57 protein-coding genes, 1 tRNA gene and 1 pseudogene (1 of these 59 cut by a window edge) are annotated in these 55,627 nt (G+C 66.1%); 31 read left to right on the top strand and 28 right to left on the bottom strand.

The window, feature by feature from the left end:
• Nucleotides 1-468, top strand: partial view of a Ppx/GppA phosphatase family protein gene (locus tag A5733_RS20305; RefSeq protein WP_076241431.1) — the 3' portion only. It extends 498 nt beyond the left edge of the window; 468 of the gene's 966 nt are visible here — the last part of the coding sequence; the start codon falls outside the window, past its left edge; the stop codon is at nt 466-468.
• Between the two features lie 631 nt (nt 469-1,099).
• On the opposite strand, the gene A5733_RS20300 is transcribed toward A5733_RS20305, so the two are convergent.
• The 3 genes from A5733_RS20300 to A5733_RS20285 form a co-directional block, all read right to left on the bottom strand.
• Nucleotides 1,100-2,164, bottom strand: coding sequence for an MPT63 family protein (locus tag A5733_RS20300; protein ID WP_198938903.1), 1,065 nt, complete (start codon nt 2,162-2,164; stop codon nt 1,100-1,102).
• Between the two features lie 302 nt (nt 2,165-2,466).
• The gene (locus A5733_RS20295; protein ID WP_076241454.1) at nt 2,467-3,171 is read right to left on the bottom strand and encodes a ZIP family metal transporter; all 705 of its coding nucleotides are present in this window, start codon (nt 3,169-3,171) and stop codon (nt 2,467-2,469) included.
• A gap of 483 nt (nt 3,172-3,654) precedes the next feature.
• Nucleotides 3,655-4,008, bottom strand: coding sequence for a metalloregulator ArsR/SmtB family transcription factor (locus tag A5733_RS20285; RefSeq protein ID WP_067763938.1), 354 nt, complete (start codon nt 4,006-4,008; stop codon nt 3,655-3,657).
• A gap of 99 nt (nt 4,009-4,107) precedes the next feature.
• Here A5733_RS20285 and A5733_RS20280 point away from each other — a divergent pair, with 99 nt between their 5' ends.
• Nucleotides 4,108-6,030: a heavy metal translocating P-type ATPase gene (locus A5733_RS20280; protein ID WP_076241453.1), complete on the top strand. Its 1,923-nt coding sequence runs from the start codon at nt 4,108-4,110 to the stop codon at nt 6,028-6,030.
• On the opposite strand, the gene A5733_RS20275 is transcribed toward A5733_RS20280, so the two are convergent.
• Nucleotides 6,008-7,876 (bottom strand): propionyl-CoA synthetase, encoded by a 1,869-nt coding sequence (locus A5733_RS20275; protein WP_076241428.1) that lies wholly within the window; start codon nt 7,874-7,876, stop codon nt 6,008-6,010. The two genes, A5733_RS20280 and A5733_RS20275, sit on opposite strands and share 23 nt — an antisense overlap.
• A gap of 183 nt (nt 7,877-8,059) precedes the next feature.
• Here A5733_RS20275 and A5733_RS20270 point away from each other — a divergent pair, with 183 nt between their 5' ends.
• A complete protein-coding gene (locus A5733_RS20270) occupies nt 8,060-8,533 on the top strand; it encodes an SRPBCC family protein (protein ID WP_076241427.1) in 474 nt (157 codons plus the stop codon).
• Nucleotides 8,530-10,128 carry an NAD(P)/FAD-dependent oxidoreductase gene (locus A5733_RS20265; RefSeq protein ID WP_076241426.1) on the top strand — a complete coding sequence of 533 codons (1,599 nt, stop codon included), beginning with the start codon at nt 8,530-8,532 and terminating at the stop codon, nt 10,126-10,128. Before A5733_RS20270 ends, A5733_RS20265 begins: the two co-directional genes overlap by 4 nt.
• Before the next feature lie 78 nt (nt 10,129-10,206).
• Here the strand turns inward: A5733_RS20265 and A5733_RS20260 are convergent, their stop codons facing one another.
• From A5733_RS20260 to A5733_RS27225, 7 genes are read right to left on the bottom strand one after another with little or no spacing between them, the layout of a single operon-like run.
• On the bottom strand, nt 10,207-10,893 hold the full coding sequence (locus A5733_RS20260) for a response regulator (RefSeq protein ID WP_067763925.1): 687 nt from the start codon (nt 10,891-10,893) through the stop codon (nt 10,207-10,209).
• Nucleotides 10,890-13,412 carry a sensor histidine kinase KdpD gene (locus A5733_RS20255; RefSeq protein WP_076241425.1) on the bottom strand — a complete coding sequence of 841 codons (2,523 nt, stop codon included), beginning with the start codon at nt 13,410-13,412 and terminating at the stop codon, nt 10,890-10,892. Before A5733_RS20255 ends, A5733_RS20260 begins: the two co-directional genes overlap by 4 nt.
• 18 nt (nt 13,413-13,430) lie before the next feature.
• Nucleotides 13,431-14,291, bottom strand: a complete 861-nt coding sequence (locus tag A5733_RS20250) for a potassium-transporting ATPase subunit C (RefSeq protein WP_067763919.1) — start codon at nt 14,289-14,291, stop codon at nt 13,431-13,433.
• Between the two features lies 1 nt (nt 14,292).
• Nucleotides 14,293-16,425, bottom strand: coding sequence for a potassium-transporting ATPase subunit KdpB (gene kdpB / locus A5733_RS20245; RefSeq protein WP_076241424.1), 2,133 nt, complete (start codon nt 16,423-16,425; stop codon nt 14,293-14,295).
• A gap of 1 nt (nt 16,426) precedes the next feature.
• A complete protein-coding gene (gene kdpA, locus A5733_RS20240) occupies nt 16,427-18,097 on the bottom strand; it encodes a potassium-transporting ATPase subunit KdpA (protein ID WP_076241423.1) in 1,671 nt (556 codons plus the stop codon).
• Complete coding sequence (locus tag A5733_RS27230; protein WP_142254109.1) at nt 18,097-18,186, bottom strand: potassium-transporting ATPase subunit F; 90 nt, start codon at nt 18,184-18,186, stop codon at nt 18,097-18,099. The genes kdpA and A5733_RS27230 overlap by 1 nt, the downstream gene beginning before the upstream one ends.
• Nucleotides 18,183-18,278, bottom strand: a complete 96-nt coding sequence (locus tag A5733_RS27225; protein WP_233152743.1) for a potassium-transporting ATPase — start codon at nt 18,276-18,278, stop codon at nt 18,183-18,185. Before A5733_RS27225 ends, A5733_RS27230 begins: the two co-directional genes overlap by 4 nt.
• A 311-nt stretch (nt 18,279-18,589) precedes the next feature.
• On the opposite strand from A5733_RS27225, the gene A5733_RS20230 reads away from it, so the two are divergent.
• Entirely contained in the window at nt 18,590-19,300 is a 711-nt protein-coding gene (locus A5733_RS20230; RefSeq protein ID WP_083666336.1) for a hypothetical protein, read from the top strand.
• A 3-nt stretch (nt 19,301-19,303) separates the two neighbouring features.
• Here A5733_RS20230 and A5733_RS20225 read toward each other — a convergent pair whose 3' ends face one another.
• Nucleotides 19,304-19,636, bottom strand: coding sequence for a nitroreductase family deazaflavin-dependent oxidoreductase (locus A5733_RS20225; protein WP_076241422.1), 333 nt, complete (start codon nt 19,634-19,636; stop codon nt 19,304-19,306).
• Between the two features lie 220 nt (nt 19,637-19,856).
• Between A5733_RS20225 and A5733_RS20220 the strand changes: the two genes are divergently transcribed.
• The 6 genes and pseudogenes from A5733_RS20220 to A5733_RS20195 all read left to right on the top strand — a co-directional run bounded on the left by A5733_RS20220 (nt 19,857) and on the right by A5733_RS20195 (nt 24,900).
• Nucleotides 19,857-19,933: transfer RNA gene (locus A5733_RS20220), tRNA-Leu, on the top strand.
• 308 nt (nt 19,934-20,241) lie between these two features.
• Nucleotides 20,242-20,931: a hypothetical protein gene (locus A5733_RS20215; RefSeq protein WP_076241421.1), complete on the top strand. Its 690-nt coding sequence runs from the start codon at nt 20,242-20,244 to the stop codon at nt 20,929-20,931.
• A gap of 501 nt (nt 20,932-21,432) precedes the next feature.
• Nucleotides 21,433-22,380, top strand: coding sequence for a DUF6602 domain-containing protein (locus A5733_RS20210; protein WP_076241420.1), 948 nt, complete (start codon nt 21,433-21,435; stop codon nt 22,378-22,380).
• Between the two features lie 235 nt (nt 22,381-22,615).
• Nucleotides 22,616-23,016: pseudogene (locus A5733_RS20205) on the top strand (nitroreductase family deazaflavin-dependent oxidoreductase).
• A gap of 61 nt (nt 23,017-23,077) precedes the next feature.
• The gene (locus A5733_RS20200) at nt 23,078-23,710 is read left to right on the top strand and encodes a cutinase family protein (RefSeq protein WP_076241419.1); all 633 of its coding nucleotides are present in this window, start codon (nt 23,078-23,080) and stop codon (nt 23,708-23,710) included.
• 47 nt (nt 23,711-23,757) lie between these two features.
• A complete protein-coding gene (locus A5733_RS20195) occupies nt 23,758-24,900 on the top strand; it encodes a zinc-binding dehydrogenase (protein ID WP_076241418.1) in 1,143 nt (380 codons plus the stop codon).
• 6 nt (nt 24,901-24,906) lie between these two features.
• Here A5733_RS20195 and A5733_RS20190 read toward each other — a convergent pair whose 3' ends face one another.
• On the bottom strand, nt 24,907-25,215 hold the full coding sequence (locus A5733_RS20190; protein WP_076241451.1) for a GNAT family N-acetyltransferase: 309 nt from the start codon (nt 25,213-25,215) through the stop codon (nt 24,907-24,909).
• 88 nt (nt 25,216-25,303) lie between these two features.
• On the opposite strand from A5733_RS20190, the gene A5733_RS20185 reads away from it, so the two are divergent.
• On the top strand, nt 25,304-25,504 hold the full coding sequence (locus A5733_RS20185) for a hypothetical protein (protein WP_076241417.1): 201 nt from the start codon (nt 25,304-25,306) through the stop codon (nt 25,502-25,504).
• 66 nt (nt 25,505-25,570) lie between these two features.
• Nucleotides 25,571-26,185 (top strand): LGFP repeat-containing protein, encoded by a 615-nt coding sequence (locus A5733_RS20180; RefSeq protein ID WP_076241416.1) that lies wholly within the window; start codon nt 25,571-25,573, stop codon nt 26,183-26,185.
• On the opposite strand, the gene A5733_RS20175 is transcribed toward A5733_RS20180, so the two are convergent.
• The 4 genes from A5733_RS20175 to A5733_RS20160 all read right to left on the bottom strand — a co-directional run bounded on the left by A5733_RS20175 (nt 26,172) and on the right by A5733_RS20160 (nt 28,043).
• On the bottom strand, nt 26,172-26,651 hold the full coding sequence (locus tag A5733_RS20175) for a hemerythrin domain-containing protein (RefSeq protein ID WP_076241415.1): 480 nt from the start codon (nt 26,649-26,651) through the stop codon (nt 26,172-26,174). The two genes, A5733_RS20180 and A5733_RS20175, sit on opposite strands and share 14 nt — an antisense overlap.
• The gene (locus tag A5733_RS20170) at nt 26,648-27,085 is read right to left on the bottom strand and encodes an OsmC family peroxiredoxin (protein WP_076241414.1); all 438 of its coding nucleotides are present in this window, start codon (nt 27,083-27,085) and stop codon (nt 26,648-26,650) included. Before A5733_RS20170 ends, A5733_RS20175 begins: the two co-directional genes overlap by 4 nt.
• An 86-nt stretch (nt 27,086-27,171) precedes the next feature.
• Nucleotides 27,172-27,630, bottom strand: a complete 459-nt coding sequence (locus tag A5733_RS20165) for a MarR family winged helix-turn-helix transcriptional regulator (RefSeq protein WP_076241413.1) — start codon at nt 27,628-27,630, stop codon at nt 27,172-27,174.
• On the bottom strand, nt 27,627-28,043 hold the full coding sequence (locus A5733_RS20160; protein WP_076241412.1) for a PAS domain S-box protein: 417 nt from the start codon (nt 28,041-28,043) through the stop codon (nt 27,627-27,629). Before A5733_RS20160 ends, A5733_RS20165 begins: the two co-directional genes overlap by 4 nt.
• Before the next feature lie 152 nt (nt 28,044-28,195).
• Here A5733_RS20160 and A5733_RS20155 point away from each other — a divergent pair, with 152 nt between their 5' ends.
• The 3 genes from A5733_RS20155 to A5733_RS20145 all read left to right on the top strand — a co-directional run bounded on the left by A5733_RS20155 (nt 28,196) and on the right by A5733_RS20145 (nt 33,349).
• Nucleotides 28,196-29,689, top strand: coding sequence for a catalase (locus tag A5733_RS20155; RefSeq protein WP_076241411.1), 1,494 nt, complete (start codon nt 28,196-28,198; stop codon nt 29,687-29,689).
• Between the two features lie 100 nt (nt 29,690-29,789).
• Nucleotides 29,790-31,700 carry a hypothetical protein gene (locus A5733_RS20150; protein WP_142254108.1) on the top strand — a complete coding sequence of 637 codons (1,911 nt, stop codon included), beginning with the start codon at nt 29,790-29,792 and terminating at the stop codon, nt 31,698-31,700.
• A gap of 5 nt (nt 31,701-31,705) precedes the next feature.
• Complete coding sequence (locus tag A5733_RS20145; protein ID WP_076241450.1) at nt 31,706-33,349, top strand: acyl-CoA synthetase; 1,644 nt, start codon at nt 31,706-31,708, stop codon at nt 33,347-33,349.
• Between the two features lies 1 nt (nt 33,350).
• On the opposite strand, the gene A5733_RS20140 is transcribed toward A5733_RS20145, so the two are convergent.
• Nucleotides 33,351-34,178, bottom strand: coding sequence for a family 16 glycosylhydrolase (locus tag A5733_RS20140; protein WP_067773710.1), 828 nt, complete (start codon nt 34,176-34,178; stop codon nt 33,351-33,353).
• Nucleotides 34,179-34,310: 132 nt separating this feature from the next.
• On the opposite strand from A5733_RS20140, the gene A5733_RS20135 reads away from it, so the two are divergent.
• The gene (locus A5733_RS20135; protein WP_076241409.1) at nt 34,311-34,691 is read left to right on the top strand and encodes a hypothetical protein; all 381 of its coding nucleotides are present in this window, start codon (nt 34,311-34,313) and stop codon (nt 34,689-34,691) included.
• 48 nt (nt 34,692-34,739) lie between these two features.
• Here A5733_RS20135 and A5733_RS20130 read toward each other — a convergent pair whose 3' ends face one another.
• The 3 genes from A5733_RS20130 to A5733_RS20120 all read right to left on the bottom strand — a co-directional run bounded on the left by A5733_RS20130 (nt 34,740) and on the right by A5733_RS20120 (nt 36,954).
• The gene (locus tag A5733_RS20130) at nt 34,740-35,114 is read right to left on the bottom strand and encodes a hypothetical protein (RefSeq protein WP_083666332.1); all 375 of its coding nucleotides are present in this window, start codon (nt 35,112-35,114) and stop codon (nt 34,740-34,742) included.
• A gap of 93 nt (nt 35,115-35,207) precedes the next feature.
• Nucleotides 35,208-36,581 carry a cytochrome P450 gene (locus A5733_RS20125; protein ID WP_076241448.1) on the bottom strand — a complete coding sequence of 458 codons (1,374 nt, stop codon included), beginning with the start codon at nt 36,579-36,581 and terminating at the stop codon, nt 35,208-35,210.
• A gap of 76 nt (nt 36,582-36,657) precedes the next feature.
• Nucleotides 36,658-36,954, bottom strand: a complete 297-nt coding sequence (locus A5733_RS20120) for a DUF4193 domain-containing protein (protein WP_067773714.1) — start codon at nt 36,952-36,954, stop codon at nt 36,658-36,660.
• A 155-nt stretch (nt 36,955-37,109) separates the two neighbouring features.
• Between A5733_RS20120 and A5733_RS20115 the strand changes: the two genes are divergently transcribed.
• Entirely contained in the window at nt 37,110-37,400 is a 291-nt protein-coding gene (locus tag A5733_RS20115) for a hypothetical protein (RefSeq protein ID WP_231965798.1), read from the top strand.
• Nucleotides 37,401-37,426: 26 nt separating this feature from the next.
• Entirely contained in the window at nt 37,427-38,386 is a 960-nt protein-coding gene (locus A5733_RS20110; RefSeq protein ID WP_083666330.1) for a TauD/TfdA family dioxygenase, read from the top strand.
• Here A5733_RS20110 and A5733_RS20105 read toward each other — a convergent pair whose 3' ends face one another.
• Together A5733_RS20105 and A5733_RS20100 are read right to left on the bottom strand one after the other, a co-directional pair.
• Entirely contained in the window at nt 38,387-38,683 is a 297-nt protein-coding gene (locus tag A5733_RS20105; RefSeq protein WP_076241408.1) for a hypothetical protein, read from the bottom strand. It lies immediately after the preceding gene.
• 120 nt (nt 38,684-38,803) lie between these two features.
• Entirely contained in the window at nt 38,804-39,658 is an 855-nt protein-coding gene (locus A5733_RS20100) for an alpha/beta fold hydrolase (RefSeq protein ID WP_198938898.1), read from the bottom strand.
• A gap of 90 nt (nt 39,659-39,748) precedes the next feature.
• On the opposite strand from A5733_RS20100, the gene A5733_RS20095 reads away from it, so the two are divergent.
• Complete coding sequence (locus A5733_RS20095) at nt 39,749-41,224, top strand: amino acid ABC transporter substrate-binding protein/permease (RefSeq protein WP_233152742.1); 1,476 nt, start codon at nt 39,749-39,751, stop codon at nt 41,222-41,224.
• Entirely contained in the window at nt 41,221-41,994 is a 774-nt protein-coding gene (locus tag A5733_RS20090) for an amino acid ABC transporter ATP-binding protein (protein ID WP_067773720.1), read from the top strand. The genes A5733_RS20095 and A5733_RS20090 overlap by 4 nt, the downstream gene beginning before the upstream one ends.
• A 4-nt stretch (nt 41,995-41,998) precedes the next feature.
• Here A5733_RS20090 and A5733_RS20085 read toward each other — a convergent pair whose 3' ends face one another.
• Complete coding sequence (locus A5733_RS20085) at nt 41,999-42,601, bottom strand: TetR/AcrR family transcriptional regulator (protein WP_076241406.1); 603 nt, start codon at nt 42,599-42,601, stop codon at nt 41,999-42,001.
• Nucleotides 42,602-42,702: 101 nt separating this feature from the next.
• Between A5733_RS20085 and A5733_RS20080 the strand changes: the two genes are divergently transcribed.
• Nucleotides 42,703-43,590: an alpha/beta fold hydrolase gene (locus tag A5733_RS20080; RefSeq protein WP_083666326.1), complete on the top strand. Its 888-nt coding sequence runs from the start codon at nt 42,703-42,705 to the stop codon at nt 43,588-43,590.
• Here the strand turns inward: A5733_RS20080 and A5733_RS20075 are convergent.
• On the bottom strand, nt 43,563-44,204 hold the full coding sequence (locus A5733_RS20075) for a DUF3060 domain-containing protein (RefSeq protein WP_076241405.1): 642 nt from the start codon (nt 44,202-44,204) through the stop codon (nt 43,563-43,565). The genes A5733_RS20080 and A5733_RS20075 overlap by 28 nt on opposite strands.
• 135 nt (nt 44,205-44,339) lie before the next feature.
• On the opposite strand from A5733_RS20075, the gene A5733_RS20070 reads away from it, so the two are divergent.
• From A5733_RS20070 to A5733_RS20045, 6 genes are all read left to right on the top strand, one after another.
• A complete protein-coding gene (locus tag A5733_RS20070; protein WP_076241404.1) occupies nt 44,340-44,795 on the top strand; it encodes a hypothetical protein in 456 nt (151 codons plus the stop codon).
• Between the two features lie 7 nt (nt 44,796-44,802).
• Nucleotides 44,803-45,510 carry an ABC transporter ATP-binding protein gene (locus tag A5733_RS20065; protein WP_076241403.1) on the top strand — a complete coding sequence of 236 codons (708 nt, stop codon included), beginning with the start codon at nt 44,803-44,805 and terminating at the stop codon, nt 45,508-45,510.
• Complete coding sequence (locus tag A5733_RS20060; RefSeq protein ID WP_076241402.1) at nt 45,507-46,295, top strand: ABC transporter permease; 789 nt, start codon at nt 45,507-45,509, stop codon at nt 46,293-46,295. Before A5733_RS20065 ends, A5733_RS20060 begins: the two co-directional genes overlap by 4 nt.
• Nucleotides 46,292-47,098: a class I SAM-dependent methyltransferase gene (locus A5733_RS20055; protein ID WP_076241401.1), complete on the top strand. Its 807-nt coding sequence runs from the start codon at nt 46,292-46,294 to the stop codon at nt 47,096-47,098. Before A5733_RS20060 ends, A5733_RS20055 begins: the two co-directional genes overlap by 4 nt.
• A gap of 40 nt (nt 47,099-47,138) precedes the next feature.
• Nucleotides 47,139-47,822, top strand: coding sequence for an ArsR family transcriptional regulator (locus A5733_RS20050; RefSeq protein WP_076241444.1), 684 nt, complete (start codon nt 47,139-47,141; stop codon nt 47,820-47,822).
• Between the two features lie 392 nt (nt 47,823-48,214).
• Nucleotides 48,215-49,327 carry a YncE family protein gene (locus A5733_RS20045; RefSeq protein ID WP_076241443.1) on the top strand — a complete coding sequence of 371 codons (1,113 nt, stop codon included), beginning with the start codon at nt 48,215-48,217 and terminating at the stop codon, nt 49,325-49,327.
• Between the two features lies 1 nt (nt 49,328).
• On the opposite strand, the gene A5733_RS20040 is transcribed toward A5733_RS20045, so the two are convergent.
• A complete protein-coding gene (locus A5733_RS20040; protein ID WP_076241400.1) occupies nt 49,329-50,027 on the bottom strand; it encodes a response regulator in 699 nt (232 codons plus the stop codon).
• Nucleotides 50,024-51,619, bottom strand: a complete 1,596-nt coding sequence (locus A5733_RS20035) for an ATP-binding protein (protein ID WP_076241442.1) — start codon at nt 51,617-51,619, stop codon at nt 50,024-50,026. The genes A5733_RS20040 and A5733_RS20035 overlap by 4 nt, the downstream gene beginning before the upstream one ends.
• A 105-nt stretch (nt 51,620-51,724) precedes the next feature.
• On the opposite strand from A5733_RS20035, the gene A5733_RS20030 reads away from it, so the two are divergent.
• Nucleotides 51,725-53,083 (top strand): cation:dicarboxylate symporter family transporter, encoded by a 1,359-nt coding sequence (locus A5733_RS20030; protein ID WP_067773744.1) that lies wholly within the window; start codon nt 51,725-51,727, stop codon nt 53,081-53,083.
• A 98-nt stretch (nt 53,084-53,181) separates the two neighbouring features.
• Complete coding sequence (locus A5733_RS20025; protein ID WP_076241399.1) at nt 53,182-53,493, top strand: hypothetical protein; 312 nt, start codon at nt 53,182-53,184, stop codon at nt 53,491-53,493.
• Between the two features lie 3 nt (nt 53,494-53,496).
• Here A5733_RS20025 and A5733_RS20020 read toward each other — a convergent pair whose 3' ends face one another.
• Nucleotides 53,497-53,808, bottom strand: a complete 312-nt coding sequence (locus tag A5733_RS20020; protein ID WP_076241398.1) for a hypothetical protein — start codon at nt 53,806-53,808, stop codon at nt 53,497-53,499.
• A gap of 108 nt (nt 53,809-53,916) precedes the next feature.
• Between A5733_RS20020 and A5733_RS20015 the strand changes: the two genes are divergently transcribed.
• Nucleotides 53,917-55,539 (top strand): fatty acid--CoA ligase, encoded by a 1,623-nt coding sequence (locus tag A5733_RS20015; RefSeq protein WP_076241397.1) that lies wholly within the window; start codon nt 53,917-53,919, stop codon nt 55,537-55,539.
• Nucleotides 55,540-55,627 lie beyond the last annotated feature (88 nt).

The following is a 55,627-nucleotide window of genomic DNA, read 5'->3' as shown; positions in this document are numbered from 1 at the left end:
GGCTTCTCCGCCGACATCGGGTGCGTCCGGCTGACCGAGCGGTGCCTGCACTCCGATCCGCCGACAGCCGCCGAGGTGGCGCAGGCCCGAGCGGTGGCCCGTGACGGGCTGGCCGAGGCGCTGCAGGTGGTGCCGGTGGAACGCGCGTGCACGTGGGTCGGTGTGGCCGGGACGATGACGACGCTCTCGGCGCTGGCGCAGGGCATGACCGAATACGATCCCGACGCAATTCATCTGTCCCGCATCGGGTTTGACGACTTGCTCAAGGTATGCGAGCAGCTGATCGGCATGACCAAGGCGCAGCGGCTGGCGCTCGGGCCGATGCATGCCGGCCGTGCCGATGTGATCGGTGGCGGGGCGATCATCGTCGAGGAGTTGGCGGCCGTGCTCAGCCGACGGGCCGGCATCGAAGAACTCGTCGTCAGCGAACACGACATTCTCGACGGCATCGCGTTGTCGATCGCCTGACCGCTCGGTGCTTCTCTCTGCGCGCCGGTTTCTACCTGTGGGTTGTTGATTGCGTGGTGCAGCGACCCTGTGGTGGAAAGCGGTGGCGCGGTGCGGCCAAGCGGTGGCTTACCCGTCACTTGGTGCGCCGGTTTCTACCTGTGGGTTGTTGATTGCGTGGTGGAGCGACCCTGTGGTGGAAAACGGTGGCGCGGTGCGGCCAAGCGGTGGCTCACCCGTCACTTGGTGCGCCGGTTTCTACCTGTGGGCTGTTGATTGCGTGGTGGAGCGACCCTGTGGTGGAAAACGGTGGCGGGCTGCGGCAAAACGGTGGCGTGGCGGTGGCTCACCCGTCACTTGGTGCGCCGGTTTCTACCTGTGGGTTGTTGATTGCGTGGTGGAGCGACCCTGTGGTGGAAAACGGCGGCGGACTGCGGCAAAACGGCGGCACGACCCCGGCCAAGCGGTGGCTCACCCGTCACTCGTCGCGCCGGTTTCTACCTGTGGGCTGTTGATCGCGTGGTGTAGCGACCCTGTGGTCGAAAACGGCGGCACGACCCCGGCCAAGCGGTGGTCCACCCGCCAAATCCACACATAAAAACAACGGCCGAACGCGGTTACCCGCGTCCGGCCGTTGCCGTGACTACTTAGATCAGGCCTGCGGCCCGTGGTTGCTCGCCGGAGCGACCACGGGGGCCGGGGCCGGCGTGGTGACGACAGGCTGCGTGCCTGCGGGAACCAGCGCCGGCTCAGAGGCCGGAGCAGCCGGAGCCGGAGCACCCGGAACGCCCTCGGCCGGCGGCACCGCGGTGGCGGCGCTGCCTGCGCCCGCGGCCGGGGCACCCTCGGCGACCGGCGTGCCGTGTGCGACCGGGGTCGACTCGGGGGCCGGAGCGCCCGGAGCGGCAGCCGGAGCGCCCTCAACCGGAGCACCCGCAGCCGGAGCACCCGGGGCCGGAGCCGCCGGAACGGCTTCGGTGCCCGGCGGAGTCGCGGCCGGGGCTGCCTCGGTGCCGGCCGGGGTCGCGGCGGGCAGATCAGCTGCACGGCTGCCTGCACCGGTACCGGCCGGGGTGGTCTCGGTGGCGGCCGGAGCAGCGGCGGGTGCCGGTGCCGGGGTGGCAGCGGCCGGAGCGGCAGCACCAGGTGCGGCGGCAGCCGGGCTCGGGGTGGCGGCCGGAGCGGCGGCGGCCGGGGCCTGACGCTTCGGGGCGCCGGCGGCCGGAGCAGCGGCGGGTGCGGCAGCGGGCTTGTCCCACACGAGCAGGTCGCGGCCACCGGCGTTGTAGACGACCTCGGTCGGCTGGTCACCGGTCACGTCGAAGTAGATCTTGCCGCTGGTCTTCTGACCCTGCGCGAGAGTGGCCGGGTTGACGCCCTGCGGGCTGGGCACCTGGAACAGGGCACGGTAGTTCTGCCCGTCGGCGGCGCGGATGTTGAAGTTGGAGACGATCGGCGTCACCGAGCCCTGAAGGGCTTCATTGGTGGCGGTGACCTCCCACAGGGTGCCGCGAACCGGGTAGTTGATGGTGTCGGTGCTCGGCTTGAGGTCGGTGACCGTCCAGCCCTGCGCGCCGTTGTCCAGCTTGGCCTGGCTGCCGAGCGAGGCGGTGGTGACGCCGCCGTCTTCGGCGAGCGCCATCGGGGCCGCACCGACGATCGCCGCCGCGGCGATGGCCGCTCCGGCAAAAGCCGTACTGATGTTCGTCATCTTCAAGGCATTCACTCCTGACTGGTCCAAAACACGTGGCAGGCCCCCGGCAGTGGGACACCCACTTCATGCGAAGTTAGCAGCTTAAGAGGACGATTAGGAACACCAGTTCGCAGTTTGTGCCACCGGTGCCTGGCAGAAAAGGGGGCCGAGAGGCCGGTGCCGCAGCCTGGGTACAGCCTGTGTGACCAGTATGTTCGCGCTGTGCGCGCGGTCACGACCAGCCGGTTCTCCGCCACCTCGAATCTGGCTGAGTGGTAACCATTGATTTCGGCCCCGTCGACGGTTCAGTCGACGTTCAACGACGGTCAACCGGCCATGGACAAGCCCGCGGCGACCGCGAAGCCCAGCACCGCTGCCAGCCCGGCGTTCTCTTTCGCCTTCTCGGTGGCCTCCGGAATCATCGAGCCGACGAGCATGACCAGCAGGGCCCCGGCGGCGAAGCCGTTGATCGCGCCTTGGAACTGGTCGCCCGCCACGTGTTGGAGCTGATAGCCGCCGACGGTGGACAGCGCGCACAGCGCGGCGATCGCCGTCCAGCCACCCACGATCCGGCGCGCCGGCTGCCCGGCGGACCGCATGTCGCTGGCCGAACCGATCGCCTCGGGAAGGTTGGACACGAAGATCGAGACCACCAAGGCCAGGCTGACACCGGCCCCGCCGGCGATGCCGATGCCGAGCGCGGCCTGTTCGGGGATGCCGTCCAGTAACGCGCCCAGCAAGAGCGGCAGACCGGCCGTCTGGGTTCCGTTGCGGCCCAGCCGATCTACGGCGTGGTCGGCGGCGTAGAACACCACGGCTCCCACGGCCAGGCCGAGGGCCACCGCCCAGGCGCCGCTGGCTCGGAAGCCCTCCTCGGCGAGTTCGAACGAGATGCTGGAGATGAGCGCTCCGGCGCCGAATCCGAGCACGAGGCCGACGAGGCGTCGATTCCAGTCACGGATGACACCGGCGACGGCGCCGATGAGTAGTGAGGATGCAGCGACCAGGCCCCAGGTCAGCGCGGAAAGCACATGGCGCAGCATAGGCCAGCGCGGGAGCCGGACGCGGAAGATGAGAAGGACAGCGAACGCACGAGATCACGTCCGATCGGCGTGATCGACAAATATTCGGGAGCGTGGCGAGTGCGGGTGGTGGCCTGTCGTCGGTCGCCCGCGCGACAGGCCGCCGACGGCGTCAGCGCCGCGCGTTGCAGTTCGGGGGGTTTCCGCAGTGGTGGCCACTGTCGCAGGCATTGCAGCGACAGGTGCACGATCCCTTGGTTGCGATGCGCATCGTTGTTCAACTCCTCACTGTTCGGGTGCCGTCGGTGTGGCCGGCAGCAAACTCCCGAGTTCGGGCGGATATCAACATATAACGACTTCACAATAGTTCGGGCCACCGTGAAAATAAAGGATTCCGGCAACCCCGTGCGTCGTGGTCGGCCGGCTTGTCGGCCGCGACCGCGATCAGGTGAACAAAGCGTGAAAATCGGTGGCGGAAGCGGCTTTACGGGCTCAGGCCGTGGTGTCGCGGGCGCCGAGGCGCAGATGCTCGATGTGGTAGACGGCCTCGTCGAGCAGCTGGGCGACGTGGCTGTCGTAGAGCCGGTAGACGATGTTGCGGCCGGACCGGTCACCGGTGACGAGGCCGAGTGCCCGCAATAGCCGAAGCTGGTTGGAGACGGCCGGCTGTTCCATGCCGACCGCCGCGGACAGTTCGGTCACCGAGCATGGTGACTCGCGCAGGCGGGTCAGGATCAGTAATCGGTTGGGGGAGGCGAGGGCTTGCAGGGTTTCGGCGACCTTGGCTGCCGAGGCGGCGTCGAGTGAGGCTGCCGGCGTCGCGCGCCCCTCTACTCCGTGGCCCATGACGTTCATTCAAGCATGCGGCCCCAAACGTCATTGATACATTTCAATCTCTACATGTATAAATGTCTAAGTGTGAGCCCCGACCGGAAGGCGTCGTCCATGACCGCTCTGTCGACTGACCGCGTACCGTCGCAGCGCACCGCTTCACCCGCGCGCCGGCAGGTCGGTGGCTGGATCTGCTCGTTGGACTCCGTGCGCTGGGCCGCCGCCGCCCTGGTGCTGATGATCTGCGGAGGTGTCGCGCACCTCGCGGGCGCGCCCGCGCCGGTCTGGTGGACGCTGTATCTGGCCTGCTACCTCGCCGGTGGTTGGCAATCGGCGGTGTCGGGTTTGCGCGCGTTGCGCGAGCGCACCTTGGACGTCGACCTGCTGATGATCCTCGCCGCGATCGGTGCGGCATCGATCGGGCAGGTCTTCGACGGCGCACTGCTGATCGTCATCTTCGCGACATCGGGCGCGTTGGAGGACGTGGCGACCACCCGTACCGAGCGATCGGTGCGGGGCCTGCTCGACCTGGCTCCGAGCGATGCGACGCTGCTCGACGCCGACGGGTCACAGCGCGTCGTCGACGCCGAGACGTTGCGTCCGGGTGACGTCATCCTGATCCGCCCCGGGGAACGAATCTCGGCTGACGGCACCGTGACCGGTGGCGCTTCGGACGTCGACCAGTCCTCGATCACCGGGGAGCCGCTGCCGGTGGCCAAGCAGACCGGCGACGACGTCTTCGCCGGCACCCTCAACACCTCGGGAACACTGCGGGTCACCGTCACGCGCGACCCGTCGAGCACGGTGATGGCCCGCATCGTCGAGGCCGTGGCCCGAGCCTCCACGACCAAGGCCACCACGCAGCTGTTCATCGAGAAGGTCGAACAGCGCTATTCGATGCTCGTCGTGGTCGCCACCCTCGCGCTGTTCCTCATCCCGTTGGCCTTGGGGGATGATCTGCGCTCAACCCTGTTGCGCGCCATGACATTCATGATCGTCGCCTCACCGTGCGCGGTCGTGCTGGCCACCATGCCGCCGCTTCTGTGTGCGATAGCCAATGCCAGCCGTCGCGGCGTGCTGGTGAAATCGGCGGTCGCGATGGAGCGGCTGGCCGACACGGCCGTCGTCGTACTCGACAAGACCGGAACTCTGACCACAGGAGCGCCACGGGTGTCGGAGGTGGTGGCGTTGCGCGACATCGACGTGCTCGCAACTGCCGCTGCCGCAGAGCAATTCAGTGAGCACCCGATCGGCCGGGCCATCGTCGCCGAAGCCGTCTCGCGTGGCGTCGCCGTGCCCGAGGCCACCGGCTTCACCGCCAGACCCGGCCGGGGTGTGGTGGCCACCGTCGCGGGGCAGCGGGTCGAGGTCCTCAGCCCGGCGGCCTACCGCGGCCCGGCACTGGCGGCGGTGGACGAGATCGAGACTGCCGGGGCGACCGCGGTCGTCGTGACCGTCGACGGCGCCGCGATCGGGGTGCTGGGGCTGCATGACCGGCCCCGCCCGGAGGCGGCGGCTGCGGTGCGACGTCTGCGTGCCCTCACCGGCTGCTCGCCGGTGCTGCTCACCGGCGACAATCAGGCCGCGGCGCTGCGGCTGGCCAGGCAGTTGGGTATCGACGATGTGCGGGCGGGGTTGCTGCCCGACGACAAAGCGGCCGCGGTACGTCAGCTGGAGGCCGGGGGCCGGCGGGTGCTGATGGTGGGCGACGGCGTCAACGACGCCCCCGCGATGGCGAGTGCACACTCGTCACTGGCGATGGGAGGCTGCGGTGCCGATCTGACCGTCGACACCGCCGACGTCGTCACCGTCGGCGACGACCTCTCATCGGTGGCCTCGGTGATCACCCTGGCCCGGCGAGCCCGGCGACTGGTGAAAGCCAACCTGGTCATCGCGGCCACCGTCATCACGGTTCTGGTGGCCTGGGACCTGTTCGGGCACTTGCCGTTACCGCTCGGTGTGGCCGGTCACGAGGGATCGACCATCCTGGTGGTGCTCAACGGCCTGCGACTGCTCAGGGGCGCAGTACGTCCCTGAGCGCGTCGAGCACCGCCGGGTCCTCGATGGTGGAGGGCACCGGTTCGTCGAGACCGTCAGCGATGCCGCGCATGGTCTTGCGCAGGATCTTGCCCGAGCGGGTCTTCGGCAATGCCGACACCACGTCGACCTTCTTGAAAACCGCTACCGCGCCGATGTTGTCGCGTACCCGATTGATCAATTCTTCGGTGATCTTGTCGGCTGACGCGCCGGTCTTGAGCACGACGAACCCGCGCGGCACCTGGCCTTTGAGTTCGTCGGCCACGCCGATCACCGCGCACTCGGCCACCGACGGGTGGTCGGCCAGGACCGCTTCGATCGATCCGGTCGAAAGCCGGTGCCCGGCAACGTTGATCACGTCGTCGGTGCGGCCCATCACGAACAGGTAGCCGTCGGAGTCGAGGTAGCCGCCGTCGCCGGTGAGGTAGTAGCCGGTGAACGCGGACAGGTATGACGCGACGTAGCGGTGATCGTCGCCCCACAACGTGGGCAGCGTGCCCGGGGGCAGCGGCAGCTTGATGCAGATGGCGCCTTCCTCGCCGGCCTCACACCGGGTGCCGTCCGACCGCAGGATCTGCACGTCGTATCCCGGCATCGGCACCGTGGCCGAACCGGCCTTGATCGGCAGCGGTTCGATGCCCATGGGATCGGCGGCGATGGCCCATCCGGTCTCGGTCTGCCACCAGTGGTCGACCACCGGGATGCCGAGTTTGTCCGCGGCCCAGTGGTAGGTGTCGGGGTCGAGGCGCTCGCCGGCCTGGAACAGGTACTTGAGCCCGGACAGGTCATAGTCGGCCAGGCGGGCGGCGTCGGGATCTTCCTTCTTGATCGCCCGGATCGCCGTGGGGGCGGTGAACAGCGCCTTGACGCCGTACTCGGCGGCCACCCGCCAGAACGCCCCGGCGTCGGGCGTGCCTATCGGTTTGCCTTCGTAGAGAACGGTTGTCGCGCCCAACAGCAGCGGCGCGTACACGATGTAGGAGTGCCCGACGACCCAGCCGACGTCGGAGGCCGCCCAGAACACGTCGCCGGGGGCGATGTCGTAGATGTGGCGCATGCTCCACAGCAACGCCACCGCATGGCCGCCGTTGTCGCGGACGATGCCCTTCGGTTTACCCGTGGTGCCCGAGGTGTAGAGCACATACAGCGGGTCGGTGGCCGCCACCGGCACCGGGTCGGCCGGTTGCGCGTCGGCCACCAGCTGCTGCCAGTCGTGATCGCGGCCGTCGACCAGCTCGCACGGGCACTGTTCGCGTTGCAGGATGACGCAGGCCCGGGGCTTGTGCTCGGCGAGTTCGAGCGCCGCATCCAGCATGGGCTTGTACTCGATCAGACGCGTCGGCTCGATGCCGCAGGACGCGCTCACCACGACCACCGGACGGGCGTCGTCGATGCGGGTGGCCAGCTCGTGGGCGGCGAACCCGCCGAACACCACCGAGTGCACCGCCCCGAGCCGCGCGCACGCCAACATCGCGATGACGGCCTCGGGCACCATCGGCATGTAGATCACCACGAGGTCGCCCTTGCCGACCCCGAGCCCGCGCAGCGCCCCGGCGAACCGGGCGGTGGCGTCGCGCAATTCCCGGTAGGTGTAGGTGGCCTTGGTGCCGGTGACTGGGGAGTCGTAGATGAGGGCGGCCTGCTCACCGCGCTCGGCCACGTGCCGGTCCAGCGCGTTGGCGCAGGTGTTGAGCTCGCCGTCGGGGAACCACCGGTAGAACGGCGGGTTGCTGTCGTCGAGCACCTGATGCGGCTCGCTGGTCCAGGTCACCGCCTTGGCGGCGTCGGCCCAGAACGTGACCGGGTCGGTGATGCTGGTGTCAAAAAGGGCGCGATAGCCGGACATACCGCAAACCGTAATCTGCGTCACTTGCAACGTCTGTGCAACCCTGCAAAAACACCTATAAACGAGACCTTTGCCGCTGGGCGCGGGCCAGGTTTGACCAGGCCGGAGCCGGGTAACCCAGCCAGCACGTCCGGCCACAGCGCGATCACGCGATCATGAGCCGCTGAAGCGAAGGATTGTTCGATGGAATCATCACCGGCCTCAGTGGACAGTTCACTGACCGTCAAACGCGACACCACCGCGAGCCGGCAGCAGGTGTGGAACGTCGTCGCCGACGGGTGGACCTACTCCCAGTGGGTGGTCGGCAACACCCGCATGCGTGCGGTCGACCTGAATTGGCCGGCGCCGGGCAGCCGCATTCACCACACCATCGGCGTGTGGCCCGTCGTCGTCAACGACGAGACCGAGGTCGAGTCCTGCACCCCGGGCCATGAACTGGTGTTACTGGCCAAAACGAGGCCCTTCGGTATGGCTCGGATCGTCTTGCGGCTCAGCGATACTGACACCGGCTGTCGAATCGAGATGGCCGAGGTGCCGGTCGGTGGACCGTTGAACTGGATCCCGCGAAAGCTGGCGTTGTTGGCCGTCTATCCCCGCAACCGGGAATGTACCGAGCGGCTGGCCTCGTTGGCCGAACGCCGGACCGAGCCGCAGTGAGCGGCGATCAGGCCGATGCGGTGGTGATCGGCGCCGGCCACAACGGGCTGGTGGCCGCGGCCATGCTGGCCGATGCCGGCTGGGATGTGGTGGTGCTGGAAGCTCAGTCGGTACCAGGCGGGGCGGTGAAGAGCGCCGAGCTGTTTCCGGGCTATATCAGCGATCTCTACAGTGCCTTCTACCCATTGTCGGTGGTGTCGCCGGCCCTGCAGGCCCTGCACCTGGAAGACCATGGGTTGCGCTGGACACACGCCCCGGCCGTGGTGGGACATCCGGGTTCGGCCGAGGACGACGACGTCGCGGTGATCTATCGCGACATCGACCGTACGGCCGCCGAATTGGAGCGCCGTCAGGCTGGGGACGGCCAGCGCTGGTGTGCGCTCTTCGAACAATGGGAGCGGGTGCGCACGGGCCTCACCGCGGCGTTGTTCGCGCCGTTTCCGCCGGCGCGGGGTGCGGTGGAGTTGTTGCGCAGGCTCGGTACCGCCGAGACGCTGCGGTTGGTCCATTCCCTGCTGCTGCCGGCCGACGTGCTGGCCGAGCAGCTGTTCGAGGGCGAGCAGGCTCGACTGTTGTTGCTGGGCAACGCCATGCACGCCGATGTGCCGATCGACGCTCCGGGCAGCGGGGTGATGGGATACCTGCTGCTGATGATGGCCCAGGACGGTGGCTGGCCGGTTCCGGTCGGCGGTGCGGGGCAGTTGGCGGCGGCGCTGGTGTCCCGGGCCCGCTCGGCCGGCGCACGCATCGAGTGCGTCCGTGAGGTCTGCGGCATCGAGGTGCGCGGGGGCCGGGCAGTCGCGGTACGCACCACCGACGGGGCCGTCGTACGGGTGCGTCGCGCGGTGATCGCCGACACCTCCGCGCCCCGGCTATACCACGATCTGCTGCCCGAGCATGCCGTCCCGGCATCGGTGATCGAGGGAATGCGCCGGTTCGTCTGGGACACACCGGTGTTGAAGGTCAACTATGCCCTTGACGGGCCCGTGCCGTGGCGGTCGAAGAGTCTGAACGAGGCGGGCACCGTGCATCTCGGAGCCGATCGTGACGGCTTGATCCGCTGGATGGCCGACCTGAATACCGCGACGCTTCCGGAGCGACCGTTCATGCTGTTCGGGCAGATGACCACCGCCGATCCGAGCCGTTCGCCGGTTGGTACCGAAAGCGCGTGGGCCTACACGCATCTGCCGCGCGGTATGGCAGATGACGCCTCGGCGGAGCAATTGGCCGACCGGGTGGGGCAGGTGCTGGAGGAACATGCCCCCGGCTTCCGCGACCGCGTCGTCGGGACGATGATGCAGCGTCCGTCCGACCTGGAGGCCGGCGATGCCAATCTGCACACCGGGGCGGTCAACGGCGGGACATCGCAATTGCATCAGCAATTGATCTTCCGGCCCGCACCCGGATTCGGCCGCGCCGAAACCCCAGTGGCCAACGTCTACCTGGGCAGCGCGGGGGCCACGCCGGGCGGCGGGGTGCACGGGATCTGCGGTCGTAATGCGGCCCGCGCCGCCCTGGCCGACGACGGCGTGCTCGGCTGGCCGCGACGCCGGCTGTCACGGGCCGCCCTGGCGCTCACCCTGGGCCGGCGCTGATTCTTATCGCGAGCAGACATAAACCCGCACGAAATCGGCTGAAAACACGCGGTTTTGCGTCTGCTCGCGGGAGAAAGGTCACTCCTGGAAGCGGTAACCCATCCCCGCCTCGGTGAGTAGATGCACCGGATGTGACGGGTCGTCCTCGAGCTTGCGACGCAGTTGCGCCAGATACACCCGCAGATAATGGGTTTCCTTGGCGTAGGCCGGGCCCCACACCTCGCGCAGCAGCTCCTCGCGGCCGACCAACTTGCCCCGGTTGCGCACCAGCATCTCCAACATGCCCCACTCGGTGGGGGTCAGGTGCACCTCGGTGTCGTTCTTGGTCACCTTCTTGGCGGCCAGATCGACGGTGAACGACGCGGTCTCGACCACCGGCTGATCGGTCTCGACTGCCGTCCCGCGCCGCACCGCGGCCCGTAACCGGGCCAGGAACTCGTCCATCCCAAAGGGTTTCGTGACATAGTCGTCGGCTCCGGCGTCGAGCGCCTCGACTTTGTCCGAGGAATCGGTGCGGGCCGACAACACGATCACCGGCGCCGACAGCCAACCGCGAAGCCCGGCGAGTACCTCGATGCCGGACATGTCGGGCAGGCCGAGATCGAGCACGATGACGTCGGGACGATGGTCAGCGGCCGCGCGCAGCCCCTGCCCACCGGTGGTGGCGGTGTCCACCTCATAGCCGCGGACCGACAGGTTGATCCGCAGTGCACGCAGGATCTGCGGCTCGTCGTCGATCACGAGAACTCGGGTCTTGGCGGTCATGCCGGTGCCGCCAGGTCGATCTCGACGGTCAGACCGCCGCCGGGGGTGTCGGTCGCCGAGATGGTGCCGCCCATGGCTTCGACGAAGCCGCGGGCCACCGAGAGCCCCAGTCCGACGCCGATGGTGGTGTTGTGGTCACCGAGCCGCTGGAACGGTGCAAACAGTTGTTCCTCGGCGCCGCGCGGCATTCCGGGCCCTTCGTCGATCACGGCGACCAGTATGCGGTCGGCCACCTGCCCGGCGCTGACCCGGATGGGGCCGTCGGGTGCATAGCGCAGGGCGTTGTCGATCAGGTTGGCCAGTACCCGCTCGAGCAGGCCCGCGTCGGCCATGGCGACCGCGTCGCCGACGTCGACTTTCACCCGGTCCAAGCCTTCACGGCTGAAACCGGTGGTGCCCTTGCTGATTCCCAGGAGTGCGCGTTGCACGGTCTCCTCCAGATAGACGCGACGCAGTTCGGGGCGCACCACCCCAGCTGCCAGCCGCGAGGAGTCGAGCAGGTTGCCGACGAGTGCGGTGAGCGCGTCGACGGATTCCTCGATGGTGGCCAGAAGTTCCGCGGTGTCCTCGGCCGAGAAATCGATCTCGTCGCTGCGCAGGCTGGAGGCGGCGGCCTTGGCTGCAGCCAGCGGCGTGCGCAGGTCGTGGCTGACCGCCGAGAGCAGCGAGCGACGCAGCTCGTCGGCCTGGGCGATCGCGGCGGCCTTGCCGGCCTCCTCGGTGAGCTCACGTTGTTTGACCAGCCCGGCAGCCTGTTTGGCGACGGCGCCGAGCACCCGCCGGTCACGGGCGGCCAGTTTGCGTCCGGCCAACAGCAGCCAGAACTCGTCGTCGCCGACTTCGATTGCGGTGTCGGCATTGCCGATCTCGGCACATGGTGCCCGGCCGACACACGCCACGATGCTGGCGGTGCCACCATGTTCGCGCAGCAGGCTGACGGCGCGTTGGGAATACGTTTCGCGTACCCGTTCCAACAGCGTGTCCAGATCCGCCCCGCGCAGCACCGACCCGGAGAACAAGGTCAGCAGTTCGGCTTCCTGTGCGGCGCGGCGGGCTTCGCGGGCCCGGCTCGCGGCGCCGTCGACCAGTGCCGCGACCGCCACCGCGATCATCAGCAGCACCACCACGGTGACCGCGCTGTCCGGTTCGGAGATGGTGAACGTGTGGCGGGGGTCGACCAGGAAGTAGTTCAGCAGCAGCCCGGACAGCAGTGCGGACAACCCGGCCGGCGCCACCCCGCCGAGCAGTGCCACGATCAGCACACCGATGAAGAACAAGGCACTCTCGCCGCTGACCCCGAGGTAGGGATCCAGCAGGGTCACGATCACCAGGCTGATCGCCGACGGAACCACCAGCGCCGCAAGCCATGCCACCAGGTGACGGCGGCGCGCGGTGGCCGACGACCAGTCGAACCCCCGACGAGCCTGATCGTGGGTCACCATGTGGACGTCGATCTTGCCGGATTGCTGAACCACCGCGGCGCCGATGCCTTCGTCGAAGATGCGGGCCCAGCGGGACCGTCTCGAGGTGCCGAGCACGAGCTGGGTGGCGTTGCGTTCGCGGGCGAACTCCATCAGCGCCGTGGGCACGTCGTCGCCGACCACGGTGTGCACGCTGGCGCCCAGACTGGTGGCCAGCGCCCGCACCTTGCCCATCTGTGGCGCGGAGACGCCGGACAACCCGTCGCCGCGGACGACGTGTACCACCATCAGCTCGGCGCTGGATTTCGACGCGATCCGAGATGCCCGGCGCACCAAGGTTTCCGACTCGGCACCGCCGGTGACGGCGACCACCACCCGTTCCCGCGCCTCCCACGTGTCGGTGATCTTGTTGTCGGCACGGTATTTGGCCAGCGCGGCGTCGACCTGATCGGCCAGCCACAGCAGCGCGAGTTCGCGCAGCGCGGTGAGGTTTCCGCGCCGGAAGTAGTTCGACAGGGCAGCGTCGATGCGTTCGGGCGCGTAGACGTTGCCGTGGGACAGCCTGCGGCGCAGCGCTTCCGGTGTGATGTCGACCAACTCGATCTGATCGGCCGCCCGCACCACCTCGTCGGGAACCTTCTCCTGCTGCTCGATGCCGGTGATCTGGGTGACCACGTCGTTGAGGCTCTCCAGGTGCTGGACGTTGACGGTGGAGACCACCGTGATACCGGCCGCGAGCAGTTCCTCGACGTCCTGCCAGCGCTTCGGGTTCTTGCTGCCCGGGGTGTTGGTGTGGGCGAGCTCGTCGACCAGCACCACCTGCGGGGCACGGGCCAGCACCGCGGCCACGTCGAGTTCGGGGAATCGGCCGCCCCGGTACTCGACATAACGCGGTGGGATCACCTCGATGCCGTCGAGAAGCTCGGCGGTCTTCTTCCGCCCGTGCGTCTCCACCACCGCGGCAACCACGTCGGTGCCGCGTTCGAGCCGGCGGTGCGCTTCACCGAGCATCGCGTACGTCTTGCCGACGCCGGGAGCGGCGCCCAGATAGATGCGCAGCTCGGCGCGTTTGGTGGGGCTCGACGCCGACGTACTCACAGGACCATCATCCTCGAACTACAACGCGTCGAGGGCGATGTTGAGTTCGAGCACGTTGACCCGCGGCTCACCGAAGAAGCCGAGCGTCCGCCCCTCGGTATGGTCGGCCACCAAGGCCCGCACGAGGTCGGGGTTGACGCCACGAGCCTGGGCGACCCGATTGACCTGCAGGTCCGCGTAGGCCACCGAGATGTGCGGGTCCAGTCCGCTGCCGCTGGCGGTGACCGCATCGGCCGGGACCGCGGGGTCCGCGGGGGCGCTGCCGCGGATCGGCACGATCAAGCCTTCGCTGTAGTCCTCGCCGGCCTGTGCGCATTCCACCCGCACGCCCTCATAGGTGTCCAGGAACGGGGTCGTGGTGGTGTCGCACGGCTCGTTGACGCTGACCACCTTGGTGGGGTGAATGACGTTGCCGCGGGCATCGCGCGGCCCGATCACCGACAGCACCGCGCCGACGCCGCCGCCGGTGCAGAAGGGACGGGCCCCGTCGACTCCGTCGAGTTCGCCGACGGCCAGGCTGCGCTGACACACCTGGGTCAGCAGGCTGGGCTTGTCGGGTGCGTCGACGACGCTCTCCGGGCCCAGGTTGCTCGCGCTGGTGGCCATGGGGTCGTAGCCGTCACCGGCGACCGACGGCCGGCTCTGGAAGTAGCGGGGCAGCGGGTTGCCGTCGGCGTCGGTGAACGATTGCCCGATCAGGCTGCTGCCGACCGGCTTTCCGTTCACCTCCACCAGTGAGCCGTCGGCCTTGTCGCTCAGGCCGGGCAGTTGTGCGACGAGCCAGATGAAGACGGGATAGCCGATGCCGAGGATCACGGTGAGCACCAGCAGCGCCCGCAGCGCCGCGGCGTGTTGGCGAACCAGGTTGGAGATATTCATGTCACATTCCCGGGAAGAGTTGGACGACGAGGTCGATCAGCTTGATGCCGATGAACGGCGCGATGATGCCGCCCAGGCCGTAGACGTAGAGGTTGCGGCTCAACAGCTTGGACGCGCTGCTGGGCGTGTAGCGAACACCCTTGAGTGCCAACGGAATCAACACCACGATGATGATCGCGTTGAAGATCACCGCGGACAGGATCGCCGACTGCGGGCTGTGCAGCCGCATGATGTTCAGCAGGTCCAGGCCGGGGAACAGTGCCACGAACAACGCCGGGATGATCGCGAAGTACTTCGCGATGTCGTTGGCGATCGAAAACGTGGTCAGCGCCCCGCGGGTGATCAGCAACTGTTTGCCGATCTCGACGATCTCGATCAGCTTGGTCGGGTCGGAGTCGAGATCGACCATGTTGCCGGCCTCTTTGGCCGCCGAGGTGCCGCTGTTCATCGCGACGCCGACGTCGGCCTGCGCCAGGGCGGGCGCGTCGTTGGTGCCGTCACCGGTCATCGCGACCAGCTTGCCGCCGGCCTGCTCCTTCTTGATCAGCGCCATCTTGTCTTCGGGCGTGGCCTCGGCGAGGAAGTCGTCGACACCGGCCTCGTCGGCAATGGCCTTGGCGGTCAACGGGTTATCACCGGTGATCATCACGGTGCGGATGCCCATCCGGCGCATCTCGTCGAAGCGTTCCCGCATGCCCTGCTTGACGACGTCCTTGAGGTGGATGACGCCGAGCACCTCGGCTTTGCCGTCGCGGACGTGGCCCACGGCCAGCGGCGTGCCACCCGCCGCGGAGATCCCGTCCACGATGTCGCCGAGCTCGGTTGGCACGCGACCGCCTTCGGAGCGGATCCATTCGGCGACCGCCCCGGTGGCACCCTTGCGCAGGCGATGGTTTCCGGACAGGTCGACACCCGACATCCGGGTGTTGGCGCTGAACTCGACCCAGTGCGCCTGATCGAGTTCGCCGGGCGTGCGGCCGCGTAATCCGTACTCCTGCTTGGCGAACACGACGATCGAGCGTCCCTCGGGGGTCTCGTCGGCCAGGCTGGACAGTTGGGCCGCATCGGCGAGCTGCTCCGGCGTCACACCCGTCAGCGGTACGAAGGCCGCGGCCTGACGGTTGCCGAGGGTGATCGTCCCGGTCTTGTCGAGCAGCAGTGTGTTGACGTCGCCGGCGGCCTCGACCGCGCGGCCGGACATCGCCAGCACGTTGCGCTGCACCAGCCGGTCCATGCCGGCGATGCCGATCGCGGAAAGCAGCGCCCCGATGGTGGTCGGGATCAAGCACACCAGCAGCGACACCATGACGATGCCCGAGATGCCGTTGGCGTTGAGCGCCAACGTGTCTGCGACGCCGGGGTTGTTGGCCTTGGAGAAGATGGCCAGCGGCTGCAGAGTCGCGACGGCGAAGACGAAGATGATCGTCAATGAGGACAGCAGGATGTTCAGCGCGATCTCGTTGGGGGTCTTCTGCCGGTTGGCGCCCTCGACGAGGTTGATCATCCGGTCGATGAAGCTCTCACCCGGCTTCTGGGTGATCTTGACGACGATCCGGTCGGACAGCACGGTGGTGCCGCCGGTGACGGCGCTCCGGTCGCCGCCGGACTCGCGGATGACGGGGGCCGATTCGCCGGTGATTGCCGACTCGTCCACCGAGGCAATGCCTTCCACGACATCACCGTCGCCGGGGATGACCTGGCCGGCCTCGACCACCACGACGTCGCCCTGTTGCAGCAGCGGTGCGGCGATCTCCTCCTCGACGCCGGAGTCGGTCAGCCGACGCGCCATCGTCGAGGTTTTCGTCTTGCGCAGGCTCTCGGCCTGGGCCTTGCCCCGGCCTTCGGCGACGGCCTCGGCGAGGTTGGCGAAGATGACCGTCAACCACAGCCAGATCACGATCAGCGCCGAGAACCACAACGGGTCGATGACAGCCAGGATTGTGCTCCAGACCGCGCCGATCTCGACGATGAACATCACCGGGTTACGCCAGAGCGTCCGCGGATCGAGCTTACGCAGCGCGTCGGGCATCGATTTCCACAGCATCTTCGGGTCGAGCAGGCCGCCCTTGATCCGCTTGGAACTGTTGGGTTTCGACTGAGCGGATGAGGGTGAGGCGAGGGTAGGTACTGACATTTCAGTGGATTCCTTCAGCCAGGGGGCCGAGCGCGAGCATCGGCAGGAAGGTGAGGGCGACCAGGATCAGCGTGACGCCGGCGACCATGCCGACGAACTGGGGTCGATGAGTGGGCAGCGTCCCGACGGATTCGGGGGTCTTGCCTTGGCGGGCCAGCGATCCGGCCAGGGCCAGCACCAGGATGATCGGCAGGAATCGGCCGAACACCATGGCCATGCCCAGAGCCGTGTTGTACCACTCGGTGTTGACGCTGAGCCCGGCGAACGCGGAGCCGTTGTTGTTGGCTGCCGACGTGAACGCGTACAGCACCTCGGACAGGCCGTGCGGCCCCGTGTTGAGCATGCCCGCGCGTTGCCCCGGCATTGCCATGGCCACCGCGGTGCCGGTCATCACGATCAGCGGGGTCACGAGGAAATACGTTGCCGCGAGCTTGATCTCGCGCGGGGTGATTTTCTTGCCGAGGTACTCCGGAGTACGGCCCACCATCAGGCCGGCCACGAACACCGTGATGATCGCCAGCACCAGCATGCCGTACAGGCCGGAGCCGACGCCGCCGGGAGCCACCTCACCGAGCTGCATGTTGAACATGGTGATCATGCCGCCGAGGCTGGTGTAGGAGTCGTGGAACGAGTCCACCGCGCCGGTCGACGTCAGCGTCGTCGCATCGGCGAACACCGCCGAGTTGGCGACACCGAACCGCTGCTCGACACCTTCCATCGCCGAGCCGACCGCGGTCGGGACGGTGCCGTGGGCCTGGAGCTGGAACAGCATCATGAGGCTGACGCTGGCCGTCGCGATCACCGACATCGCCGCCACGATGGCGTAACCCTGCTTTCGGCTGCCGACCATGCGGCCGAACGTCCGCGGCAGCGAGAACGGGATCATCAGGATGAGGAAGATCTCCACCCAGTTGGTCCAGGTGGCGGGGTTCTCGAACGGGTGCGACGAGTTGGCGTTGTAGAAGCCGCCGCCGTTGGTGCCGAGCAGCTTGATGACTTCCTGGCTGGCGACCGGGCCGCCCGGGATCGTCTGGGTGCCGCCGACGAGCGTGTTGACGACCTCGCTGTGTAGCGCAAAGTTCTGGATGGCGCCACCGCCGACCAGGATCAGCGCGCCGACGATCGAAATGGGCAGCAGGATACGGAGATTGCCGCGCACCAGGTCCACCCAGAAATTGCCCAGGTCGCCGGTGTTACGTCGGACCAGGCCACGGACGAAGGCCATGGCCACGGCCATGCCGACAGCGGCTGAGACGAAGTTCTGCACGGCCAGCCCGGCCATCTGCACCAGGTGACCCTGGGTGGATTCACCCGAGTAGGCCTGCCAGTTCGTGTTGGTGACGAAGCTGATGGCGGTGTTCCACGCCAAGGCCGGCGTCATCGGGGTGCCCGGATCATTCAGGTGCAACGGCAACCTGCCCTGTACCAGCTGCAAAGTAAACAGGAACAAGACGCTGACCGCGGAGAACGCCAGCACGCTGCGGGCATAGGCCCCCCAGGTCTGCTCGGCCTTCGGATCGGCACCGATCAGGCGGTAGATGAATCGCTCTACCCGCGAATGCTTTTCGGTGATGTAGACCCGGTACATGTAATCGCCGAGCGGTACGTGGATGGCTACCAGCGCCGCGATCAAAGCAAGAAGAAAGATGATTCCCGCGGTCGTGGTACTCACTAGAACCTTTCCGGGAAGAGCAGCGAGGCAAACAGGAACAGCGTGATCAGGACGACCAGGACGAGGCCGATGAGGTTGTCGTAGGTCACAGGCCCTCGACCAACTTCTGGACCAGGCCCAGCAGCGCGAAGACCGCCACCGTCAGCCCGACGAACACCACTACGGACATGGGTTCTCCCACACGTTTACAGCCGCCGACTCTCGGCGACTGCTCGAGAATCCGCCCGCTTGTGGTGACCGACCACGATCTTTATGTCTTCTTTACGCCCGGCCGTGCGTCCTTTACGAGATCTTTCGCTTTCTCCGGGGCGACTGGTGTTTTCGCTGTGATGGAGGTCATTTACGTGGGGGCAGGCATCAAGACCGCGCCAAGGTTCGGTCGGCGACCGTCAAGAGAACGCAAGGACACTGGCCCTTCGGTGCTTACGCAGTTGATCCTCGACAGAGCCGTTCGGCAACCCGCCGCGGCGCACTCAGAAAGGTCCGCTGACAGTGTCGATCAGTACCGAGTCCCCATTCACAACCTCCTGGCCGGAGTCGGCAGAGCGGCAGGCCATGCACCGCTGCGCTGCCTGCTGCCGCTGGCTGGATCCCGTCGAGTTGGTGCTGCCGGCCCAGGCGTTGCGAGATGTCAACGTGGCCAAGTGGGTGCGTGAACATGGATCCACCGTGGCAGTGCGCAGCAGTGATGATCTGGCGACGGCGATCGGGGTCGGCATCCATCCGATGCGGCTCGTGGTGCATGCCGACGGGTTCCGTGGTGACGAGCTGGTGTTCTGCAGCGCCAACCTGGGGGTGGGCCGCGTGGTGGCCGACAGCGTCGAGCAGATACGACTGCTGGCATCGTGCGCGGTGCGGCACCGCCGGCAACGGGTGATCCTGGGAACTGCCGCCGCCGACGCGGTGGCCGCGGCGATCACCGGGCCGCGGCTCGATCTGGTCGGCCTCTATCGCGAAATATCTTCTGGTGCAGACGTTGTCAGCGCATGCTCGGAGGCAGTCGGTGACCTGGTGGCCGCGATGTCCGAGATCCGCCGCCGGCACGACGTGGTGCTCACCCGGGTCCTGATCGGCGGCGGGCTCGACCTGGGGGCACGACCCGACGATCTGTCCGAGTTCGCGCAGGCGGTGGAGACGACGCTGGACGACGCGTGCGCGACGCTTGGCTTCCCACGACCCGTGGTGCTGGTGACGGCTGGGTAGGGCTCAGGTTCGCGGGACCAAGGACGCGACGAGCCGCGCCTTCTGGTCGGTGGCGGGGATGATCCGCGGACTGGTCAGCTGGTAGCGCCTGCCGCGGTGCACGACGCCGGCGCTGTTGTCGGCAGCCTGGACATTGCGGACCCAATCCGATTTCTCGCCATAGTTCAGCACTACCGAGATGGCCTTGGCGTCGACGAATGCCATGACCGGGGTTCGATAGGCCTTGCCCGATTTGCGGCCGGTGTGCTCGATGACGGCCATGTACGGCAGCCGTGATGCCCAGAGCCGCTGCAGTCGGTTGGTCACGTATTTGTTGAAGCGTGCGAGTCCCCGCATGTTCCGCGGTCCAAGTGTGGCCGCGATCCGTTCAGCCGCTACGGCAACAAAATTGGCGATACTGCTCCGCATATGCGACCCCCGACGCTGTCCACCACTTGGTCATATCCAACCACCGCGGCGGGCCCGCTCTCTGCACCTCTTTGGTGCACGGCTGTGGACTCGTGGGCTGGGCTCGCAATCGTCGGTGACCAGGCCGCCAGGTACGGTGCTACCGATCGCCCCCATAGCCCAATTGGCAGAGGCAGCGGACTTAAAATCCGCGTGTTCCGGGTTCGAGTCCCGGTGGGGGCACCATATCGGTGCTGGTGAGCGGTTTGTGACCCCTGCTGGGGGTGCCCGAAGTGTTCCATTTGTGTTCCAACTCGGCGTGAACACCCGTTCAGTCGGAGTCCGCTGCCTACTACGTCGAAACACGCTGCTACTGAGGTCGCGACAAGTCCGTTGTGGGAGGACTGTGAATACCTACAGTCCGCTGCCTCCGCCCGTGATACATCCTCACTCGCACCCTGCCAAAGTTGCCGTCGCCAGGCGTAGATGGACTTCGGCTTCTTGGAGGGCATCGGCTACACGGTAGACGCTGCCGATCATGTCATGATCAGCGCGTGTTTCCGGTTGAGATCTGGGGGAATGTCGCCGAGTGGGTAGGTGCGATCGGGACAAGTGGCGCCGCAATCACTGCTGTCGGCTACTACATGTTTCAACACCGCACCGAGAAGCGAAAGCAGGCGATGCTGGTCGCCGTTGAGGTCAGCGAGTCGCGCAAGCGGCGGCCAGGCGAAGAGGAAGGCCGCTGGCTGATGGAATTGGAGATCACGAATAACTCGGCTTCCACGATTCGAGAAGTGGACGCCGAACTTGTACGTAAATCGTTTTACGACACAATATTTCGTGGCGCAGGGACGGTGATTTACGAGCTACTGCCCGATGTCAAGCAGGACTGGGAGGACGCACAAGGCATCACGTACCTTCCCCTGACCGGTGGTCGCCAGACTATTGAGCCGGGCGGAAAGTTTGAGCAGGTGTTCGACCGCCATCGAATGACCAATATCTACCGACTCAGAGTGACATTCGTGGACACAAACTCATTCAGTTGGGCGATCGTCGTTGACAACGGCGGACAGGGCCAACGGCGAAACAAGCTGAAGGAGGTTAGGTACTACCGCGGCCTGTGGGAGCGCCGCCGGGAGAATCGGCGGACGCCGGAGCAGCTCATCGGTGGTTGGCGATCGAACTTGAAGTACGCGTGGTGGATGATTGGGCATCCGGCTAAGAAGAAGCGAGAGCAGCACTAATTGTGCGATTTCTGGTGTAGTCGTCCCGTTAGGTTAAGTGCTAGCTGCAGATAGCGTGTGAGTCAACAGGTTCACCGTGAATCGTCCTACATCGCTTCAACGAGTTAAACTATGGGCATCTACGACCCCGTAGTAGGGGATAGCGTCCAAACGCTCCTTCATTCCTTCGTGTAAGTACGAAGGAATGATGAAATAGAAGTGGTTCGGCCGACCACCCCGCACGTACTTTGAGTGTTCGTTGAATAGGTACAGTCGGTGCTTTACGTATTTGTTGTTGATTCGTCAAGCTTGAAGAGCATCTTCACTTCTGAGGCGATTACATACCCATCGAAGTAAGCGCGGCCAGTGAACCGTTCGAGAATGTTCTTCGCAGTGTAGGTCTGATCGATAACTCTCGTAACTTAGCAACCATTATCGCACAAACATTCGAGAAAATATAGATGGGCTGACATCACAGCTCGCGTCCCAGCACATGTCAGGCCATATGGCTACGCTCGGCGAATGATCCATAAGCACCACGAGTGGCTTGCAGACGTGAACGAGTCCATCGTTAGGGATTACGAGCGCGAGCAAGAGATGGCCCGCACGTCGGGGCGCACGCAGGAGACCGGGCACGTTGTCGAGTCACTTTGGGACGGCGTGCTTACGGAGTGGCTGCCACCGCAGTACGAGGTCGACAAGCGGAAGTACATCTTGCTCGAAAACGAAGACGGTACGGCGCTCCCGAAGGAAACAGACATCCTCGTTTATCACCCCCACTATCCGGAGAAGCTACGCAAGAAAAACTACATTCTTGCGTCCGGCATAGCTGCCGCTTTCAGTGTGAGGCGAACGGTCGGAAGGAAAGACATCGAGGAGGCGTACAAAGAAGGAATAGCCCTCCGGCGCGGCATGAAGTTACGTGAAGCGACTCTCCATGCATGCTTGATCCCGCCGGTCTTCTTTGGGCTGCTCAGCGAATCGCATGACTGGAAGGCCCCCGGCAGCACTCCGAAAGAGAACGTCAAAGCAATTACCAATGAATTTGATCGGGATCTTGTCAAGTCGCCCCGTGAAGGGCTCGACCTATTATGTGTCGCAGATTTGGCAACTTGGAGCCGAACAACCGCGGTATTGCCTGAAAAATTTATGAGGGGATCCGTTTGGTCGGAAGAATTCCGGTTAGCGTTCAGTGGCAGTGCTGAAGCCCAATCTCTTGTCATGTCGGGCATGAAGCATGACTACGAACAAACGAACTTGTCACCTCTGACTAATTTTATCGGTTCACTATGGAATATGTTGGCGCTTAATGATTCCTCTCTGAAGCCGCTCGCAGCCGGTCTTCGCATCACGAAGACCGTAGAGACCACTGGCGGCCTCAATATGGGGTCGGGGCCATACAAACTGGCCGACGTGGCTACGCCGAAGATCGCTCTTGGATACCGGAATCACGAACCATGGTCGTACTAAAGCTCGTCTAAAGTGTTCCCTCTCGGGTCGAGACTGTGACCTCTGTTGTTGAAAGCTGTTGTGGTACAACGACTGCACATCACCTCTGTTGACTGCGCTTACTTAAAATCCGCCAAGTGTCGGTTCGAGTCCGACTGGGGGCACCGATGTTCTTGCAGTTAGACGAAGTATTCACACCGAACACGCGATCGGTTGTTGGGCCTTGAAAGGCTCCATCAATACCTAGACTCCCAGAATGCGTGTGCCTCGTCGAATCGCAGAGTTCAACAAGCGGGTCACCAATCCGGCGGCTCGCACGATCACACCGTGGCTTCCGAACCTCGGGACGCTCGAGCACGTCGGGCGGAAGTCGGGTAAGCGATATCGAACGCCCCTCCTGGCATTCAAGACCCATGATGGCTACGCCATCCTCGTCGGTTACGGCCTGCAGTCGGACTGGTTGAAGAACCTGCTGGCCGGCGGACCCACGATGCTGCGCAAGCGTGGACGGGCTGTCGCGCTCGGCAACCCGCGGGTGGTGAGCAAGGCCGAGGCCGCGACCCTCGTCATACCGCGTTCTCGCCTGCTCTACCGGGCGTTTCCTTACCCAACGAGGCGGCCGTGTTGCTGACGAATGTGGGCTCGACGGTGCGGTAAGCGGTGACGAAGGAGTCGCACCTATCGGGGAACGGTCCGCACGGTCCTACGATCGATCGGTATGACGAGCAAGCTTGCTTTGATCTTGACGTTTGCGGCATTGGCCGTTGCCGCTCCGATGGTCACCTCCGCTCCCGCCACCGCGGCGCCGTGTCCTGACGTGGAGGTGGTGTTCGCGCGCGGCACCAACGAGCCGCCCGGATTGGGCAGTGTCGGCGGCCCGTTCGTCGACGATCTGCGGGCTCGGGTGGCGCCGCGCACCGTCGACGCCGCGGCGGTCGACTATCCGGCCACCAACGACTTCAACGTCAGCACTCCGGCCGGCACTGACGCCGCACGGTCCCTCATCGAGTCCGTCGCGGCTAGCTGTCCGAACACGAAACTGGTGCTCGGTGGCTACTCACAGGGCGCGGCGGTCATCGAAAAGGCCACCAACGAGGCGTCTCCTCAGGTCGCTGACCATGTGGCGGCCACCGCGCTGTTCGGTACACCGCTCACCAGCTTCTCGGGTCTTCTGGCCGCCGGGCAGACGCTGCCTGTGCTGGCACCGCAGTACACGGCCAACTCCATCGCCCAGTGCAACCAAGGCGACCCGATCTGTTGGGAAGGCGGCTGGGACATGGGCGCGCACGTCTCCTATGTGCAGTCCGGAAAGGTCGCGCAGGCAGCTGATTTCGTTGCCGGCAAGCTTTAGTCTGCTCGCCCCCACACAAGCCCGGTATGGCGACGTAGTGTTCAGACATGACTGAGGCACTGCCCAAGACGGCTCTGGAACTGCGGTCATTGGTGACCGAGGACGGCACGCTGGAGCTGTCACTGCATGAGGTGGCAGTGCCGACACCGAGCGCCGATGAAGTGGTGGTTCGGGTCGAAGCCGCGCCGATCAACCCGTCGGATTTGGGTCTGCTGATTCCCAGCTCCGCCGACATGTCGGCGGCTACGGTCACGGGCACACCGGATCGGCCCGTCGTCACCGCACCGCTGCGCGACGGGGCGCTGGCCGGGCTGGCGGCCCGCGTCGGCATCTCGCTGCCGGTGGGCAACGAAGGCGCGGGCACGGTGGTGGCGGCGGGGGAGTCGCCGCAGGCGCAGGCGCTCCTCGGCAACACAGTGGGAATCGCCGGCGGCGCGATGTACGCGCAGTACCGGGTGGTCAAGGCCGAGGCATGTCTGGTGCTGCCCGAGGGCGCGACGGCCAAGGACGGCGCCTCGTCGTTCGTCAACCCGCTCACGGCGCTGGGCATGCTGGAAACCATGCGCCGCGAAGGACATTCGGCTCTGGTGCACACTGCCGCGGCATCGAACCTCGGTCAGATGCTCGTCAAAGCCTGCTTGGCCGACGGGGTGCCATTGGTCAACATCGTCCGCAAGCCGGAGCAGGAAGGGATCCTGCGCGGTCTGGGCGCCACATATGTCTGCAACTCGTCGTCACCGTCGTTCGAGAAGGATCTCGTCGAGGCGCTGAAAGCGACGTCGGCGACGCTGGCGTTCGACGCCACCGGTGGCGGCACGTTAGCCGGTCAGATCCTCAACGGCATGGAGCGGGCCGCCAACGCGACCGCCGCGCAGTACTCCCGCTACGGGTCGAGCGTCCACAAACAGGTGTACATCTACGGCAGCCTCGATACGAGCCCGACTGTGCTGACCCGAAACTTCGGGATGGCCTGGGGTGTGGGCGGCTGGCTGCTGACCCCGTTTCTGGCCGGCGCCGGCCCGGAGACCATCGCCCGGCTGCGGGCCCGGGTCGGTGCGGAACTCACCACGACGTTCGCGAGCACCTACACCCAAGAGGTCTCATTGGCCGGCATGCTCGAACCGGAGGCCTTCCACAGTTATCTGCAGAAGGCCACCGGGGAGAAGTACCTGGTCACACCACAGGCCTAAGCGCACTCACCGGTCGGTGATGTCGGCATACTCCGGATGGGCATCGATGTACTCGGCCACCGCCCAGCACGTCGGCACGATCCGCAGGCCCGCGGAGCGCGTCGAACGCAACGCTTCGGCGATCAGTATCGTGGCCAGGCCACGGCCGCGGTACTGCGGATTGACCTCGGTGTGCGGAAAGATGCGGCGGCCGTCGCGATCGTGGAAATCGGCGAGTCCCACCGTTTTGCCCTCGACCTCGATGGTGAACCGGTCGGCGTGTTCGGTCACGGCGGTCGCGGCACCGGTGCGGTCGAGGTGCGTCTCGGAACTCATGTGGGCCTCCATTCGCCTTACTCCACGATAACCACGGCCCTCGAAACCGGCTCATTCCCATGGAGATACACCTGCCTACACTGCGGACATGACAGGCCGTCGTCTCGCATTCGCCGGGCTGATGTTCGGCGCCCTGGCGCTGGTCGCCGGGGGTCTGCAGGTGTGGGCGTTCGTCGCCGCCGACGGCGTCCGGCACCTGGTGGTGGCGGTGTTCGCGTTGAGTGTCGGGGTGTCGGTGGTGGTGGCGGCGGTGCGCTCGCTGCGCGGCAAATCGGGCGAAGAATCCTAATAGATGGACATACCGGTATCGCGGTATTCGCTGACGCGTCCTTGTCCCCGGTGTTACGTTCGGGAAATGAACCCAAAGCTGATCAAACGCACAGGTGTGCTCGCTGCAGCTTTCGCCATCGCCGGCGCGGCTGCCGTTGCATGCTCTGAAGAAGCCAAGGACCAAACCAGGGACGCCTTGTCGAGTGCGACGAGTGCCGCCTCCTCGGCGGTCGACGCCGGCACGAGTGCGGTGAAATCCGGGGCCAGCTCGGCCTCGACCGCGGTCTCCTCCGCCGTCGAAGGCGCACCCACCACGATCAACGCTCCCGGTGTCGGTGAGGTGACGCTCGACGCTCCGGTCGCCAAGGCCTATTCCGAAGCCGGCGGTGAGGCCACGTTGGGTGCCCCGACGGCGCAACCGGAGAAGGTCGGAGACGGCACGGTGCAGGCCTTCGCCAACGGCACCATCTTCTCCTCACCCTCCACGGGTGCCCACGTGGTGCAGGGTGAGATCTTGCGGGTGTACAACGAAAATGGCGGCCCCGCAGGAAAGTTGGGTTTCCCCACGGAAGATGAGGACGAGACGGGCGGCGGTCCGGATGCCACCAACGGTGGCTGGGTCACCGAGTTCCAGCACGGCAGCATCAGCTGGCTGAACAAGGGCGGCGGCATGTTCGCCGAGACCGTCACTCCGAAGTAGCGGCCACGCCTCCGCAGACCCAACCCTCGGGAAGGGCGGCGGCGCTGAACAACTCGGCCAGTTCGTCGAGGTCACCCTGTGGCAGGGTGCCGTCGGCCTGAGGGTAGAGGATCCGCTCTTCCTTCATGTTGTGAGAGTTGAGCTGTTCCAACAGGTCTCGGCACACCTGCGCGGCGGTGTCGGCGTCTTTGTCGTCGACAACCAGCCGCTCGAGCTTGTCGAGAAGGGGCCACATCAATCCGTGTTCGTGCACCATCACCATCACCGGACCGAACAGACCGGCTGCGCGTAGCGGCGGAAACAGGTACTCCTCTTCGATGTAGATGTGACGCCGGAGCAGCGCGATGGCATCCAGCAGGCCGGTGCGCTGCTCGGAGGTCACCGTCGCCGCGTCGGAGCGAAGGAAGGCGAGAATGCCCTCGTCGATCGTGCGGTGTTCGCCTTCGAGGGTGGCGCTCACAGTCATTCGAGTTCGGCTTCCACGCTGATCTTGGCCCCGGCGAACAACCGGGACACCGGGCACAGTGCAGCGGCCTCATCGACGATTCGCTGGAAACCGTCGCCGTCGACGCCGTCGACCTGCGCTTTGACCGTCAAAGCGGAGGTGACGATGGTGGGCAGGCCGTCGACCTCGTCCAGGGTTACGGTGGCCTGCACGTCGAGCCGTTGTGGAGTCAGCTGGTGCTCGCCGAGCTTCAGTGCGAGCGCCATCGAAAAGCACGACGAGTGCGCGGCCGCAGCCAGTTCCTCCGGGCTGGTTTTGCCGCCGGGTGCCTCGGTGCGGGCTGCCCAGGTGACGTCGAGCCCGGTCAAAGCCCCGCTGCCGGAGGTCAGTTGCCCCGTCCCTGACGCGAGCGGTCCTTGCCAGACAGTGCTGGTGCTGCGTTCGGCGATGCTCATTACCCACCCTCCGCGTTTTTACAATATGGACTTGTAGAAAAACTACGCCGAACTCCGGAGTATGGCCAGGGGCAAGGACGAGATGGCTACAGCGGTATCGACGTCGGCGCTTCAGTGCGGCCATCATCGAACCGTTCGTGCAGGGTGGCGAGGACGGCCGCGCAGGTGGCCCGCTCGGCGGGGTCGATCTGGTCCAGGACCCGGCTCAGCTCGCGGCGCCGCCGGACAGCGGCCTGTTTGACCAGCTTGCGGCCCTGTGGCGTCAGCTCCAAGGCGACGATTCTGCGGTTCGACGGGTCGGCAACCCGCACCAGATGGCCTGAAGCGTGTAGCCGGTCGGCCAGGCGGGTGACCGATGACCCGGCCACGCCGAGCACCTTCGCGCACTGCGTGGAGGTGGACCGGCCCCGCTCCTGCAACACCGCCAGCAGCCGGAACTGTGGCAGCGAAACCTCAAGCTGTTCCAGGCTGCGCAACGCCACCCCGACCAGATCGCGGGTCGCCGTTTCGAAGGCCAGCAACTCGTCGACGGCGGTTTTGGTCATCCGCGTTCGGCAAGCTGACGCCGCAGCTCGCGGGTTTCCTCGAAACGGGCGGTGACATCACGCAATGTGGCGGCGATACCGAGCAGTTGGCCGTGGGCGTCGGCCAGCGGGTGGATGACGAACTCCACCGAGATCGTCGAGCCGTCTGCCCGCACGGCCGGCACGGCGAGCATGTCCCCGTCGCCGTAGCGGCTCTTCCCGGTCTCCATGACCTGGTGCCACCCGGCCCAATGCCGGGCGCGCAGCCGCTTCGGGATGATGAGGTCCAGCGACTCGCCGACGGCTTGCTCGGCGGAAAACCCGAACAGTCGCTCGGCGCCGCCATTCCAGAACGTGATCAACCCGTTTCGGTCGGCGGCCATGATCGCATCAGGCCCGGACAACAGTGCAGTGGCGATCATCGTCTCGTCCATAAATTTCAGTATTGCACTCGACAACTCTTGCTTTATGCAAGATTGGTGGTCATGGTGACGCCGAATACCGGATCGACGAGGCGGAAGTGATGTTTTGGGGTATACGCCCCGATTGACAGCCCTGAGAACAGCCCAACTGAACGGAGATTGACATGAGTGCATCCCCAACCGGCTCGACCACCGGCAGCGGAGCGCCGGCTGCCAGCGACCGCAATTCGCTGACGGTCGGCGCCAACGGGCCCATCGTCTTACACGATGTGCACTTTCTCGAACAGATGGCGCATTTCAACCGGGAACGCGTGCCAGAGCGCAGCCCGCACGCCAAGGGATCCGGAGCCTTCGGCGTACTGAAGGTCACCGAGGACGTCTCGCAGTACACCAAGGCCGCACTGTTCCAGAAGGGCACCGAAACCGACCTCCTGGTGCGGTTTTCCACCGTGGCCGGGGAGCAGGGCAGCCCGGACACCTGGCGCGACGTGCGTGGCTACGCGATGAAGTTCTATACCTCCGAAGGCAATTACGACCTCGTCGGCAACAACACCCCGATCTTCTTCCTGCGTGATCCGATGAAGTTCCCGCACTTCATCCGCAGCCAGAAGCGGTTACCCGATTCCGGGTTGCGCTCAGGCCAGATGCAGTGGGACTTCTGGACTCTCAATCCTGAATCGGCACACCAGGTTACATATCTGATGGGGCAGCGGGGCCTGCCGCGGACCTGGCGGCACATGAACGGTTACGGCTCGCACACGTTCATGTGGGTCAACGCCGGAGGCGAGAAGTTCTGGGTCAAGTACCACTTCCACACCGAGCAGGGCATGGAGTTCCTCACCAACGCCGAAGCCGCGGCATTGGCCGGTGAGGACGCCGACTTCCACCGCCGGGACCTGTTCGAGGCCATCGAACGCGGGGAACATCCCAGCTGGCGACTCTCGGTGCAGGTGATGCCCTACGCCGAGGCTGCCGACTACCGGTTCAACCCGTTCGACCTCACCAAGACCTGGTCGCATGCCGACTATCCGTTGATCCAGGTGGGCACCTACACCCTGAATCGCAACCCGGAGAACTTCTTTGCCGAAATCGAACAGGCCGCCTTCTCCCCGGGCAACACCGTGCCCGGCATCGGCCTGTCGCCGGACAAGATGTTGCTGGGCCGCGCTTTCGCGTACAACGACGCCCAACGCAACCGGATCGGCACCAACTTCCACCAGCTGCCGGTGAACCAGCCGCGCGATGGCGTCGACGTCAACACCTACATGTTCGACGGCCAGATGACGTATCACCACTCCGGTGCCGCGGCGGTCTACGCGCCCAACAGCACCGGTCGCTCGTTCGCAGACATCACCGGGCCCGCCGAGGACGGCTGGGAAACCGACGGCGAGCTGCTGCGTGCGGCCTACAGCCTGCATTCCGAGGACGACGATTTCGGTCAGCCCGGCACGATGGTGCGCGAGGTGTGGGATGACGCGCAACGCAGCGCGGCGGTCGAGCAGATCGCCGGTGCGCTGCACGGCGCGGTCACCGGTCACGTCTTGGAACGCGCTTTCGAGTACTGGCGCAACGTCGATACCGACCTCGGTGAGCGCATCGAGAAAGCCGTACGCCAGGGCGGTGTCCCCGAACCCGTCGACGGGATGAGTGAAGCCTGACGCCCGGCTGCACCAACTGATCTCGACGAATCCCGCCCGCAAAGCCACTGCCTCCCGTTAGCGTGCCAAAGGTCGAAGTGGACGCACAGGGGGGGCGGGGATGACACGAGTCGCAGCGTGGGTGGGTGCCGGGGTTTTCACGGCGGGGATATCGGCGGCCATGCTCGCCGGCGCGGGAACTGCCCACGCCGATCAGGACGGGGGATCGAAGAAAGACGCGGGGTCGGCCGCCACGCACAACGATTCCTCGCAGCGATCCCATCAGCGGAAGGCGCGCACCGCGAAACAGCGGGTGAAAGCCGAGGTTTCGGGCGCCAGGGCAGTCAGAGCTGCCAAAGCAGAGAAGGCCGACAAGGAAGACAAAGCCGAGAAGGCCGAAAAAGTCGACAAGACGACCACCGCCGACGCCCCCGAGCGCGTCACTGATCCAGTTACGGCCAAGGCGCGCACGTTCTTTCGGGATGACAGCGCGGCCACCGTCGAGGAGGCACCACGAGCCGTCGAGGTTCGCGTGCGGCCGCCGATCAGTATCCGCTCGGCGCTCACCGCAGCCCGTGAGCGGGTGAATCCGCCGGCGCCGTCATCGACGCCCACGCCGGCCACCGAACCCGAGGCCCCGGTCGGCACGGTGCTGCGCGCCGCCATGACGAAGGATCAGGCCGACGCCGGGCGTATCCGAAGCCTCGCCTCGACGGCCGCGACCCCGAGCCCGCGCGATCCCCTCGAGCCGATCCACGATGTGCTGCGCAGCCTCGGAGCCCTGGCGCTCAACCCCGAGCCGCAGCAATACCCGAAGCCGTTGTCGCTGCTCGGTGACGTCATCTTCGACACCCTGGCCACGCTGGAACGCGTGGTCGGCGGTGACCCGGTGATCCCGCCGGGCCTGCGGGATTCGGTCCAGGTCAGTACCTCCACCCTGGTGATCTCCGAAGGCCATGAGGTCGAATCGAATTGGTATGTCCCCACCACGCAGGAGGGCCAGCCCGCACCCACCCGGATGATCTACCTGCAACACGGGTTCCTGGCCAACGGCCCGCTCTACAGCTACACCGCGTCGTACCTGGCTCATTCGACCAACAGCATCGTCGTCACCACCACCTTCACGTCGAACCCGTTCGAGGCCGACGGCATGTGGCTCGGTGGTGACAACCTGCACGAGGCAGTCGCTCAGTTGTTCCTCGATCCGGACCGCACCGCGCTGAACGCCAGCCTGGACACCGCCGAGCTCAAGGCCGGTCGCACCGGCGAACTCGACGTGCCGTTGGACTTCGTGCTCGTCGGGCACTCGCTCGGCGGCGGCTTTGCCCCCGGGGTCGCGGGGTACTACGCCGAGGGGCTGACCCGCCGGCGTGACGAAGGCCTGGAGGCACCCAATCACCTGGCCGGTGTGGTCACCTACGACGCGGTGCCCATGGGGTCGATCGTCCCCGACGCGATGAGCCGGCTCGACGAACTGGAAACAAACGGGACGCTCGATCCGAGCGACGACGATCCCAACGACTACATCCCGATCTACGAGATCGGCGCCCCGCTGAACTTCCTCAACGTGTTCAGCGACGTCAACGACCAGTTGTCTGAGGCCAGGCCGGGGCAGTTCACCGGTGTGGTGCTCGAAGACGGTGTGCACATGGATCCCATGCAGGGCGGCAACCCGCTGATCCAGACCGTGGCCTACCTCGTCGCCGGCTTCCCGCAACCGCAGAACCCGCTGGCGGTGCGGGAGCTGTCCTCCGGATGGATCAACGACATGTTCGACGAGAAGATCGATCCCAAGACGGGGGCGTGCCAAACCGACTGCGCGGGGCAGTACGGCGACGGCGACGACACGTTCACCATCACCACCGCCGAGGGCAACGCCGTGGCGGTGTTGATCGGCACGCAGAAGGCCACCGATCTCACGTCGTTGAGCGCCATCAGCTTGACCGACTTCATCTCGGCCATCCCGGCCGGCGTGCTCAACGGGTTGGAGACGACGTGCGATCTGTTCTCCGGCGGCAGATGCGTAGTGTGACCGGAATGCTGAGCAGTATCAAACACACGCTGCAGCGGGCGGCCGAATCGGGACAGGCGGTCAGGCGGCTGGCCGCCACCGGCGTGCTCGACCTGACGGATCTCAAGTCGACGGTCCGGGCCGCCAAACTCGCCCCGGTCTACGGACCGCAGGCCACGATGGCGATCCAAGGCGCCCACCGATTCCCGACCCTGCCGGCGATCGTCGACGAGCGTGGCACGTTGACCTACCAACAGATCGACGATCAATCCTGGGCGCTGGCACATGGACTGCAGTCACTCGGTGTGGCCGAGGGATCGGTGGTCGGTGTGTTGTGCCGTGACCATCGCGGTTTGGCGGTCGCGATGGCCGCGTGCGGCAAGCTGGGCGCCCGGATGGTGTTGATGAACACCGGCTTCGCCAAACCGCAGTTCGCGCAGGTTTGCGAGCGCGAGAAGGTCAGCGTGATGCTGCACGACAGCGAGTTCCTCGGGCTGCTCGACGCGCTGCCCACCGAGCTGCCGCGGGTGGTGACCTGGGTGGACGACGGCGCCGAGCTGCCCGCGGGCGCCCATACGCTCGACGAGCTCGTCGCTGCGAATTCCACCGCCCCGTTGCCGGCGCCGACGACGGCGGGTGGTTCGGTCATCCTCACCAGCGGCACCACCGGGCTCCCGAAGGGGGCGCCCCGCGGTTCGGTGTCACCTCTGGCCACGGCGCAGCTCATCGACCGAATCCCGTTCCCCAGCAAGGGAACCATGGTCATCGTCTCGCCGATCTTTCACAGCACCGGCTGGGCCACGTACGGCGTCGGCGCGGCGTTGGGCAACAAGATCGTGACCGCCCGGCGGTTCAATGCCGAGGGCACCCTGAAACTCATCGCGGAGCATTCGGCTGACATGCTGGTGGCCGTTCCGACCATGCTGCACCGGATGGTCGAACTCGGTCCCGACGTCATCGCCAAGTACGACACGTCGTCACTGAAGGTCATCCTGATCGCCGGGTCCGCGCTGAGCCCGGAGTTGTCCACGCGGGTGCAGGACACGTTCGGCGACGTCCTCTACAACATGTACGGCTCCACCGAATGCGCCATCGCGTCGGTCGCCACCCCAGCCGAGCTGCGCGCCGCGCCCGGCACCGCGGGCCGGGCCCCGGTCACCTGCGAGGTGGTGCTCTACGACGAGCACGACCAACGCGTCCACGGCCGAAACCGCCGCGGCCGCATCTTCATCCGCAACGGTGCGCCCTTCCAGGGCTACACCGACGGTCGCACCAAGCAGATCATCGACGGCTACATGTCCAGCGGCGACATGGGCCACTTCGACGACGACGGGCTGCTGTTCGTCGACGGCCGCGACGACGACATGATCGTCTCCGGCGGCGAGAACGTCTTTCCGCAGGAAGTGGAGAACCTGCTGGAGCAACGCGACGACGTCGCCGATGTGGCGGTGGTCGGTGTCGACGACGTCGAGTTCGGAAAGCGGTTGCGCGCCTTCATCGTTTCCGAGCCCGGCGCCACGCAGGACCCAGCCGACATCAAGCAGTACGTCAAGGACAACCTGGCGCGCCACAAGGTGCCACGCGACGTGGTGTTCATCGACGAACTGCCGCGCAACGCCACCGGAAAGCTCCTGCGGCGGGTGTTGACCGAAATGCAGGTCGACCCCTGAACTACCAGACGCGCACGTAGTCCACGAGCATGTCGGCCGGATAGGTGCCGCCGCTCGGGTCTTCTCCGCCCGATCCCGCGACTGCGAGGTTGAGCACCACGAACATCGTGTAGCCCGGTTGGTTGAACGGCCAGTCCGGCAGCTGGCTCGCCGCGACCTCGAAATAGGGCTTCGCGCCGTCGGTGTAGTCCTGCCAGAACCGGGCACCGTTGGCGTCCCACTGCGTTCGCCAGGTATGCCAGCCGGTGTCGACGGCAATGTTGTGGGTCTCCCACTCACCACCGTTGGACTTCGCGTGGACGGTGGTGGCCGAGGGCCACTTGCCGTTGCCGTACCACTCGACGATGTCGAGCTCGCCCTCACCGAGGGTGCCCAGCCAGAACGCCGGCCAAGCACCCGCGGTCAGGCAGTTGAACTTGATCCGGGCCTCCCAGGTGTGCCCCGCACCGCCCTCCCACACGCTGGCCAACTTGGCCCCGTAGTAGGTGTCGCCTTCCTTCGTGGCGCGGATGACGAGATTGCCCTTGCCGTCGAGGAACGCGTTCTTACGGTCGTCGCGGTACTGGCCGATACGGCCGGGTTGCTCCCAGTACGTGGGGTCCTTGATGGTCTCGCGGGCCTTGGCGATGGTCCACTTCGCCGTGTTCGGCGACGAGCCCGCCGGCCCGTCGAATTCGTCGGCGAACACGTAGTTCACCGCGGACGGCGCCGGGACCCGCGGGGCCTGGGGCTTGGCGGGCAGAGCGTGGGCCTGCTGGGCGGGCAGCGCCGCCGCCATCACGCCCAGACCCGACAACATCATCATTTTTCGACGGTCCAAGTTGGCCATGGTGCACCACGATAACCCGGCACCCGCATCTCCTGGCTCCCGTTGGCATGCTCACACCGGGCGCCGTCCGGTTTCAACCCTGAGCGCGATGGCTATCGCTGAGGGGAAGCTGCACCGGAATTGGAGGAGAAGATGAGCACCGACGACACCGGCGCGAGCGCCAATGACCTGGGCGGCGCCGATGACATGTTGAGCCCGATGGAGGCCACCGATTCCGACGACGTGCGCAACGACGACGGCGACGAAGTGGTCGACCCGCCGGAGGACTGGAGCGAGGCCACCAAGTTCGGTGTGTCCGCGGCCGAGGAACGTGAAGGCGAATCGCTGGATCAGCGGCTCGCCGAGGAGGAGCCGGACGTGACCGTCGACGACGTCGACCCGCGCGACGCCGACGGTGTGGCCGACGAGTCGATCGGTTCGGACGCCGGCCTCGACGGCCCGGGCGAGCACCACGGTCAGATCGACGGGACGCCCGAGGACGGGGACTCGCTGTTCACCGTCGTGGAGGAGTGAACCGCGGAGTGAACCGCGGAGTGAACCGCGGAGTGAACCGGGGCCCGATCAGAAATCGGGCGTGCTGACGTCCTGGAGTGACTGCTCAGGGCCCGAGGGTGCGATGGTTCCGGGCATTTGCGATTCGGAAGGGGTGGCCTTGCCGCCGGTGGACGGCGTGCACTGCGATCCGCCGACACCGGGTGGGCACAGGTTTGGCTCGGTAGGTGTCGAAGCTGCCGGCGGAGCCTCGGGCGAGTTGGGCACCAGGTACGGCGTGCACGTGCCGGTGTAGACGTCGCCTTCCTCACCGGTCGGGCAGTCGGCCAGGGGAGCGACCGAGTTGTGCGGTGCGGCAGCGATTCCCGTGACCGTCGGGGCCAGCGCCACGAGCGCGAATCCGCAGGCTGCCAGTAGCCGGCCGGTCATCGGTTTTGCCGTCATCTGTTCCCGCTTTCTCCAGTCCGAACGTGGTGAGCCGAACGATCGACCTGACCGTATCGTGTCGACGCGTTCTCGGCACGGCAGGCGCGTGGGTCAGTCGATGACCGCGGCGGCCTTGTGCTCGGTGATCGGTGCGGCCAACTGCTGCTCGTCACAGACCCGTTGCAGTTTCTCCAGTGTCTGCGCCAGACCTGGACCGCGCCGCGGGCCGGGGGTGAAGGTGGCGGGCAGATGTTGCATGCCCTGGATGACCCCGATGGTCTCGTAGTGCTTCGTCCCGGCCGGATCGCAGCGGTAATCGGGGATTCGGTCGAGCACCCCGGTGAGCATCGCCTTGAACACCGTGCGGGCCACATTGGACCCGATGCAACGGTGGACGCCGAGCCCGAAACTGAAGTGACGGTTGCCGGTGCGGTCCATCTTGAGCTCGTTCGGAGCGTCGAAGACCCGCGGATCGCGGTTGGCCATCGCCCACGACAGCCACAGCCGCTCACCTTCTTTGAGGTCGACGCCGGCCACCTCGATGTCCTCGGCCACGGTGCGGCCGTCCCCGGGGGCCGGGGTGAAGAACCGCAGAAACTCCTCCGTCGCCGAGTCGAGCAGCCGCGCGCGGTCACGACGCAACCGCTCACGCTCGTCGGGATGTTGGGACAGCCACTCCAGTGAGTGCGCGGTGAGCGCCGTGGTGGTGTCGAAGCCGCCGCCGATCAACAGCATGAGCATGCCCATGATCTCGCTGTCAGGAGCGGGTTGACCGTCGATCCGCATCCGCACCATGGCGTCGATCAACCCTGGCCGCGGCGTCTCGCGGATCACCGCAACGTGCTCCATCATGTGCACCGCCGAGGCCACGGACAGGTCGAAAACGCGCTTGGCATCGGGGGAGTCGGCGCGGGTGTACACCGATGCGTGGGCGGGCTCGCAGTAGATCTCCCACTCGGCCAGCGGGACACCGAGCAGTCCGAGCGTCAGCACCGCCGGGACGATGTTTGCCAGATCGTCGACGAAATCGATGCTGCCGCTTTCGATCTTCTCGTCCAGGCAGGCCCGCACCAGCTCATCGGCCACCGGCTTCCACCGGGCCACCGCGGCCGGCGACAGATATCCGTTGAGCGGTGTGCGGTAGGCACGGTGTTCGGGATCGTCCATCTCCAACATGCCGCCGCGAAACTGTGTGCTCGACTCGGCACGGGGAATGCTGATGCCCAAGTAGCCTTTTCGTTCACCGAGGAAATCGAAATCGTTCGAGATGTGCGGGCAGCGGGCGAGTTCGAACACTTCGCTGCTACCGGCGGCCACCCAGTGCCCGCCGTAGGTGTCGGTCCAGGCCAGCGGACAGGCAGCCAGCATCTCCGAGGTGATCGGCTCGAACTGGTCGCGGTATTGCGGAGTGTGCCGGTCGAAGTGGTAGCTGTGGCGTTCGCGTCGGGTGTCACGCCGTGGCCCGGCTGTCGCGCGGTCGGTCATCTGCACCTCCAACATCGTTGTCGGTATGCAGCTGAGGATAGGAACTATCCGCCGCGCCGTGGGCGGATCCCGGGAACTACACGCAATCGATGCAGAGCTGCTGTTCACCCTTCTGCAGGGCCAGCCGGTTGCGGTGTTGCACCAGGAAGCAGCTCGAACAGGTGAACTCGTCCGCCTGCTTGGGGACGACGCGCACGCTGAGTTCCTCGCCGGTGAGGTCCGCGTCGGGCAGGTCGAACGAATCGACCACCTCATCCTCGTCGATGACCGCGGTGTTGGCCGCGGTGCGCCGCTGGGCCGCCAGCTGTTCGAGGGACTCGTCGGCCGACTCGTCGGTTTCCTTGACGCGCGGCGCGTCGTAATCGGTAGCCATGATGATCCTCCTGGTAACAGACCAATGCTTGGCCAACGCCACAGCGGGACTCGTTGTTCCCCGGGCGAACAGCCGGTAAACGTCGGATGCACGTTAGCCGTTGCGGGCCGGACAGTCGTCATCCGCCGAACGTGATTCTGGGTACAGTCTTGCCCGTGCATGACGATGTCAGGGATCCGGATGCCGAACCTTTCGACGAGCTCGACGACTATGACGCCGAGGACCTGGAGTCCAACGGTCAGGTGATCTCGATCCGCCGCGCCGACGGCGAGGAGATCCTGACCATCGTCGCCCAGGACGACGAGTGGAACGTCGATCTGCAGCCCGGCGGCTCCGTGCAGAGCGCTTTCCTGGGTTCTCGACGTGACACCCCGGTCTGGATCAACGCCCTTGAGGGGCAGATCGAGCGCGACGACGACGGCACCTACGTCATCCGTATCGACTGACGGTTGCGCTCTCACTGAGCGCAAACATGGTGTTCAGGCCCGCGCTCGTCGATGGTGACGCGGTGTCCTCTCTGCGTGTAGTGAAGCTCGGCGCCCACATCGGGGCCCGCATCGACGGAATCGACGTCAACGGAAACCTGGATGCGGACACGGTGTCCGCGATCAACGATGCCCTGCTCGAACACAAGGTCATCTTCTTCCGGGAGCAGTACCACCTCGACGACGACGGCCAGCTGGCGTTCGCCCGGCTGCTTGGTATCCCCACTGCGGCCCACCCGACCGTCACCTCACGCGGTGACCGGATCCTGCCCATCGATTCGCGCTATGACAAGGCCAACAGCTGGCACACCGACGTGACGTTCGTCGACCGCATCCCCAAGGCCTCGTTGCTCCGCGCGGTGACGCTGCCGGACTACGGCGGGACCACGACGTGGGCCTCGACCGAGGCCGCCTACGACCGGCTGCCCGAGCCGCTGCGGGTGCTGGTGGAGAACCTGTGGGCGGTGCACACCAATCAATACGACTATGCGGCCGATTACGACGGGCGCCACGACGATCTCGCGGACGCCGAGAAGCAGTATCGCGACGAGTTCGTCTCCGAGTACTACGAGACCGAACATCCGGTGGTGCGGGTCCATCCCGAGACGGGTAAGCGGGTGCTGCTGCTCGGGCACTTCATCAAACAGTTCGTCGGGCTCAGCGCTGCCGAGTCGGCCACCCTGTTCCAGCTGCTGCAGAACCGGGTGATCAAGTTGGAGAACACGATTCGCTGGAACTGGGAGCCCGGTGACCTGGCGATCTGGGACAACCGGGCCACCCAGCACTACGCGGTGGCCGATTACGACGATCAGTTCCGCCGGTTGAGCCGGATCACGCTGGCCGGCGATGTCCCGGTCGACGTGCACGGCCGGCGCAGCCGGTCCGTCGCCGGTGACGCGTCGCGGTACTCCGAGGTGGTCACCCCCGTGGTGGCGCTGGCCGGCTGATCAGAGCCGGTCCATCTCACGGGCCATCAGGCTGTGTTCGAGGTAGGACATCCGCGGCGGGTAATGCGGACGGACCTCCCGCGTGCGCCAGTGCGTCACCGCCGATGACACCGCGTGTGACATCGCCTCTGACATCGTCGCCATGAGGGTGTGCCGCGGCGGGGCCCCCACTGCCACAGCGGTGCTGAACAGCACCTGTTGTTCGGTGATCAGTACGGGCTCGTGGGTGTGGACGGCCGGTGTGGTCTGTGGTGCGGCTTCGCGTCTGAGGACGGAAACCGGATGGAAAACGCTCATGTCGGACTTCCTCTGAACCAGGCGCTGAACTTCCCGACGCCCTGATGCAGAAAACGTACGGCCGTTGGTGGCGTTACCTCACGAGTAGTGCACTACTCCTTTCCCCGGTTTTCTCGCCCGTCATTGCAAGAACTTCAGGAGTCGCCGAGCCACCTCATCCGGCTGGTCCTCGGCCAGGAAATGTGTTGCGTCGACGGCGGCTCCGGATACGTCCTCGGCCCACCGTGCCCACAGCTGCAGCGGCTCGTACCACTTGTCGATCACACCGCGGGAGCCCCAGAGGACCAGCAGGGGCATGGTGATCTTTCGCCCGGATTCGCGGTCGAAGCGATCCAGTTCGGAATCGATGCCAAACCCGGCCCGGTAGTCCTCACACATCGCCTCGATCGTGTGCGGCCGGCGCCACGAAAAGCGATACGCCTCCAGCGCCTCGGGGGCGAACGTCGTCACCTTCATCAGCGAGCCCTCGAAGAACGCATCCGGGTCGTGGCCGATCAGGGTCTCCGGATAGGGCGCAGGTTGCGGCAGGAAGAACCAGTGCCAGTAACCGAAACCGAAGTCGCGATCGGCAGTCTCATACATCTCGACAGTCGGCACGATATCGAGCACAGCCACCCGCGAGACCCGCCGTGGATGATCCAGCGCCATCCGGTAGGCAACCCGGCCGCCGCGGTCATGACCACACACCGCGAACCGATCGAATCCCAACTCGTCCATGGCCGCCACGAACTGAGCCGCCCAGGCCCGTTTGGAATGCGGCACGTGATCGGCCGCTACCGGTGGTGCCTCGGAAGCACCATAACCCGGGAGGTCACCGACGACGACGGTGAAGTTGCGCGCCAGCAGCGGTGCGACGGCATGCCACATGACATGTGTCTGTGGATATCCGTGCAACAGCAGCAGCGCCGGTCCGGTACCGCCTACCCAAAGTGCAATCCCGTTGGAGGCGCGGTGGAAGTCGAAGCCATCGAACACCAGCCCATTGTCGCCCCCGAATTCTCCCGTTCGGCCAGGGCTAGCGATACGGTGGGCTTCGCCCATAGCCGTGCCGAGGGGAGTTGCCATATGCGAGCTGGTTCGCCACAGTCGCTTCGCAGTCGACGATCGGGCTCGCGAATACCGGTACATCTGCTCACTCTTTTGGCCCTGTTGCTCGGGGTGGCCGGCGCTGCCACGCTGGCCCCGGCCCGCGCCAGCGCTGAGGGCGAGACCTACGTCGTCGCCACCGACATCACCTTCGCGCCGTTCGAATTCCAGGATGTGGACGGCAAATTCGTCGGTATCGACATCGACCTGATCAACGAGATCGCGGCGAACCAGAAGTTCAACATCACCATCAAGCCGCTGGGCTTCGACGCGGCGCTGCAGGCCGTGCAGGCCAACCAGGCCGACGGGGTGATCGCGGGCATGTCGATCACCGACGAGCGCAAGAAGGTGTTCGACTTCTCCGACCCGTATTTCGAATCGGGCGTGCAGATGGCGGTGTTGGCCAACAACGAGGACATCAAGTCCTACGCCGACCTGCGCGGCAAACGGGTGGCGGTCAAGAACGGCACCGAGGGTGCGGAATTCGCCGAGTCGATCAAGGACAAGTACGGTTTCCAGATCGTCTCGTTCGCCGATTCGGCGTCGATGTTCGAGGAAGTCAAGACCGGTAACTCGGTGGCGATCTTCGAGGACTACCCGGTGCTGAACTACGGCATCCAGCAGGGCAACGGGTTCAAGACCGTGACGCCGAAGGAGAAGGGCTCCAGCTACGGTTTCGCGGTCAACAAGGGCCACAACGCCGAACTGCTGACGAAGTTCAACGCCGGCCTCAAGGAACTCAAGGAGTCCGGTCGTTACGACGAGATCCTCGAGAAATACCTCGGTGAAGGCGCCACCGAGGCCGACAACTCGTTCCTCGGGCTGCTCGAGAGCACATTCCCGTTCCTGATGACCGGCCTGAAGATGACGTTGATCCTGACCGTGGTCTCGATCGCCATCGCGCTGGTGCTGGGCATCGTCTTCGGGCTGTTCCGGGTGTCGCGCTCGATCATCCTGCGCGGCATCGGCACCACCTACGTCGACATCTTCCGCGGCACCCCGCTGCTGGTGCAGGCGTTCTTCATCTACTTCGGTATTCCAGCGGCGTTGGGCTTCCAGATGACGGCGCTGACCGCAGGCATCATCACGCTCTCGCTCAACGCCGGGGCCTACATGACCGAGATCGTCCGCGGCGGAATCCAATCCGTGGACAAAGGTCAGATGGAGGCCGCCCGCAGCCTGGGCGTCGGCTATCTGCCCACGATGCGCAAAGTGATTCTGCCGCAGGCGGTTCGCACGATGATCCCGTCGTATGTCAACCAGTTCGTCATCACCCTCAAGGACACTTCGATCCTGTCGGTGATCGGCATCGCCGAGCTGACCCAGACCGGCCGGCTGATCATCGCGCGCAACTACCAGTCGTTCACCATGTGGCTGATCATCGGCATCATCTACTTCATCGTCATCATGGCGCTCACGAAGCTCTCGGATCGACTCGAGAAGAGGATCAAATGACGCAGTTGGTACCGGAAGCCGCCGCCGCCGAGCCCGAAGGCACGGTAAAGATCCGGATCGAGGGGTTGAAGAAGTCGTTCGGCGATCTGGTGGTCCTCGACGGCATCGACACCACGATCAGCAAGGGTGAGGTGGTGTGCGTCATCGGCCCGTCGGGTTCGGGCAAATCCACCTTCCTGCGCTGCCTCAACAAGCTCGAGGACATCACCGCCGGCAAGGTCACCGTCGACGGGTTCGACCTCACCGCCCGCAAAGTGGATCTGGACAAGGTGCGCCAGCACATCGGCATGGTGTTCCAGCACTTCAACCTGTTTCCACACATGACGGTGATCGACAACGTCACGCTGGCACCGCTGTTGACCAAGAAGATGGACAAGGCCGCCGCCGAGAAACGGGCCATGGAGCTGCTGACCCAGGTGGGCCTGGCCGACAAGGCCCACGTCAAACCGGCCACATTGTCCGGTGGACAGAAGCAGCGCGTCGCGATCGCGCGGGCACTGGCGATGAACCCGTCGATCATGCTGTTCGACGAGGCCACCAGCGCGCTGGATCCCGAGATGGTCGGCGACGTGCTGGAAGTGCTGCGGGACCTGGCCGAGGGCGGCATGACGATGGTGGTGGTCACCCACGAGATGGGCTTCGCCCGCGAGGTGGCCTCCCGGGTGATCTTCATGTGCGACGGCAACATCGTCGAGGACGCGCCGCCGGCCGAGCTTTTCGACAACCCCAAACATCCTCGGCTGCAAGAGTTTTTGTCGAAGGTGCTGTAGCGCGTCAGCGCGTGAACAAGCCGTCGACCAGGGCCCGGGCCACCACGCCGGCATCGTGACGGGCCGCGGCCGGGTCGTCGGCGGTCGCGATGAGCAGTGCGGCCTCGTCCAGCGCGCCGATGATCATCGAGGCGAGCGTGTCCACCGGTAGGTCGGGGAGCTCACCGTCGGCCATCGCGGTGCGCAACCCGTCACGCAGCGCGCCGAGGTAGTTGCGATTGTCGATCTCGCGCATCTGCGCGAATCCGAGTGCGGCCGGTGCCTCGAGCACACTGACCCGCGCCACGGTGGGGTCCAGGCACCCGTCGAGGAACTCCTCGATACCGGCCTCGAGTTGGGCACGGCCGGTGGTATGTGCGGCGGCCGCAGGCAGGACCCGCTGGGCGAGTTGGCCTTCGACATCTTCGTAGACCGCCCGGAACACCGCCTCTTTGGTGGGGAAGTGGTAGTACAGCGCATTACGGGTGACCGCCGCGACGCGCGCGATGTCTCCGGTGGACACCGCCGAATAACCGCGCTCGACGAATTGTGCGCGTGCCGCTGCGACCAGTGCCGACCGCGTGGCTTCGCTGCGCTGCTCTCGGCCGTCGCGGGACTCGTTGCTCACCGAGAAATTTTAACAACCTGTATGTATTGATGTTTGCCGATCTATGTGTTTACATACAGTCTGTATTGATTTACCGGTGCTCGCGGTGAAGGGACGGTCGGATGAACACGCTCAGCTCCCGACGACTGGTACAGCTGCCCTGCGGACCGGTCGGCGTGCGGGAATGCGGCAGCGGGCGCCCCGTCGTGCTCCTGCACGGACTCGTCGCCAATGGCTTGGTCTGGCGCCACGTGGTGGCCGGTCTCGGGGACGGAATCCGCTGTATCGCACCCGATCTGGCGATGGGATCACACACCCCCGCTCTGCCCGGCGCCGACGTGACCCTGCCGGGCCTGGCTCAAACCGTCGTCGACCTGCTCGACGAACTCGGAATCGAGCAGGCCGTCGTGGTCGGCAACGGCTACGGCGGCGATATCGCCCAGGTGGCCGCCGTGACCCATCCCGAGCGGGTCGAGGCGCTGGTCCTCGTCGCCACCAACGCATTCGATTCCGACCCGTGGCCGGTGAAGCTCCTGGCCACCCTGGCCGGGCTGCCCGGGGCCGGGCTGTTGCAGTCGGTGGGCATCGGGCTCAAAGGAGTGCAACGCCTGCGGGTGACCTATGGCGGCGCGACCAAACGGCCGATCCCACCCGACATCATGGCCGACTATGTGGGTCCGTTGCGCAGTGATCCCTTGGTGCGCAACGATTTACGTCGCTTCCTGCAGGGGTTGTCGCCCGACTACCTGGCGAAGTATTCACCGCAACTGGCGGAGTACGACCGGCCGGCCCTGGTGGTGTGGCCGCGCGAGGAGCGGTATTTCCCGGCCGAAGGTGCGGCCCGGCTGGCCCGGACGCTGCCCCAGGCCACGCTGGAATTCGTCGACGACTCCTACGCCTGGGTCCCGGAAGACAATCCGGCCCCGCTGATCGGGCTGCTGCAAACGTTTCTGCGCCGCCTCGGGGGTGTGCCCGGGGCGGATCAGCCCGGCTCGACGACGTTGGACTGACCCGACTTGCTCACCTCGGGTTGCCCACTGCGGTAGGTGACCCGGTTCTCGAATCCGGAGACGCCGATGGTGTCGGCCGACTCGACCTCGATGACGTTGTTCACGCCGGATACGGTCACGGCGATGCAGTGCCCGGTGATCTGCAGCTGATTCTCGACGCCGCTGACGATCACGGTGCTGTCCTGGCACTCAACGGTCCGGTGCTCGCCGATACCCGAGACGATCACCGTCTGCCCGGGCGAAACCCGGCTCGGCGCAAGCGGTTCGGACGCCGGAGCGCGGATGGCGGTGGATCGGCTGTCGGAGAACGAGTCGGCGGAGCCGGACTTCTCGCCGGCGTTGTCGAAGAACACAAAAGCGGCGATGGCACCGGCGACGAGCAGCGACGACAACAGCGCAAACAGGATCACGAACGGTGCCGCATTGGACTTGCGCTGCGGCGGTGCCGGATATGGCGGGTAGGGCTCATAACCCGGCCATGGTGCCGGCGGCCCGGGTGGGGGCGGGGGAAAGCTGCCGGAACCGTGAGTGCCCAACTCCGAGGTGCGTGCCGTATCGGCCAGCGGGCGCTCCAATTCCCGGATGCGCGCCTCGGGATCGTCCTTCGAGTCCATCCGCAGATGCTCGCACGTCGCTCATGGTGTCGGGAGTAAACGGCACGCGCGACGCTCCGCACGAAGGTATTGCCTTAGGCTAACCAAACTTCTAGGGTTAACCGCATACTTTTCCTCTAAATTAAGGAATCGCTGATGAAGCGCCTGTTTTCGCTGGTCGCCAGCGTCATTGCGGTCTCGCTCCCCGTCGCCTTCGCGCCGCCGGCTGCTGCCGAGGACTTCGCGATCACCGCTGCGGTCCCGACGCTGGAGGATCTCAACGCCCAGATCCAGCTACTCGTGGCAAGCCAGGCGCCGGATCACGTCAAGGCCGCACAGCTCGAAGGCGGTCCGCGGGCGGTCATCGTGCCGAAGATGGTCTACCGGCTCGGTATCTTCCGCGCCCCGAAGGGCTCGGCCCTGGTGACCGGACCGGAAACCCATGACGGCACCAGCCACACCGCGGTGATCAACGGCAGCCGTCAGGGCCAGCCCACCTTGCAGATCCCCGCCGAATGGCGGTACATCGACGGGCAGTGGAAGCTCGCGAGCAAGTCGATGTGCAACGGCATCTCGACCCTGGGGCTACCCATTCCGTGCAACTTCCAGTGATCCACCGATGATCGACGTCCGCGGTGTGACCAAGGCCTTCGGTGGCATTCCGGCCCTGGTCGACGTCACCACATCGTCCCCGGCCGGAACGGTCACCGGATTGCTCGGCCTCAACGGCGCAGGAAAGACCACGCTGCTACGGCTCATCGCCGGGGTCGAACGACCCGATCACGGCACGATCACGTTGTGTGGCAAAAAGATTGGTGACCACGCGGACCCTATGGAGGTGCTCGGCGTGCACTTCGACCCGTCGACCATGGATCCGCGGCACACCGCGCAGCGCCACTTGTCGTGGCTGGCAGCATTGGGCGACGTGGCGGGTGCCCGCATCGACGAGGTGCTCGACCAGGTCGGGCTGGCCGACCAGAGACATCGCCGCATTGCGCAGCTGTCGATGGGGGCTCGTCAGCGGCTGGCGATCGCCGGAGCCTTGCTCGCCGAACCGCAGGTACTGATCTTCGATGAACCGGTCAACGGCCTGGATGTGCCGGGCATCGTCTGGCTGCGAGACCTGTTGCGGCGGTTGGCCGCCGAAGGGCGCACCGTCGTGGTGGCCAGTCATCTACTCGGCGAGGTGGCGCTGACCGCCGACCGGCTGTTGGTGCTGGAACACGGTCGGATCGCCGCGGCGGGCAGCATCGACGAGATCGTGCCGGCCGGCACCGACCCGCGCCGGCACCTGGAGGCACTGCTACTCGGAATGGCCGACGCATGACCGGGCATGTGCTGCGCAGCATGCGCGCCGAGATGACCCGCACCGGAGGTCGCGGCCCACTGTGGAACGTTCTGGTCCCGGCGGCGGTGATCGTGCCCGCGGCGATCACGTTCCTGATCGCCGTTGTGGCAGAACGATTCGCGCGCATCCCGGGTCAAAGTTATGTCCAACAGGTGTCGACCACCAACGCGGCCTACTGGGTGATCACCGTGACCGTGGTGCTGTCCGCGCTGGCGTCGGCCTACGGTCAGGCACACGAATTCAGGTCCGGCGCACACCAGTACGTGCGTTTCGCGCTGCCGCGCACCTGGTCGGCGATGATGGGAAAGTGGCTGTTCTACGGCACTCTCGGCGCCGCGTTGTCCGCGGCGATGGTGGTGCTGGTACTCGTCGCCCTGCCCCGGGTGTCCGCGCTGGTCTACGGACAGGTGTCGGTGACCGATCCGCACGGCCTGCGCCTGGTGTGGACCGTGCCGGTCTACGCGTTCTTCGCGGCCGGCCTCGGCCTCGGCGTGGGCGCCCTGATCCGGACACCCGCAGCGGCGGTCGGCGCGATCCTGTTCTGGGTGTACGTGATCGAAACCGCCGTCGGCTACCTGCCCGGCGGCTACTCACTGCAACGTTTCATGCCCTTTCTCAACGGCGTCTACGCCACCGGGCAGGACATCGTCCTGAACCCGCCGTGGGGGCAGAACCTCGCCTTGGCGTACACGTGCGCCCTGTTTTCCGTTGTCCTGCTGTGCAGTACGTGGTGCACGGCCCGTAGAGGAGGTATCACGAAATGACGGGCAAGAACGAACTGCCGCTTCCGCAGCGCTCCGACGCCGACCTGCCCGGGCACTGGCTGCTGGCCCGGCTGGGCAAGCGGGTGCTTCGGCCCGGCGGGCTGGAGCTGACCACGCGGCTGCTGGCCGCGGCCCGGATCGGCGGCGTCGACGTCGTCGAACTCGGACCGGGGTTGGGCCGCACCGCCACCGACATCGCCGCACAGCGGCCCCGCTCGTACGTCGGGGTCGACGACAGCTCGGCCACCTCCGCACTCGTGCAGAAAGCGGTGGCCGCCACCGGCGGCCGGCTGATCGATGCCGACGCCGCCGACACGGGTCTGGATGCCGGCTCGGCCGACGTCGTCGTCGGTGAGGCCATGCTGACCATGCAGGGGGACAAGGCCAAGCGGGCCATCGTCGAGGAGGCGTTCCGGGTGTTGCGCCCGGGCGGCCGCTACGCCATCCACGAACTGGCCCTGATGCCCGACGGCCTGGACGAGGCGATCAAGGAGGACATCCGCCGCGAGATGGCCAGGGCCATCAAGGTCAACGCGCGACCGCTGACCGTGGCCGAGTGGACCGAGCTGCTGACCAGTACGGGTTTCGAGGTGGCCGAGGTGGACCGGGCGCCGATGGCCCTGCTGCAACCGCGCCGCGTGATCGCCGACGAAGGCCTGCTCGGCGCGCTGCGGATCGTCGGCAACGTGCTGACCCATCCAGATGCCCGAAAGCGCGTGCTGCACATGCGCAGAACTTTCAATCGCTACCGCGAGCAGCTGACCGCGGTGGCGATCGTTGCGGTGGTGCCTGGTTCTGCCTAGGCGTGGGATCGCCATGACATCCGACGTGCATGATGTGTCCATGCCCCGGCATCGTGAACGCGTCGACTCTGACCGGGCGGCCGGACAGCAACGGCACCGCGTCGCCGACCTCCTGCGGGCCGCGGACAATCCCCTCGACGCCCGGCAGATCGCCGAGGCGCTGCAGATCCACATCACCACCGCCCGTTTCCACCTCAGCACGCTGGAAGGACAGGGCGTCATCCGCCGCGCCGCAGCGAGTCCTGCCGCCGGACGGGTGGGCCGGCCGAGGCTGACGTATGAAATCGTCCCGCGCCTCGACTACGCCGACATCGTCGCGTTGTTCGCCCGGCACCTGGGTGGTTCCCCTGAGGAACGCGAAGAGCGTGCGCTGCGCATCGGCGCCGACCTGGCGCACCGGGTGCGGGTGGCGCGTCGGCGCGGCGAGACGTCGCTTCCCGATCTTGTCGTGGCCACGCTCGGCGAACTGGGATTCCAGGTTCGTTCGGTGCTGAGTTCGTTCGGCGAGGTGTCGGTGGAGATCTGCACGTGCCCGCTGGCCGAGGTCGCGGCGGCCTCACCCGAGGTGGTCCGCGGCATTCAGCAGGGCATGATCCAGGAAGTGATCGATTTGAACGCCGAGGTGGTCGGGGGCCGATACACCGCGACCGTACGGCCCGACGCACGGCATGGATCGTGCGAGGTGAACCTGGTGCTGCGCCCGGCACATCTTTCACAGCGGTAACACGCGTTACGCGTTGCGCCAGGCGTTCCGATCTTGACGCTGCGGAAAGTTTGCTGGAGTGTCGGGATGTGATCTACCGCTCACTTTTGCCCGCGAGGATAAGAAACGGTATCGACCGGCCCGGTTACCGCCAATTATGTGATGCGCATTAAATACGGCGAAAAGCCTGGTAACAGGCATTTAATCGATCAAAGCCAAAAGGTAACAAGTCGATAACGAAGAATTTCTTAAGCGCATCCTGAGAGACTGTTGTCAGCTTCGCGATATTCGCTGCGAAGTCGTTCAGGAGCTGTCGGTTTCGTCGCTAGACTCAATGCAACCGCGCCACTCCCGGCGCAGATGACTGAAATCTAGAGCCGGTGGAACTCTCACCGGCGGAGGTGCCGACACAGATGGCAAAGAACTTTTTGCGTGCGCTGACCGAGGCCGCGCGCTCTGGCCGTGAAGCCCGCCGAAATCACGGAGTCATCGATGACCTGCCGGCCCGCGGCATCACCTTCGACGGCGCGCTCGACGACATCGACGTCGCCGGCGTGGCCGAGGTCGGTCGTGGCGCGATCGGGGACATCGCCGTCGATCCCGACCGCGAAACCGTGGTGGTCACCAACGTCACCAATCAGAGTCTGACCGTGATCAATCCCCACACCATGGGTGTGGTGGGTTCGGTGCGCCTGCCCGGGGATCCGTTCCACGTCGTGGTCGCCGACGACCGCGCCTATGTCAGTGTCGCCGGGGCCGCACACGACTCGATCCTGACGGTCGACACCCTCACCGGCGCGGTGCTCAACGAGTACCCGCTGGCCATGACCGTCACGGCCATGGCCATCAGCCCCGACGGCAAGCGCGTGTTCGCCGGCCGCGCCGGCCACGAGCGCATCGACATCGCCGTCATCGACACCACCGCCGAGCGCGTCGGCACCATCGACATCGCGACCGGCGCCGGCGTCAACCTCGATGCGCTCCAGGTCGACTCGACCGGTAAGCGCCTGCTCGCGGCCACCTCTGACCCCCGCGGCAGCCGCCTGGTCGTCGTCAACACCGAGACCGCTCAGGTGCAGGCGACGGTGTGGGTCGGCGCCCCGATCCGCGATGTGGCGATCGGCGACGGTATCGCCTACGTGCTGACCTCCGACCTCACCCACCGGGGTGTGGTGCACACCGTGGATCTGTCCGCGGCCACCGTGGTGGACGCGGTCGAGGTCGCCGGCGCGCCCACCGAACTGGTGCTCAGCGCCGACGCCACCCGTGCCTACCTCGTCGACTACGACCGCGTCGTCGTGTGGTGCGCCCTGACCGGCCAGGTCCAGGGCAGCGTGGACGTGCATGCGGAGCCCGCGGCGGTCGCGTTGCGCCACGACGGCACCCGGCTGTACGTCGCCGACTATGCCGGCCGGGTGAACGTCCTTGAGGTGGCCGAATCGCTGTACTCGCAGTTGGTGGCGACGGACGCGGTCGAGATTGCGGCGATGCCCGCGATGCCCGCCCTGGAGCCCGCCGGCGCCTGATTCAGCGCCACCGGTAGCGGGTGCGGGGCCGCCCGGCCTTGCCGTATTCGGTGTGCCGCACGACGGTCCCGTCGTCGGCCAGGCGCTCGAGATAGCGCCACGCCGTCACCCGCGACACCCCGACGCGTTTGGCCGCCTCGTCGGCCGTCAATCCGGCGGGCTCGTCGCGCACCGCAGTGGCGATCTCCTCCGTGGTGTGCGGGGCCGCCCCTTTCGGCGCAGATCTGGCGGATTCCCCTGAGGCGACGCGCAATTCGGCCAGCGCCCGGTCGACCTCGGCCTGGCTGGCGGCATCGGTTCCGGACGGCAACGCCGAACGGTAGCGGCGGTAGCGTTCCAGCCGATCGCGAAACGCCGCGAACGTGAACGGTTTGAGCAGGTAAGCCAGGGCGCCGTGGGCTACCGCTGCGCGCACCATCTCCAGGTCACGCTCGGAGGTGATGGCGATGATGTCGGGTGCCGGCCGCAGCCCGGAAAGCCCGGACGCCAACGAGATTCCACTGGCGTCGGGCAAACCGATGTCCAGCAGCACCAGATCCACCGGATGCTCGGAGGCTGCCGCCGCGGCGGCCGCCCGCATCGCGTCGCGGGCCGTGTGTGCCACCGCTACCATCGAAAAGCCTTGCAGCCGAGCGAGGTAGGTCTGATGGGCCTCGGCGATCAGCGGATCGTCCTCGACGATCATCACATTGATCCTCATGTGTGCCGCGCGACCGGAATCGTGGCAGTCACGACAGAACCGTACGTCACGTCGGCGGTCAGCGTGCCGGAATGCCGTGTGACCACCTGCGCCACCAACGCCAGCCCGAGACCATGGCCGGCGATGTCGCCGGATTTCGTGGAATAGCCACGCTGCATGGCCTTTTCGAAGGTGTCCGCATCCATGCCGGGGCCGCCGTCGGCGACCTGGATCACCAACTGCTGATCCTCCTGGTTCACCGTGACCTCGACCCATGGATCGTCACGGTCACAGGCATCCATCGCATTGTCGATCAGATTACCCAGCACCGTCACCATCTCCTGCCCCGACAGCGCGGCGTCATCGGACAGTTGGGTGTCCTCGGTGACGGTCAGGGTGATCCCGCGCTCGTCGGCTTGCGCGGTCTTGCCGAGCAGCAGCGCCACCAGGGCCGGCTCACCCACCGCCGCCGACAGCCGGTCCACCAGGCGCTGTGACAACTCCAACTCACTGGTGGCGAACCGGACCGCGTCGTCGGGCCGGCCCATCTCCACCATGGTGACCACGGTGTGCAGCTTGTTGGCCGACTCATGCGCCTGTGCCCGCAACGAATCGGCCAGCACCTGCAGGGAGTTGAGTTCACCCAGGGCGCCCTGGAGTTCAGTGCGATCACGGATCGTGACCACCTCGGATCGGCTTCGCGCCTGCCCGCCGGGACCCGGGTCGGCGACGTGGGCCCGGTTGACCACCAGCACCCGATCGGTGGTGACGTGCACCTCGTCGCGGGCGCCCGGGTCGGCCTGGCGCAGGAACGCCGGCAGATCCTGTGCGCGCACCGGTCCGGGCGGCAGGCCGAGCAGTCGGCGTGCTTCGTCGTTCACCAACGCCACGCCATCGCGGTCGAGCACGATGAGCCCCTCGGACACCGAATGCAGGATCGCGTCGTGGTGGTCGTACATCACCCGCAGCTCGGCGGGGCCCAGGCCGTGGGTCTGGCGCAGCAGCCGGCGGCGGATCGCCCAACCGCCGATCAGCGAAACACCCAGTGCAGCGGCGGTTACCGCGGCGATCACCGGAACCTGGGCCCGCCAGCGTTGCGCCAACGTCTGCTGGGTGATCCCGGCCGAGACCAGTCCCACGATGCGTCCGTCGTGCCCACGAACCGGTGCGATGGTGCGCACCGACGGTCCCAGTGTCCCGGTGTACACCTCGGTGAACGTCTCCCCGCGCAGTGCGGGCGCGACCGTGCCCAGGTAATGCCCGCCGATCTCGCCGGGATCGGTGTGGGTGAACCGGATGCCCTCCGGGGACATGATCGTGATGAACGCGATATCGGTACTCGTGCGCACGGCCTCGGTGACCGGCTGCAAAACCTCTGTGGCCGTTCCCGATTCGATCGCCGCCGCGGTCGAAGGGGAATCGGCCAGGGCCGTGGCGATGCCGATCACCTGTAGGCGCGCCGCGTCGGCGCCGTCACGGCGGGCGTCGAGCAGGGCCAGGGTGGAACCGGCCAGCACCACAACCACGACCACGAGGATTTGCAGCGCGATGGCCTGCCCGGCCAGCGAATGCGGCCAGGCCCGGACCGACAGACGCCGCCACCAGCGCGCCACCACATCTCCGATCGCATGAACGTAATGAACTAAATCGTGACCTGGCTCACCCTATGGTCGAAGGTACTGGTACAGCGCATTCGAAGTCGAACTGGAGGTGCACCGATGACTGTGTCGACAGAGTCGCGACCCGAGCCGGCGTCCCCGCGTCGCGACCGCACGCACTGGCTCTACATCGCGGTCATCGCGGCCGTCGTCGTCGGTGTGGTGGTCGGGCTCGTCGCGCCTGAGGTGGGCAAGAGCGTCGGCGTGCTCGGCACCATGTTCGTCAACCTGATCAAGATGATGATCGGTCCGATCATCTTCTGCACGATCGTGTTGGGCATCGGCTCGGTACGCAAGGCCGCCACCGTCGGGAAAGTCGGTGGCCTGGCCTTCGGCTACTTCCTGGCCATGTCCACGATCGCGCTGACCATCGGTCTGGTGGTGGGCAACCTGATCCACCCGGGCAGCGGCATGCACCTGTCGGAGGGCTCGGCAGGCAAGGGCGCCGAGCTCGCGGAGAAGGCGCACGAGGCCGGCGGACTCATGGACTTCGTGCAGGGCATCATTCCCGAAACGCTGTTCTCGTCGCTGACCGCCGGAAGCGTGCTGCAGGCCTTGTTCGTCGCGCTGCTGGTCGGATTCGCGTTGCAGGGCATGGGCAGTGCCGGTGAACCGATCCTGCGCGGTATCGAGCACCTGCAGAAGCTCGTGTTCAAGGTGCTGATCATGATCCTGTGGCTGGCACCGATCGGCGCGTTCGGCGCGATCGCCAACGTCGTCGGGCAGACCGGCTGGACCGCCGTCACCCAACTGCTGACCCTGATGCTGGGCTTCTACGTGACGTGCGTGCTGTTCGTATTCGGTGTGCTCGGCATCCTGCTGCGCGCGGTGTCGGGCGTGTCCATCTTCAAACTGGTGCGGTACCTGGCCCGCGAGTACCTGCTGATCTTCTCGACCTCGTCGTCGGAGTCGGCGCTGCCGCGGCTGATCGCCAAGATGGAGCACCTGGGTGTCGACCGCAGCACCGTCGGAGTCGTTGTGCCGACCGGATATTCGTTCAACCTCGACGGCACCGCCATCTACCTGACCATGGCGGCGCTGTTCATCGCCGACGCGATGAGCGCCCCGATGTCCGTCGGGCAGCAGATCGGTCTGCTGGTGTTCATGATCGTCGCGTCGAAGGGGGCCGCCGGTGTGACGGGCGCCGGTTTGGCCACCCTGGCCGGCGGCCTGCAGGCCCATCGCCCTGATCTGCTCGACGGAGTCGGCCTGATCGTCGGGATCGACCGGTTCATGTCCGAAGCCCGTGCGGTGACCAACTTCTCCGGCAACGCGGTGGCCACCCTGCTGGTCGGCTCGTGGACGCACACCGTGGACAAGGACAAGGTGGACGCGGTGCTGCGTGGTGACGATCCGTTCGACGAACTCACCATGGTCGACGACCACGCCACCGAGACCCGCGAACCTGCTCCCGCCTAGCCGGCGGCTGCGTTGAACTCGCAAGCGTCCTCGCCCGTAACAACGGGAAGGACATCACCGAAAGAGTGAATGCGAGAACGTAGAAAGAAGACACGGTCATGCGAGGTTCAATCGTCATGCTGGCCGCGTCGGGGGCGGCAATGAGTGCGGTTCTGTCGACCGCCGTTCCGGCACACGCCGATTCACCGGTGGTGACCATCGGTCAGCTGGAAGCCGAGGGATTTCACGTCAACGTCGATCGCATCGGCAATGCGCCCCTGGATCAGTGCACGGTCACCAGCGTGCGCAATCCTCAGGATCAGACCAGGCTCATCCGGGTCGAACGGTTCGGCAAGAACGGCAAGGAATTCGACCTCATACCCGTGGTGGTGCGACGCACCATCACCGTGTCGCTGGACTGCTCGGGATGACTCTCAGCGCTGGCAGTTCAACGAGACCGACACCGTCTGGCTGGTGATCGCCGGCACCAGGATGCGATCACCACCGAGGCCCGGCCCGACGTAGGGCAGCAACTGACCGACGCGCTGCGGATTACGCACGCTGGTGACCGTGCACTGATCCAGCGGTGCGGTGCCGATCTTGTCGATGTTGACGGTGTAACCCTCGGACTGCAGGCGGCTGATCGTCTCCTGGGCCGTCTCCTCGGCCGTGGCCACCGCCGACGACACACTGAGCATCCCGAACACCGCCATGGCGACGGCCGCCAGGGACCCTTTCATGCGCATCGGTCGCACCCTTCTGTCGTTACCGGTTCATTCTCCTCTACCTACATCGTCAGGGGAATTCGAATCGTTCCCGCCGGCGCGCCGTGGCGAACGCATACCATCGCGCCCGTGGACAGCACCATGCAGAACTGGCCGTTGACGATCACCGCAATCCTGCGGCATGCCTGCGGAGTCAACGGTGATCGGACCGTGACCACCGCCGTCGGCGAGGGTCGTTACCGCACCATCAGTTATCGGGAACTCGGCGAGCAGGCGGCGCGGTTGGCCAACGCGCTGCGCGGTCTGGGGGTCGACGGTGACGATCGCGTCGGCACCTTCATGTGGAACAACACCGAGCACCTGGCTGCCTACCTGGCCGTGCCGGCGATGGGCGCGGTGCTGCACACGCTGAACATCCGGTTGTCCCCGGAACAGATCGCCTACATCGCCAACGAGGCGGCCGACCGCGTCGTCATCGCCGACGCATCGCTGATGGGCCTGCTGGCCCCGGTCCTGCCACTGCTGGAGACCGTGCACACCGTGATCGTGGTGGGCGACGGCGACGTGGCGGCGCTGACCGGCGTGACGGTGCTGCGCTGGGACGAACTGCTGGCGGCGCAGCCCGCTGGGTTCGAGTGGCCCGAGATCGGCGAAAACTCCGCAGCGGCAATGTGTTACACGAGCGGAACCACCGGAAACCCGAAGGGTGTGGTATACAGCCACCGGTCGAGCTACCTGCACGCCCTGAGCACCTGCACCGGCAACGCGCTCGACGTCAGTTGCAGTGACACCGTGCTGCCCATCGTGCCGATGTTCCACGCCAACGCGTGGGGCCTGCCGTATGCCGCCCTGATGGCCGGTGCCAACCTCGTGATGCCCGACCGGTTCATGACCGGGCCGGCGCTGATCGAGTTGATCGAATCGCAACGGCCCACGCTGGCCGGCGCCGTGCCGACCATCTGGAACGACGTCATGCACTGCCTGGAAAAGAATCCGGGACACGACGTTTCGTCGCTGCGTCTGGTCGCCTGCGGCGGGTCCGCAGTGCCGCTCTCACTGATGCAGACCTTCCAGGACCGCCACGGCGTCTACATCCAGCAGGCCTGGGGGATGACCGAAACCTCGCCGCTGGCGACGGTGGCCAAACCGCTGCCTGGGGTGTCGGAGGACCGGCATTGGGACATGCGGGTCAGCCAGGGCCGGCCGATGTGCGGTGTCGAGGTGCGCATCGTCGACGACGCGGGCGCACCGCTGCCCAACGACGACAAGGCCGTCGGCGAACTGGAGGTCCGCGGGCCGTGGATCACCGGCGGCTACTACCTGGGCCGTGATGCCGAGAAGTTCGACAGCGGCTGGCTGCGCACCGGGGACGTCGGTTCGATCGACCCACACGGCTATGTGACGTTGACCGACCGCGCGAAGGACGTCATCAAGTCCGGGGGAGAGTGGATCTCCTCCGTCGAGTTGGAGAACCATCTGATCGGGCACCCCGCGGTGCTGGAGGCCGCCGTCGTCGGAGTGCCCGACGAGCGATGGCAGGAACGCCCACTGGCGGTCGTGGTGCTGCAGGAAGGGGCCGCCGCCACGCCGGCCGAACTGCGGGAGTTCTTGGCGGACAAGGTGGTTCGCTGGTGGTTGCCCGAGCGGTGGACCTTCGTCGACCAGGTGCCGCGCACCAGCGTGGGCAAATACGACAAGAAGGTGATCCGGGCCCGCCACGCCGACGGTGCCTACGAGGTGATCACGCTCTAGTTTCCCCGCCGAGCAGACGCAAACCCGGGCTGTCCCGCCCCAAACGGAGCGGTTGGGGGGGGGGGGGGGCGGAATAGTTGCGCGCCGG

The sequence above is a fragment of the Mycobacterium sp. NS-7484 genome (genome assembly GCF_001953975.1).
In the GTDB taxonomy this organism is placed as follows: Bacteria; Actinomycetota; Actinomycetes; order Mycobacteriales; family Mycobacteriaceae; genus Mycobacterium.
Note: the sequence above shows the minus strand (reverse complement) of the source record. Positions and strands in the feature narration are given on the sequence as shown.

What these genes read in the sequence shown, in the direction of transcription:
- A5733_RS20285 (WP_067763938.1), bottom strand. Translation starts at nt 4,008, where the DNA reads ATGGGCCACGGAGTAGAGGGGCGCGCGACGCCGGCAGCCTCACTCGAC.
- A5733_RS20280 (WP_076241453.1), top strand. Translation starts at nt 4,108, where the DNA reads ATGACCGCTCTGTCGACTGACCGCGTACCGTCGCAGCGCACCGCTTCA.
- A5733_RS20275 (WP_076241428.1), bottom strand. Translation starts at nt 7,876, where the DNA reads ATGTCCGGCTATCGCGCCCTTTTTGACACCAGCATCACCGACCCGGTC.
- A5733_RS20270 (WP_076241427.1), top strand. Translation starts at nt 8,060, where the DNA reads ATGGAATCATCACCGGCCTCAGTGGACAGTTCACTGACCGTCAAACGC.
- A5733_RS20260 (WP_067763925.1), bottom strand. Translation starts at nt 10,893, where the DNA reads ATGACCGCCAAGACCCGAGTTCTCGTGATCGACGACGAGCCGCAGATC.
- A5733_RS20250 (WP_067763919.1), bottom strand. Translation starts at nt 14,291, where the DNA reads ATGAATATCTCCAACCTGGTTCGCCAACACGCCGCGGCGCTGCGGGCG.
- kdpB (WP_076241424.1), bottom strand. Translation starts at nt 16,425, where the DNA reads ATGTCAGTACCTACCCTCGCCTCACCCTCATCCGCTCAGTCGAAACCC.
- A5733_RS20225 (WP_076241422.1), bottom strand. Translation starts at nt 19,636, where the DNA reads ATGCGGGGACTCGCACGCTTCAACAAATACGTGACCAACCGACTGCAG.
- A5733_RS20210 (WP_076241420.1), top strand. Translation starts at nt 21,433, where the DNA reads ATGATCCATAAGCACCACGAGTGGCTTGCAGACGTGAACGAGTCCATC.
- A5733_RS20200 (WP_076241419.1), top strand. Translation starts at nt 23,078, where the DNA reads ATGACGAGCAAGCTTGCTTTGATCTTGACGTTTGCGGCATTGGCCGTT.
- A5733_RS20195 (WP_076241418.1), top strand. Translation starts at nt 23,758, where the DNA reads ATGACTGAGGCACTGCCCAAGACGGCTCTGGAACTGCGGTCATTGGTG.
- A5733_RS20190 (WP_076241451.1), bottom strand. Translation starts at nt 25,215, where the DNA reads ATGAGTTCCGAGACGCACCTCGACCGCACCGGTGCCGCGACCGCCGTG.
- A5733_RS20185 (WP_076241417.1), top strand. Translation starts at nt 25,304, where the DNA reads ATGACAGGCCGTCGTCTCGCATTCGCCGGGCTGATGTTCGGCGCCCTG.
- A5733_RS20180 (WP_076241416.1), top strand. Translation starts at nt 25,571, where the DNA reads ATGAACCCAAAGCTGATCAAACGCACAGGTGTGCTCGCTGCAGCTTTC.
- A5733_RS20175 (WP_076241415.1), bottom strand. Translation starts at nt 26,651, where the DNA reads ATGACTGTGAGCGCCACCCTCGAAGGCGAACACCGCACGATCGACGAG.
- A5733_RS20170 (WP_076241414.1), bottom strand. Translation starts at nt 27,085, where the DNA reads ATGAGCATCGCCGAACGCAGCACCAGCACTGTCTGGCAAGGACCGCTC.
- A5733_RS20165 (WP_076241413.1), bottom strand. Translation starts at nt 27,630, where the DNA reads ATGACCAAAACCGCCGTCGACGAGTTGCTGGCCTTCGAAACGGCGACC.
- A5733_RS20160 (WP_076241412.1), bottom strand. Translation starts at nt 28,043, where the DNA reads ATGGACGAGACGATGATCGCCACTGCACTGTTGTCCGGGCCTGATGCG.
- A5733_RS20155 (WP_076241411.1), top strand. Translation starts at nt 28,196, where the DNA reads ATGAGTGCATCCCCAACCGGCTCGACCACCGGCAGCGGAGCGCCGGCT.
- A5733_RS20150 (WP_142254108.1), top strand. Translation starts at nt 29,790, where the DNA reads ATGACACGAGTCGCAGCGTGGGTGGGTGCCGGGGTTTTCACGGCGGGG.
- A5733_RS20145 (WP_076241450.1), top strand. Translation starts at nt 31,706, where the DNA reads ATGCTGAGCAGTATCAAACACACGCTGCAGCGGGCGGCCGAATCGGGA.
- A5733_RS20140 (WP_067773710.1), bottom strand. Translation starts at nt 34,178, where the DNA reads ATGGCCAACTTGGACCGTCGAAAAATGATGATGTTGTCGGGTCTGGGC.
- A5733_RS20135 (WP_076241409.1), top strand. Translation starts at nt 34,311, where the DNA reads ATGAGCACCGACGACACCGGCGCGAGCGCCAATGACCTGGGCGGCGCC.
- A5733_RS20130 (WP_083666332.1), bottom strand. Translation starts at nt 35,114, where the DNA reads ATGACGGCAAAACCGATGACCGGCCGGCTACTGGCAGCCTGCGGATTC.
- A5733_RS20125 (WP_076241448.1), bottom strand. Translation starts at nt 36,581, where the DNA reads ATGACCGACCGCGCGACAGCCGGGCCACGGCGTGACACCCGACGCGAA.
- A5733_RS20120 (WP_067773714.1), bottom strand. Translation starts at nt 36,954, where the DNA reads ATGGCTACCGATTACGACGCGCCGCGCGTCAAGGAAACCGACGAGTCG.
- A5733_RS20110 (WP_083666330.1), top strand. Translation starts at nt 37,427, where the DNA reads ATGGTGTTCAGGCCCGCGCTCGTCGATGGTGACGCGGTGTCCTCTCTG.
- A5733_RS20105 (WP_076241408.1), bottom strand. Translation starts at nt 38,683, where the DNA reads ATGAGCGTTTTCCATCCGGTTTCCGTCCTCAGACGCGAAGCCGCACCA.
- A5733_RS20095 (WP_233152742.1), top strand. Translation starts at nt 39,749, where the DNA reads ATGCGAGCTGGTTCGCCACAGTCGCTTCGCAGTCGACGATCGGGCTCG.
- A5733_RS20090 (WP_067773720.1), top strand. Translation starts at nt 41,221, where the DNA reads ATGACGCAGTTGGTACCGGAAGCCGCCGCCGCCGAGCCCGAAGGCACG.
- A5733_RS20080 (WP_083666326.1), top strand. Translation starts at nt 42,703, where the DNA reads ATGAACACGCTCAGCTCCCGACGACTGGTACAGCTGCCCTGCGGACCG.
- A5733_RS20075 (WP_076241405.1), bottom strand. Translation starts at nt 44,204, where the DNA reads ATGGACTCGAAGGACGATCCCGAGGCGCGCATCCGGGAATTGGAGCGC.
- A5733_RS20070 (WP_076241404.1), top strand. Translation starts at nt 44,340, where the DNA reads ATGAAGCGCCTGTTTTCGCTGGTCGCCAGCGTCATTGCGGTCTCGCTC.
- A5733_RS20065 (WP_076241403.1), top strand. Translation starts at nt 44,803, where the DNA reads ATGATCGACGTCCGCGGTGTGACCAAGGCCTTCGGTGGCATTCCGGCC.
- A5733_RS20060 (WP_076241402.1), top strand. Translation starts at nt 45,507, where the DNA reads ATGACCGGGCATGTGCTGCGCAGCATGCGCGCCGAGATGACCCGCACC.
- A5733_RS20055 (WP_076241401.1), top strand. Translation starts at nt 46,292, where the DNA reads ATGACGGGCAAGAACGAACTGCCGCTTCCGCAGCGCTCCGACGCCGAC.
- A5733_RS20050 (WP_076241444.1), top strand. Translation starts at nt 47,139, where the DNA reads ATGCCCCGGCATCGTGAACGCGTCGACTCTGACCGGGCGGCCGGACAG.
- A5733_RS20045 (WP_076241443.1), top strand. Translation starts at nt 48,215, where the DNA reads ATGGCAAAGAACTTTTTGCGTGCGCTGACCGAGGCCGCGCGCTCTGGC.
- A5733_RS20040 (WP_076241400.1), bottom strand. Translation starts at nt 50,027, where the DNA reads ATGAGGATCAATGTGATGATCGTCGAGGACGATCCGCTGATCGCCGAG.
- A5733_RS20030 (WP_067773744.1), top strand. Translation starts at nt 51,725, where the DNA reads ATGACTGTGTCGACAGAGTCGCGACCCGAGCCGGCGTCCCCGCGTCGC.
- A5733_RS20025 (WP_076241399.1), top strand. Translation starts at nt 53,182, where the DNA reads ATGCGAGGTTCAATCGTCATGCTGGCCGCGTCGGGGGCGGCAATGAGT.
- A5733_RS20020 (WP_076241398.1), bottom strand. Translation starts at nt 53,808, where the DNA reads ATGCGCATGAAAGGGTCCCTGGCGGCCGTCGCCATGGCGGTGTTCGGG.